The 54,832-nt window shown below is 62.0% G+C and carries 58 protein-coding genes (1 of these 58 cut by a window edge); 26 read left to right on the top strand and 32 right to left on the bottom strand.

Annotated elements, in window-relative coordinates; translation table 11 throughout:
* The 3 genes in view from dxs to OJHNALOF_RS16430 are tightly spaced (at most 24 nt apart) and all read right to left on the bottom strand, a layout consistent with a single transcriptional unit that may run on beyond the window.
* Positions 1-1,042 carry the 5' portion of a 1-deoxy-D-xylulose-5-phosphate synthase gene (gene dxs, locus OJHNALOF_RS16440; protein ID WP_165662720.1) on the bottom strand. It extends 824 nt beyond the left edge of the window, so 1,042 of the gene's 1,866 nt are visible here — the first part of the coding sequence; it begins with the start codon at positions 1,040-1,042; its stop codon lies off the left edge, out of view.
* A 24-nt stretch (positions 1,043-1,066) separates the two neighbouring features.
* Complete coding sequence (gene ispA, locus OJHNALOF_RS16435; protein ID WP_165662719.1) at positions 1,067-1,954, bottom strand: (2E,6E)-farnesyl diphosphate synthase; 888 nt, start codon at positions 1,952-1,954, stop codon at positions 1,067-1,069.
* Entirely contained in the window at positions 1,951-2,202 is a 252-nt protein-coding gene (locus tag OJHNALOF_RS16430) for an exodeoxyribonuclease VII small subunit (RefSeq protein WP_094201693.1), read from the bottom strand. The genes ispA and OJHNALOF_RS16430 overlap by 4 nt, the downstream gene beginning before the upstream one ends.
* A gap of 203 nt (positions 2,203-2,405) precedes the next feature.
* Between OJHNALOF_RS16430 and pomA the strand changes: the two genes are divergently transcribed.
* The 3 genes from pomA (at position 2,406) to thiI (ending at position 5,591) form a co-directional block, all read left to right on the top strand.
* Positions 2,406-3,161 carry a flagellar motor protein PomA gene (gene pomA / locus OJHNALOF_RS16425; RefSeq protein WP_165662717.1) on the top strand — a complete coding sequence of 252 codons (756 nt, stop codon included), beginning with the start codon at positions 2,406-2,408 and terminating at the stop codon, positions 3,159-3,161.
* Positions 3,161-4,060 (top strand): flagellar motor protein MotB, encoded by a 900-nt coding sequence (locus OJHNALOF_RS16420; protein ID WP_094201692.1) that lies wholly within the window; start codon positions 3,161-3,163, stop codon positions 4,058-4,060. The genes pomA and OJHNALOF_RS16420 overlap by 1 nt, the downstream gene beginning before the upstream one ends.
* A gap of 82 nt (positions 4,061-4,142) precedes the next feature.
* Positions 4,143-5,591: a tRNA uracil 4-sulfurtransferase ThiI gene (gene thiI, locus OJHNALOF_RS16415; RefSeq protein WP_094201691.1), complete on the top strand. Its 1,449-nt coding sequence runs from the start codon at positions 4,143-4,145 to the stop codon at positions 5,589-5,591.
* 61 nt (positions 5,592-5,652) lie between these two features.
* Here thiI and OJHNALOF_RS16410 read toward each other — a convergent pair whose 3' ends face one another.
* Positions 5,653-6,543 (bottom strand): ketopantoate reductase family protein, encoded by an 891-nt coding sequence (locus OJHNALOF_RS16410; RefSeq protein ID WP_165662716.1) that lies wholly within the window; start codon positions 6,541-6,543, stop codon positions 5,653-5,655.
* Between the two features lie 105 nt (positions 6,544-6,648).
* On the opposite strand from OJHNALOF_RS16410, the gene OJHNALOF_RS16405 reads away from it, so the two are divergent.
* Complete coding sequence (locus tag OJHNALOF_RS16405; protein WP_165662715.1) at positions 6,649-7,131, top strand: YajQ family cyclic di-GMP-binding protein; 483 nt, start codon at positions 6,649-6,651, stop codon at positions 7,129-7,131.
* Positions 7,132-7,224: 93 nt separating this feature from the next.
* On the opposite strand, the gene OJHNALOF_RS16400 is transcribed toward OJHNALOF_RS16405, so the two are convergent.
* The 4 genes from OJHNALOF_RS16400 to OJHNALOF_RS16385 form a co-directional block, all read right to left on the bottom strand.
* A complete protein-coding gene (locus OJHNALOF_RS16400) occupies positions 7,225-8,532 on the bottom strand; it encodes an MFS transporter (protein ID WP_094201780.1) in 1,308 nt (435 codons plus the stop codon).
* 69 nt (positions 8,533-8,601) lie between these two features.
* Positions 8,602-9,159, bottom strand: a complete 558-nt coding sequence (locus OJHNALOF_RS16395; protein WP_094201688.1) for a peptidylprolyl isomerase — start codon at positions 9,157-9,159, stop codon at positions 8,602-8,604.
* Positions 9,160-9,741 carry a YajG family lipoprotein gene (locus OJHNALOF_RS16390; protein WP_094201687.1) on the bottom strand — a complete coding sequence of 194 codons (582 nt, stop codon included), beginning with the start codon at positions 9,739-9,741 and terminating at the stop codon, positions 9,160-9,162.
* 11 nt (positions 9,742-9,752) lie between these two features.
* A complete protein-coding gene (locus OJHNALOF_RS16385; RefSeq protein WP_165662714.1) occupies positions 9,753-10,889 on the bottom strand; it encodes a methyltransferase in 1,137 nt (378 codons plus the stop codon).
* 61 nt (positions 10,890-10,950) lie between these two features.
* Between OJHNALOF_RS16385 and OJHNALOF_RS16380 the strand changes: the two genes are divergently transcribed.
* The 11 genes from OJHNALOF_RS16380 (at position 10,951) to dinB (ending at position 20,555) form a co-directional block, all read left to right on the top strand.
* Positions 10,951-11,541 carry an alpha-ketoglutarate-dependent dioxygenase AlkB gene (locus OJHNALOF_RS16380; RefSeq protein ID WP_165662713.1) on the top strand — a complete coding sequence of 197 codons (591 nt, stop codon included), beginning with the start codon at positions 10,951-10,953 and terminating at the stop codon, positions 11,539-11,541.
* Between the two features lie 54 nt (positions 11,542-11,595).
* Positions 11,596-11,913, top strand: coding sequence for a BolA family transcriptional regulator (locus OJHNALOF_RS16375; protein ID WP_165662712.1), 318 nt, complete (start codon positions 11,596-11,598; stop codon positions 11,911-11,913).
* Between the two features lie 365 nt (positions 11,914-12,278).
* Positions 12,279-13,622 carry a Na(+)-translocating NADH-quinone reductase subunit A gene (locus tag OJHNALOF_RS16370; RefSeq protein WP_094201683.1) on the top strand — a complete coding sequence of 448 codons (1,344 nt, stop codon included), beginning with the start codon at positions 12,279-12,281 and terminating at the stop codon, positions 13,620-13,622.
* A 5-nt stretch (positions 13,623-13,627) separates the two neighbouring features.
* The gene (locus tag OJHNALOF_RS16365; RefSeq protein WP_094201682.1) at positions 13,628-14,866 is read left to right on the top strand and encodes an NADH:ubiquinone reductase (Na(+)-transporting) subunit B; all 1,239 of its coding nucleotides are present in this window, start codon (positions 13,628-13,630) and stop codon (positions 14,864-14,866) included.
* Positions 14,859-15,629 carry a Na(+)-translocating NADH-quinone reductase subunit C gene (locus tag OJHNALOF_RS16360; RefSeq protein WP_094201681.1) on the top strand — a complete coding sequence of 257 codons (771 nt, stop codon included), beginning with the start codon at positions 14,859-14,861 and terminating at the stop codon, positions 15,627-15,629. Before OJHNALOF_RS16365 ends, OJHNALOF_RS16360 begins: the two co-directional genes overlap by 8 nt.
* Entirely contained in the window at positions 15,622-16,254 is a 633-nt protein-coding gene (locus OJHNALOF_RS16355) for an NADH:ubiquinone reductase (Na(+)-transporting) subunit D (protein ID WP_014291675.1), read from the top strand. The genes OJHNALOF_RS16360 and OJHNALOF_RS16355 overlap by 8 nt, the downstream gene beginning before the upstream one ends.
* Before the next feature lie 3 nt (positions 16,255-16,257).
* Positions 16,258-16,854: an NADH:ubiquinone reductase (Na(+)-transporting) subunit E gene (gene nqrE / locus OJHNALOF_RS16350; RefSeq protein ID WP_094201680.1), complete on the top strand. Its 597-nt coding sequence runs from the start codon at positions 16,258-16,260 to the stop codon at positions 16,852-16,854.
* 26 nt (positions 16,855-16,880) lie between these two features.
* The gene (gene nqrF, locus OJHNALOF_RS16345) at positions 16,881-18,104 is read left to right on the top strand and encodes an NADH:ubiquinone reductase (Na(+)-transporting) subunit F (protein ID WP_094201679.1); all 1,224 of its coding nucleotides are present in this window, start codon (positions 16,881-16,883) and stop codon (positions 18,102-18,104) included.
* A gap of 6 nt (positions 18,105-18,110) precedes the next feature.
* Positions 18,111-19,145 (top strand): FAD:protein FMN transferase, encoded by a 1,035-nt coding sequence (locus OJHNALOF_RS16340; RefSeq protein WP_165662711.1) that lies wholly within the window; start codon positions 18,111-18,113, stop codon positions 19,143-19,145.
* A 1-nt stretch (position 19,146) separates the two neighbouring features.
* Positions 19,147-19,371: a (Na+)-NQR maturation NqrM gene (nqrM, locus tag OJHNALOF_RS16335; protein ID WP_094201677.1), complete on the top strand. Its 225-nt coding sequence runs from the start codon at positions 19,147-19,149 to the stop codon at positions 19,369-19,371.
* 140 nt (positions 19,372-19,511) lie between these two features.
* On the top strand, positions 19,512-20,555 hold the full coding sequence (gene dinB / locus OJHNALOF_RS16330; RefSeq protein ID WP_165662710.1) for a DNA polymerase IV: 1,044 nt from the start codon (positions 19,512-19,514) through the stop codon (positions 20,553-20,555).
* 10 nt (positions 20,556-20,565) lie between these two features.
* Here dinB and OJHNALOF_RS16325 read toward each other — a convergent pair whose 3' ends face one another.
* Both OJHNALOF_RS16325 and OJHNALOF_RS16320 read right to left on the bottom strand, forming a co-directional pair.
* Positions 20,566-20,907: a hypothetical protein gene (locus OJHNALOF_RS16325; protein WP_165662709.1), complete on the bottom strand. Its 342-nt coding sequence runs from the start codon at positions 20,905-20,907 to the stop codon at positions 20,566-20,568.
* 83 nt (positions 20,908-20,990) lie between these two features.
* A complete protein-coding gene (locus OJHNALOF_RS16320; RefSeq protein ID WP_165662708.1) occupies positions 20,991-22,454 on the bottom strand; it encodes an aminoacyl-histidine dipeptidase in 1,464 nt (487 codons plus the stop codon).
* A gap of 339 nt (positions 22,455-22,793) precedes the next feature.
* Between OJHNALOF_RS16320 and gpt the strand changes: the two genes are divergently transcribed.
* From gpt to OJHNALOF_RS16290, 6 genes are all read left to right on the top strand, one after another.
* A complete protein-coding gene (gene gpt, locus OJHNALOF_RS16315; RefSeq protein WP_165662707.1) occupies positions 22,794-23,264 on the top strand; it encodes a xanthine phosphoribosyltransferase in 471 nt (156 codons plus the stop codon).
* Positions 23,265-23,312: 48 nt separating this feature from the next.
* Positions 23,313-24,560, top strand: a complete 1,248-nt coding sequence (frsA, locus tag OJHNALOF_RS16310) for an esterase FrsA (RefSeq protein ID WP_165662706.1) — start codon at positions 23,313-23,315, stop codon at positions 24,558-24,560.
* Positions 24,561-24,655: 95 nt separating this feature from the next.
* Positions 24,656-25,054, top strand: a complete 399-nt coding sequence (crl, locus tag OJHNALOF_RS16305; RefSeq protein ID WP_094201671.1) for a sigma factor-binding protein Crl — start codon at positions 24,656-24,658, stop codon at positions 25,052-25,054.
* A 100-nt stretch (positions 25,055-25,154) separates the two neighbouring features.
* Positions 25,155-26,258, top strand: a complete 1,104-nt coding sequence (gene proB, locus OJHNALOF_RS16300) for a glutamate 5-kinase (RefSeq protein ID WP_094201670.1) — start codon at positions 25,155-25,157, stop codon at positions 26,256-26,258.
* An 8-nt stretch (positions 26,259-26,266) separates the two neighbouring features.
* On the top strand, positions 26,267-27,523 hold the full coding sequence (locus OJHNALOF_RS16295; protein ID WP_165662705.1) for a glutamate-5-semialdehyde dehydrogenase: 1,257 nt from the start codon (positions 26,267-26,269) through the stop codon (positions 27,521-27,523).
* A gap of 52 nt (positions 27,524-27,575) precedes the next feature.
* Positions 27,576-28,004, top strand: coding sequence for a hypothetical protein (locus tag OJHNALOF_RS16290; RefSeq protein WP_094201668.1), 429 nt, complete (start codon positions 27,576-27,578; stop codon positions 28,002-28,004).
* A gap of 51 nt (positions 28,005-28,055) precedes the next feature.
* Here the strand turns inward: OJHNALOF_RS16290 and OJHNALOF_RS16285 are convergent, their stop codons facing one another.
* From OJHNALOF_RS16285 to OJHNALOF_RS16250, 8 genes are all read right to left on the bottom strand, one after another.
* Positions 28,056-28,544 (bottom strand): protein disulfide oxidoreductase, encoded by a 489-nt coding sequence (locus tag OJHNALOF_RS16285; protein ID WP_165662704.1) that lies wholly within the window; start codon positions 28,542-28,544, stop codon positions 28,056-28,058.
* Positions 28,541-30,580: a protein-disulfide reductase DsbD family protein gene (locus OJHNALOF_RS16280; protein WP_370462341.1), complete on the bottom strand. Its 2,040-nt coding sequence runs from the start codon at positions 30,578-30,580 to the stop codon at positions 28,541-28,543. Before OJHNALOF_RS16280 ends, OJHNALOF_RS16285 begins: the two co-directional genes overlap by 4 nt.
* Positions 30,581-30,634: 54 nt before the next feature.
* The gene (locus OJHNALOF_RS16275; RefSeq protein ID WP_165662703.1) at positions 30,635-30,982 is read right to left on the bottom strand and encodes a hypothetical protein; all 348 of its coding nucleotides are present in this window, start codon (positions 30,980-30,982) and stop codon (positions 30,635-30,637) included.
* The gene (locus OJHNALOF_RS16270) at positions 30,964-31,566 is read right to left on the bottom strand and encodes a LysE family translocator (RefSeq protein WP_094201665.1); all 603 of its coding nucleotides are present in this window, start codon (positions 31,564-31,566) and stop codon (positions 30,964-30,966) included. Before OJHNALOF_RS16270 ends, OJHNALOF_RS16275 begins: the two co-directional genes overlap by 19 nt.
* Before the next feature lie 115 nt (positions 31,567-31,681).
* Entirely contained in the window at positions 31,682-32,227 is a 546-nt protein-coding gene (locus OJHNALOF_RS16265) for a DUF1439 domain-containing protein (RefSeq protein ID WP_094201664.1), read from the bottom strand.
* A gap of 88 nt (positions 32,228-32,315) precedes the next feature.
* Complete coding sequence (locus OJHNALOF_RS16260) at positions 32,316-32,753, bottom strand: YaiI/YqxD family protein (RefSeq protein WP_165662702.1); 438 nt, start codon at positions 32,751-32,753, stop codon at positions 32,316-32,318.
* Positions 32,753-33,154 carry a DUF2750 domain-containing protein gene (locus tag OJHNALOF_RS16255; RefSeq protein WP_094201662.1) on the bottom strand — a complete coding sequence of 134 codons (402 nt, stop codon included), beginning with the start codon at positions 33,152-33,154 and terminating at the stop codon, positions 32,753-32,755. The genes OJHNALOF_RS16260 and OJHNALOF_RS16255 overlap by 1 nt, the downstream gene beginning before the upstream one ends.
* A gap of 33 nt (positions 33,155-33,187) precedes the next feature.
* The gene (locus OJHNALOF_RS16250) at positions 33,188-33,388 is read right to left on the bottom strand and encodes a DUF2061 domain-containing protein (protein ID WP_094201661.1); all 201 of its coding nucleotides are present in this window, start codon (positions 33,386-33,388) and stop codon (positions 33,188-33,190) included.
* A gap of 214 nt (positions 33,389-33,602) precedes the next feature.
* On the opposite strand from OJHNALOF_RS16250, the gene aroG reads away from it, so the two are divergent.
* Positions 33,603-34,658 (top strand): 3-deoxy-7-phosphoheptulonate synthase AroG, encoded by a 1,056-nt coding sequence (aroG, locus tag OJHNALOF_RS16245; RefSeq protein WP_094201660.1) that lies wholly within the window; start codon positions 33,603-33,605, stop codon positions 34,656-34,658.
* A 150-nt stretch (positions 34,659-34,808) separates the two neighbouring features.
* Here aroG and lipA read toward each other — a convergent pair whose 3' ends face one another.
* The 14 genes from lipA to leuS form a co-directional block, all read right to left on the bottom strand.
* Positions 34,809-35,774 (bottom strand): lipoyl synthase, encoded by a 966-nt coding sequence (lipA, locus tag OJHNALOF_RS16240; RefSeq protein WP_094201659.1) that lies wholly within the window; start codon positions 35,772-35,774, stop codon positions 34,809-34,811.
* The gene (gene lipB, locus OJHNALOF_RS16235) at positions 35,771-36,424 is read right to left on the bottom strand and encodes a lipoyl(octanoyl) transferase LipB (RefSeq protein WP_094201658.1); all 654 of its coding nucleotides are present in this window, start codon (positions 36,422-36,424) and stop codon (positions 35,771-35,773) included. Before lipB ends, lipA begins: the two co-directional genes overlap by 4 nt.
* Before the next feature lie 8 nt (positions 36,425-36,432).
* Entirely contained in the window at positions 36,433-36,696 is a 264-nt protein-coding gene (gene ybeD, locus OJHNALOF_RS16230) for a DUF493 family protein YbeD (RefSeq protein WP_094201778.1), read from the bottom strand.
* 166 nt (positions 36,697-36,862) lie between these two features.
* Positions 36,863-38,035 (bottom strand): D-alanyl-D-alanine carboxypeptidase family protein, encoded by a 1,173-nt coding sequence (locus OJHNALOF_RS16225; protein WP_094201657.1) that lies wholly within the window; start codon positions 38,033-38,035, stop codon positions 36,863-36,865.
* Between the two features lie 69 nt (positions 38,036-38,104).
* A complete protein-coding gene (locus OJHNALOF_RS16220) occupies positions 38,105-38,941 on the bottom strand; it encodes a septal ring lytic transglycosylase RlpA family protein (RefSeq protein ID WP_165662701.1) in 837 nt (278 codons plus the stop codon).
* Positions 38,925-39,896 (bottom strand): lytic murein transglycosylase B, encoded by a 972-nt coding sequence (gene mltB / locus OJHNALOF_RS16215; protein WP_165662700.1) that lies wholly within the window; start codon positions 39,894-39,896, stop codon positions 38,925-38,927. The genes OJHNALOF_RS16220 and mltB overlap by 17 nt, the downstream gene beginning before the upstream one ends.
* A gap of 19 nt (positions 39,897-39,915) precedes the next feature.
* A complete protein-coding gene (rodA, locus tag OJHNALOF_RS16210) occupies positions 39,916-41,016 on the bottom strand; it encodes a rod shape-determining protein RodA (RefSeq protein WP_094201654.1) in 1,101 nt (366 codons plus the stop codon).
* Positions 41,009-42,898 (bottom strand): penicillin-binding protein 2, encoded by a 1,890-nt coding sequence (gene mrdA / locus OJHNALOF_RS16205; protein ID WP_165662699.1) that lies wholly within the window; start codon positions 42,896-42,898, stop codon positions 41,009-41,011. The genes rodA and mrdA overlap by 8 nt, the downstream gene beginning before the upstream one ends.
* 3 nt (positions 42,899-42,901) lie before the next feature.
* Entirely contained in the window at positions 42,902-43,372 is a 471-nt protein-coding gene (gene rlmH / locus OJHNALOF_RS16200; RefSeq protein ID WP_165662698.1) for a 23S rRNA (pseudouridine(1915)-N(3))-methyltransferase RlmH, read from the bottom strand.
* The gene (gene rsfS, locus OJHNALOF_RS16195) at positions 43,369-43,713 is read right to left on the bottom strand and encodes a ribosome silencing factor (RefSeq protein WP_094201651.1); all 345 of its coding nucleotides are present in this window, start codon (positions 43,711-43,713) and stop codon (positions 43,369-43,371) included. The genes rlmH and rsfS overlap by 4 nt, the downstream gene beginning before the upstream one ends.
* 31 nt (positions 43,714-43,744) lie before the next feature.
* Positions 43,745-44,392 carry a nicotinate-nucleotide adenylyltransferase gene (gene nadD / locus OJHNALOF_RS16190; RefSeq protein ID WP_094201650.1) on the bottom strand — a complete coding sequence of 216 codons (648 nt, stop codon included), beginning with the start codon at positions 44,390-44,392 and terminating at the stop codon, positions 43,745-43,747.
* Positions 44,389-45,411: a DNA polymerase III subunit delta gene (gene holA, locus OJHNALOF_RS16185; protein WP_165662697.1), complete on the bottom strand. Its 1,023-nt coding sequence runs from the start codon at positions 45,409-45,411 to the stop codon at positions 44,389-44,391. The genes nadD and holA overlap by 4 nt, the downstream gene beginning before the upstream one ends.
* Positions 45,411-45,896: an LPS assembly lipoprotein LptE gene (lptE, locus tag OJHNALOF_RS16180; protein WP_165662696.1), complete on the bottom strand. Its 486-nt coding sequence runs from the start codon at positions 45,894-45,896 to the stop codon at positions 45,411-45,413. Before lptE ends, holA begins: the two co-directional genes overlap by 1 nt.
* An 89-nt stretch (positions 45,897-45,985) precedes the next feature.
* Positions 45,986-48,565: a leucine--tRNA ligase gene (gene leuS / locus OJHNALOF_RS16175; RefSeq protein WP_094201647.1), complete on the bottom strand. Its 2,580-nt coding sequence runs from the start codon at positions 48,563-48,565 to the stop codon at positions 45,986-45,988.
* 116 nt (positions 48,566-48,681) lie between these two features.
* On the opposite strand from leuS, the gene OJHNALOF_RS16170 reads away from it, so the two are divergent.
* The 4 genes from OJHNALOF_RS16170 to OJHNALOF_RS16155 form a co-directional block, all read left to right on the top strand.
* The gene (locus OJHNALOF_RS16170) at positions 48,682-49,167 is read left to right on the top strand and encodes a zinc ribbon-containing protein (protein WP_165662695.1); all 486 of its coding nucleotides are present in this window, start codon (positions 48,682-48,684) and stop codon (positions 49,165-49,167) included.
* Between the two features lie 353 nt (positions 49,168-49,520).
* Positions 49,521-51,110, top strand: a complete 1,590-nt coding sequence (locus OJHNALOF_RS16165) for a TolC family protein (RefSeq protein WP_240919777.1) — start codon at positions 49,521-49,523, stop codon at positions 51,108-51,110.
* A 1-nt stretch (position 51,111) separates the two neighbouring features.
* Positions 51,112-51,891 carry an efflux RND transporter periplasmic adaptor subunit gene (locus tag OJHNALOF_RS16160; RefSeq protein ID WP_165662694.1) on the top strand — a complete coding sequence of 260 codons (780 nt, stop codon included), beginning with the start codon at positions 51,112-51,114 and terminating at the stop codon, positions 51,889-51,891.
* Positions 51,888-54,832: DUF4347 domain-containing protein (locus tag OJHNALOF_RS16155; RefSeq protein ID WP_165662693.1), on the top strand; the 2,945-nt coding region annotated here is incomplete at its 3' end. The genes OJHNALOF_RS16160 and OJHNALOF_RS16155, both read left to right, overlap by 4 nt.

Genomic DNA, 54,832 nt, shown 5'->3' with positions numbered 1-54,832 from the left:
CGCGCATGGCCGGGGTAATGGCCATCAGCTTGTCGCAGTCGCCGGCCATGTCGCACAGCCAGTTGCCGAAAATGCTGGAAAAGCTGGGGCTGGTCGGGGCGCTTTTGGGCAGGCAGCTTTCTGCCGGATCGAACTTGGGCACGCCGTGATAGCCGATGGGATCCTGCTCGGCGGGCAGATAACCCTTGCCCTTGCGGGTCATCACATGCAGAAACTGCGGGCCCTTGAGCTTGCGCATATTGCGCAGGGTTTCCACCAGGGTATCGATGTCGTGGCCATCAATGGGGCCCACGTAGTTGAAGCCGAACTCCTCAAACAGGGTGCCGGGCACCACCATGCCCTTGAGGTGCTCCTCGGTGCGCCGGGCCAGTTCCTTCAGCGGCGGCAGCATTTCCAGCGCCTTTTTGCCCCCTTCGCGCAGGGTGCTGTAGAGCGAGCCCGACATGATTCTGGCCAGGTGGTTGTTGAGTGCGCCCACGTTTTCGGAAATGGACATCTCGTTGTCGTTCAGCACCACCAGCATGTCTTTGTGCAGATCGCCGGCGTGGTTCAGGGCCTCAAAGGCCATGCCGGCGGTAAGGGCGCCGTCGCCGATCACCGCCACCACCTTGCGGTTCTGGCGTTCTTCGTCGGCGGCAATGGCCATGCCCAGCGCCGCGCCAATGCTGGTGCTGGAGTGACCCACCGACAGGGTGTCGTATTCGCTTTCTTCCCGCCAGGGAAAGGGGTGCAGCCCTTCATACTGGCGAATGCTGGCCATGCGCTCGCGCCGGCCGGTGAGAATTTTGTGGGGATAGGCCTGGTGGCCCACGTCCCATACCAGGCGGTCAAAGGGCGTGTGATACACATAGTGCAGGGCCACCGTCAGCTCCACCACCCCCAGCCCCGAGGCCAGGTGGCCGCTGCTGCGGCTGACCGAGTGCAGCAAATAGGATCTCAGCTCGTCACACAACGCCGGCAGGCGCTCCTGGGGCAGGCTGCGCAGCTCTTCCGGCAGGTTGGCCAGGGCCAGGGTGGGGTAATCGGCAATATTCAGACTCATAGGCTTGTCGTTATTGTTGTCGCTTCAGTATTCGCGCTGCACGATGTAGTGGGCGAAGGCTTCCAGTGTTTCGGTATTGCCGGGCAGGCCGGCCAGGGCGGCGAGGGCGTCCCGGTGCAGGCTAGCGGCCAGGGCGCGGGCGCCGTCCAGTCCCAGCAGCGCCGGATAGGTGCTTTTCTGCTGGGCCAGATCCTTCCCTTGGGTTTTGCCCAGGGTGGCGGTGTCGGCGGTAATGTCGAGAATGTCGTCCTGCACCTGAAACGCCAGGCCAATGGCCTCGGCGTAGCGGCTGAGCGCGGCCAGCTCGGTTTCCTGCATGGCGGGGGAACACAATGCCCCCATGCGCACCGCGGCGCGGATCAGCGCCCCGGTCTTGTGGCGATGAATGGTTTCCAGGGTGGCGCGTTCTACCGGCTTGCCCTCGTGGTAAATGTCCAGCGCCTGGCCGCCGCACATGCCGCCATAGCCGCTGGCGGTGGCCAGCTCCTGCACCAGCCGCAGCCGGCGCTCGGCGGGCAGATCGTCGCCAGCCTGGCTGACCAGCTCAAAGGCCAGGGTCTGCAGGGCGTCACCGGCGAGAATGGCGGTGGCCTCGTCAAAGGCCTTGTGCACCGTGGGTTTGCCCCGGCGCAGGTCGTCGTTGTCCATGGCCGGCAGATCGTCGTGGATCAGCGAATAGGCGTGAATGCACTCAATGGCGGCGGCGGCGGCATCGGCGGCCTGCTGGTCGGTGTCGGTGTGCAGCCCGGCGGTGGCATACACCAGCATGGGCCGCACCCGCTTGCCGCCCTGCAGCAGGCCATATTCCATGGCGTCGCGCAGGCCGGGGGCGAGGTCATCGAGCCGGTCCAGGGCCCGGCGCAGGGCGGCGTTAATGCGCTCGCCATATTGCTGTTGCCACTGCGCAATCATGGCTGGGACTCCTCGCCGGTGGCGAAGTCGGCCAGGGTGTCGCCGTCGCTCATCAGTACCTTCACCTGTTGCTCGGCCTGGCTCAGCCGCTGCTGGCCGGCGCGCACCAGCTGCACCCCCCGTTCAAACGACTTGAGCGCCTGCTCCAGACTCAGCTCGCCCTGCTCCAGCTGGCCTACCAGGCCTTCCAGCTCGGCGAGTGCGCTTTCAAAGTCCATGTTTTCCGGTTTTCTGGCAGCCACGGGCATCCTCTGTTCGATCGCTTGCAAAATTGGGCCAATAGTAACACCGCTGCCCGGAATTTGGCGAAGGATTAGCGACTTTCAACTATGGGGCCAGCCCGCCGTTAAGCATTTTTGTGCGGTGCCGATAACAACTTCGGCGACAAAACTCACTCGCAAGGGGTAAGATTGAGTCGTATTGCTTGCGCTAACTGAAGAGGATGCCCATTTTGGATCTGGCAACACTGATCGGACTGATTGGCGGGTTTGCATTTGTCGCCATGGCGATGGTGCTGGGAGGCAGCATCACCATGTATGTGGACGTACCGTCCATTTTCATTGTTTTTGTCGGCTCTCTGTTTGTGGTGATGATGAAATTCAACCTCGGGCAGTTTCTGGGGGCCGCCAAGGTGGCCGCCAAGGCCTTTATGTTCAAGCTGGAAAAGCCCGAAGAGCTGATTGAGCGGGTGGTGGACCTGGCCGACGCGGCGCGCAAGGGGGGCTTTCTGGCGCTGGAAGAGGCGCAGATCACCAATCCCTTTCTGCAAAAGGCGGTAAACATGCTGGTGGACGGCCACGACCAGGGAGTGGTGAAGGCGGCGCTGGAAAAGGACATCGACCTCAACGCCGAACGCCAGGAGCAGGGAGCCAAAATCTTTCGCGCCCTGGGGGATGTGGCCCCGGCCATGGGCATGATAGGTACCCTTATCGGTCTGGTGGCCATGCTGGCCAATATGGATGACCCCAAGGCCATCGGCCCGGCCATGGCCATTGCGCTGCTCACCACCCTGTATGGCGCCATGCTGGCCAACATGGTGGCGCTGCCCATTGCCGACAAGCTGGATCTGCGTTCGGAAGAGGAGCGGCTTAACCGCACGCTGATCATGGACGCCGTGCTTGGCATTCAGGACGGCCAGAATCCCAGGGTACTGCAGGGCCTGCTGGAGAATTACCTGGCCGAGAACAAGCGCACCAAGGAGGAATAGTGGCCAAAAAGAGCAAGCCACAGCCGGCCGGCGCGCCCGCCTGGATGGCGACCTTTGCCGATCTGGCCACCATTCTGATGAGCTTTTTCGTGTTGCTGCTGGCCTTTGCCGAGATGGACGTGCTCAAGTTCAAGCAGATCGCCGGCAGCATGAAATATGCCTTTGGGGTGCAGAACCAGATTGAGGTCACCGAAATTCCCAAGGGCACCTCGGTCATCGCCCTGGAGTTTCGCCCCGGCCGGCCCGAGCCCACGCCCATCAGCACCGTCATGCAGCACACCACCGATTCCACCCTCACCGAGCTGGACTTTCAGCCCGGCGAGTCGGAGCGGGCCTCGGGCCAGAGCCGGGAAGACGGCAACATGAGTGGCAGCCAGCAGCCCGACATGCCCCAGACCAGCGCCGAGTCGGTGAGTCTGGCCCAGGCCCTGGCCGAGCAACTGAGCAGCGCCATTGAGCAGGACGCCATTGAAATCGAGGCCCTGGGGCAGCAGGTGGTGATCCGCATTCGTGAAAACGCCTCTTTTCCCGCCGGCTCGGCGTTTTTGCAGCCCCAGTTTTGGCCGGTGATTCGGCTGATTGGCGACCTGGTGAAGAATGTGCCCGGCGAGATCCTGGTGTCCGGCCATTCCGATGACATTAACAGCGGCCACGAGCTGTTCAGCTCCAACTGGGAGCTGTCCACTCAGCGGGCGCTGGCGGTGGCGGATCAGCTCAGGCGCACTCAGGGGTTTGATGACGCCCGCATGATCGTCATGGGCCTGGCCGACACCAAGCCGCTGGTGGCCAACGACAGCGCCGAAAACCGCCGCCGCAACCGGCGGGTGGAAATCACCATTTCCCAGGGCAAACCGGTGTATACCGAGCCCCTGGAGGCGGTGCCGCCCGGCACTCCCTGAACTGCTTTTCTTTTAACCGCAAGCCCGGCACGTGTATAATGCCGGGCTTTCTTTTTTATGTGTTGTCTGAGCGTACCGAATTATGAAATTTATCATCAAGCTTCATCCTGAAATTACCATCAAGAGCAAGTCGGTGCGCCAGCGCATGAGCAAGATTCTCTCCGGCAATATTCGCAACACCCTCAAGCCCCTGGATGAGACCGTCAAGGTGCGTGCCGACTGGGACAAGCTGGTGGTGCGCAGCAACAACAACGACGAAGACAGCCGCCGCATGCTGATTGAGGCGCTGGCCTGTATTCCCGGCATTCAGTCGTTTCTGGAGGTGGTGGAATACAAGGTGTCGTCGATGGACGACATTCTCGAGCATACCCAGGCCATGTTCGGCGACCAGCTGGCCGGCAAGACCTTTTGCGTGCGCGCCAAGCGCCGGGGCAAGCAGGAGTTCAGCTCGCTGGACGTGGAACGCTATGTGGGCGGCGGCCTGAATCAGCGTTGCGAGACCGGCGGCGTCAAGCTCAAGCAGCCCGATGTGCAGATCAACCTGGAGCTGGACGACGACAAGCTGTACCTGGTGAGTGAGCAGCACGCCGGCATGGGTGGCTTTCCCATCGCCACCCAGGAAAGCGTGCTCAGCCTGATGTCGGGCGGCTACGACTCCGGCGTGTCGTCCTACCAGTTCATCAAGCGCGGCAGCCGGGTGCATTACTGCTTCTTCAACCTGGGCGGGCGCGAACACGAGGCCGGGGTGCGCGAGGTGGTGCACTTTTTGTGGAAGAAATACGGCGCGTCGCACCGGGTCAAGTTTATCTCGGTGCCCTTTGAGGGCGTGGTAACCGAGATCCTGGAAAAGATCGACAAGGGCCACATGGGCGTGGTGCTTAAGCGCATGATGATGCGCGCCGGTGCCGCCGTGGCCGAGCGTCTGGCCATCAACGCCCTGGTCACCGGTGAGTCCATGGGACAGGTATCGAGCCAGACCGTGACCAACCTCAACGTCATCGATCGAGTGACCGACACCCTGATCCTGCGCCCGCTGATCGCCACCGATAAGCAGGACATCATCGATCAGGCCAGGGCCATCGGCACCGCCGCCTATGCGGAAAAAATGCCGGAATACTGCGGTGTGATTTCCCAGAAGCCCACCATCAAGGCGGTGCTGAGCAAGGTGGAAGAAGAGGAAGCCAATTTTGACTTCGGCGTGCTCGACACCGCGGTGCAGGCGTCGTTTGTGGAAGACGTGCGCGATCTGGGCAAGGTATGGGAGGTGCCGGAAGTGGAATTCAGTGAACAGGCCAGCGAGGAAGAGGTGATCCTCGACATTCGTGCCCCCGAGGAAGAAGAGCTATCGCCGCTGGAAGTGGACGGCCACAAGGTGATGCACCTGCCGTTTTTCCGCCTGGCCCATCAGTTTGGCGAGCTGGATCAGAACAAGACCTATCTGCTGTATTGCGCCCGGGGTGTGATGAGCCGGCTGCAGGCCATTCACCTGAAAGAGCAGGGCTTTGACAATGTAAAGGTATACAAGCCCTGAATCGGTGAGGAGGGAGGAAAAACTCCTTCCCCCTCACTCCTCACGTTTTCCTTCTCACTGCTTACCCGCCCTGTTTTTTCACCTCGTTATACAACTGCCGGCACACCGGCACCGGTAAGTCTTCCGCATGTTTCAGCACATAACCCGTGATGTAGTCGATCTCGGTGGGGCGGCCGTGGGCCAGATCCTGGTGCATGGAGGAATAATTGGTGGCGGTCAGCCCAATCACGCTGTTAAGCCGGCGCAGAAACTGCGCCAGGGTCTCGGTTTCCCCCAGCCGGGTCAGCACCGCGTGTACCTCCTCGGCCAGCTGGTTGAGCACGTCGGCAAAGCGGGGCTCGTGCAGCTGGCCGTTGCGAATATGGTGGCAGGCGGTGAGGGGGTTGATCACGGCGTTGATGGCGAGCTTGCGATGCTGCAGCGAGACAATGTCTTCGCTCCACTCGGCATGCCCCAAAGCGTCGGCCAGGGGCTTGATCAGGTGGGCAAACGCTCTGCCCTTGTCGTTGACCGGCCCCAGCCAGGTTTCGCCCTTGCCGGTGTGACGCACCTGCCAGGGGCCTTCCTTGAGGGCACCATGGCTGGTGACGCCCGCCAGCAGCGGGTTGTGGGGAAAGGCGCGGGCCACCGCCTCGGCCACGCCCATGCCGTTGTGCAGCAGTATGATAGGAGTGTCGGCAGGCAGGCCGCGCAGGTTGTTCAGGGCGGGCAGCACCTGATAGGCCTTGGTCATGACCAGCAGGCACTCGATGCCGCCGGCCTGCTCGGCATGGCGGGGGTGAGTGCTTACCAGCCGGCGGCGCTCGTTAAGGGCGATAAATTCCAGTGCCGGATGAAAATGGCGCCGGTGCCGTTCACTCAGCAACAACGACACCGGCCGGTGTTTTGCCGTCAGCAGGGCGGCAAAGGTGCAGCCCAGGGCTCCGGCCCCCAATATGGTCCACTCGCGCATCACTCTCTCCCTGAACTTTGATATTATTGTCTGTTATTAATGCCATACGTTAGCCGTGAACCGCGGCCGTTGCCAGCGGTTTTAATGCCCATTCAAGGAGCTTTCATGCCCTCTTTTGATATTGTTTCCGAAGTGGAAATGAACGAAGTACGTAACGCCGTTGAAAACGCCAACCGCGAGCTGGCCACCCGCTATGATTTTCGTGGCGTGGAAGCCAGTTTTGAACTCAACGACAACAAGGTAAAGCTGGCCGCCGATGCCGAGCTGCAACTGCAGCAGATGCGGGACATGCTGCGGGGGGCCCTGATCAAGCGGGGCATAGACGTTCGCGTGCTGGATGCGGGCAGCATTGTACGTTCGGGCAAGCGCCATGTGCAGGAAATGAGCTTTCTTCAGGGCATTGACAATGCCTTGGCGAAGAAGCTGGTCAAGAAGATCAAGGACAGCAAAATCAAGGTGCAGGCCTCGATTCAGGGCGAGCAGCTGCGGGTGACCGGCAAGAAGCGCGACGATCTGCAGCAGGTTATGGCCATGCTGCGCGCCGAAGAGCAGGATCAACCCCTGCAGTTCAACAACTTTAGGGATTAAAGCGGCAGGGTGCGAGGAGCAGCGGTAGGTTGCGAATGAGCGAAGCGAATTCCAACATGAAGGCGACGGCGGCATGTCGGAATTCGCTGAGGCTTATTCCAACCTACGGTGTTGAGCCGGCACCCGTCGGGCAACCACCGCAATCAGCACCAGTACCGGCAAACCCAGTGCGGCGGTGCCGGTAAAGAAGCCGGCGTAGCCGATGGCGTCCACCACCAGGCCCGAGAAGCCGGCCACGAACTTGGGCAGCAGCAGCATCACCGAGCTGAACAGGGCGTACTGGGTGGCGGAAAAGGCCACGTTGGTCAGGCTCGACAGATAAGTGATAAAGGCGGCGGTGGCAATGCCGGCGCTCAGGTTGTCGAGCGAAATGATCACCGTCAACAGGCGCACGTCCGGGCCCAGCTGGCTCATCAGTGCAAACAGCAGGTTGGTGCCGGCGGTGAGCAGGGCGCCCAGCATCAGAATGCGCAGGGTGCCAAAGCGGCTGACCAGTACACCGCCCACGGCGGCTCCGGCCAGGGTCATGATCACCCCATACACCTTGGTGACGGTGGCGATTTCGGTCTTGGAAAAGCCCATGTCCACGTAAAACGGATTGGCCATCACCCCCATCACCACGTCGGCAATGCGGTAGCTGGCGATCAACCCCAGGATCAACAGGGCGTGCCAGCCAAAGCGCCCGATAAAATCGGCAAAGGGAGCCACCACGGCACTTTTGCCAAAGGCCATCAGCCCCGCCAGCCAGCCGGGCCAGCCGGCGGTGACCAGCCGGGCGCGGTGCTCCTGCTGTGAGCGCTGCTGCGCGCCCAGATCCACGTCGGGTTCGTGCAGCAGCAAACAGGTGATCACCCCCACCAGCATGCAGCCGGCCATGGCCAGGTAGGCGGTTTGCCAGCCTGTCATGTTATAGCCGGTGTCGGACCCGGCCCAGGCGGCGATGGCCAGCGCCCCGGCGCCCGCCAGGATCATTGCCAGCCGGTAACCGGTCATGTAGGCGGCGGCCAGCGCTCCCTGCAGTCGTTCCGGGGCCGATTCGATGCGGTAGGCGTCGATGACGATGTCCTGGGTGGCGGATGCAAAGGCCACCGCCAGGGCGAACAGCGCCAGTTGGGCGAGATCCGTGGTGGGATCGGACAGGGCCATGCCCGTCAGCGCCGCCATGATGATGCCCTGGGAGAACAGCATCCAGCCGCGCCGCCGCCCCAGCCAGCGGGACAACAGCGGCAGCGGCAGCCTGTCCACCAGCGGCGACCACAGCCACTTCACCCCGTAGGCCAGCGCCACCCAGCTGAAAAAGCCGATGCTGGTGCGACTGACGCCGGCCTCCCGCAGCCAGAATGACAGGGTACCGAACACCAGCAGCAGCGGCAGACCGGAAGAAAACCCCAGCGCCAGCATGATCAGCACCCGCCGCTCGGTGTAGAGCGACAGGCTTTGCTGCCATTTCAGAACCCGGGCGAGAATGGCTTAGCTCCCGCTCAGGCGGCGAACCTGCTCAAGCACGATGGGCTCTTCCGGTACGTCCCGGGCGCGCAGTTGCAGGCTCATGCCGGTGGGCACGGCGGCCATACGCTGCAGCACCTCTTCCCCCTTGACCACGCGGCCAAATACGGTGTAGCCGGCGCGGCGGCCGCCATCCAGCGAGGGGTTGTCGCCGAGGTTGATATAGAACTGGCGGGTGGCACTGTGCGGGTCCTGAGTACGGGCCATGGCAATGGTGCCGGTGGTGTTCGACAGGCCGTTGCCCGACTCGTTCTGCACCGGATCATAGGTGGGCAGGCGATCAAAGTCGGCGTTAAAGCCGCCGCCCTGCACCACAAACCCCGGGATCAGCCGGTGAAACAGGGAGCCGGCATAGCTGCCGTCGTCCACATAACGCAGAAAGTTGGCCACGGTGTGGGGCGCAGCCTGTTCATTGAGCTCCACTTCCAGCGTGCCCATATTGGTGACCAGCTCCACGCGGGGGGCGGCCAGGGCGGCGGTGGCGGTGAACAGGCCCGCCAGCAGTATCAGTAGTTTTTTCATTTAGTTACCGTTGATAAAGCTCTGTACGTCACGATCGGCGAGAATGTCCTGCACCATCAGGCTCAGCTGCTGGTTGAGGGCCTCGGTGACCGGGGCCAGCTCGGGGTGCAGGCGGCCGGGGAATTCCTGCTGGGCGCTGCGGCGATACTGCTTGACCACGCGGCGGCCGTCCCGCTCCAGCACCAGCTGTACCCGCACCTTCTGCACCACGTCATAACTGATGTGGCCGCGAATGACCCGGGACAGCACCTCCTGCAGCTCCAGGGTGGCACGGGTGTTGGCACCCTGCTCGATAAAGGCGCCCTGCGTGCTGAATCCCTGCGCCAGGGCCTGCTCCATCTGCAGTCGCAGGTTGTTGGCGGCACCCACCACCACCGGCGACTTGTCTTTCTGCTCAATCTGAATAATGAAATCGCTGGCCCGGTTGTCGGCGCTCGACAACGCCAGGGTCTGGCCCCGGTACACGCCGCCGCCCACCTGGGCCGGTGCCGGGTTTACGTCCACCGCAATGGGGTAGTAGCTGGCGCAGGCGGTCAGCCCCAGGGCCAGCAGGGGAGCGGTCAACCATTTGATGCAGTTCATGAATATTTCCTTCAGGCGGTATGAATGGCTCTCAGAATAACGAATTTGCGGTTGGATGCCACTACCCGCTGATTGCCGAACAGCCGTTTGAGCTTCTGGTGGTAGTCCAGGTGGCGGTTGCCCACCAGCAACAGCTCGCCGCCCCGGCGCAGCACTCGGCGGGCGTCGGTCATCATCTGCCAGGCAATATGATCGGTAATGGCCTGCTGCTGGTGAAAGGGCGGGTTGCACAGCACCAGATCGGCGCTGTCGGGGCCCATGCCGTCGAGACAGTTATTGACCACAAAGCGGGCGCGCTCCATGGCCTCCGGCAAATTGCGTTCCACATTCAGGCGGGCACTTTCCACCGCCATATGCGATTCGTCCACAAAGGTCACCGTGGCTTGCGGGTTACGGGCCAGGGTCATCAACCCCAGCACGCCGTTGCCGCAACCCAGATCGATTACGCGTCCGGGGCGATTGGCGGGCAGGTGCTCCAGCATAAAGCGGGCGCCAATATCCAGGCTGGCACGGGAGAACACGCCGGCGTGGTTATGAAGGGTGAAATGGGTGCCTTCCAGCGGCCAGGACAGCGGCGCGGGGGCGGCCATGGGGGCGATATTCATATCCCGCTCGGCAAAGATCAGCCGGGCCTTTTTCCAGGCCAGGCTGGTACGGGTGGGGCCAAGCATCTGCTCAAACAGTTTCAGGGTGGAAGTGTGCACGTCCTTGGCCTTGGCGCCGGCCACGATTTGAGTATTCGGCCCGGCCACCCGGCTGATGGCGGCGAGCTGGTGCTCGAGCATGGCGTTGGTCTTGGGCAGCTTCATCAGCACCAGGCCGGGAGTCCCGGGTAACTCTTCCAGGCTGTTGAGCGCACGCCAGCCGGGCTCGAGCCCGTTGTCGGCGGCGTTGGCGGCCAGGGCCAGTTCGGCAATGCGCGAGTCGGTCAGGGTATAAGGCCGGTGCGAATGCAGCCCAAGAGTGAGGGCGCCAAAGCCGTCGTTGAGAATCACCAAGGGCGCATGCCGGTCCCAGTCCAGGGTGGCCAGCTCGTTCATGATATATTCGTCCGCCGCCTCCCAGGCCTGCAGGCCGTGACGGGCCTGGCGCGGATAGCGGTGCAGCTCGAGCTCGCCGCCTTCGGGCAGGGGAAAGTGATGATTCATGGGATTCATGCCTGCTGATTGCAAAGGGCGGCATTTTACCAGTTTGAAGGGGAAAATCAGCATGCAGCTATGGCCCGAGCCCGAGTGGCTCACGCTCAACCAGGGGCGCCTGTTGTGGTGGCCCGATGCCTTTGCCGCCGAGGCGGACGCCTGGCAGGCGAAGTTAAGCCGGGACATTCCCTGGCAACAGCACCGGCTGACGATGTTTGGCCGGGAAGTGCACGAGCCCAGATTGTCTTGCTGGATGGGGGACTGGCCTTACCGCTACTCCGGCCGGGAGCGCCGGCCCGAGCCCTGGCACCCGTTGGTGCAAGACATTGCCCAGCGGCTTGAGGTTATCTGCGCTCAGCCCTTTGACGGCGTGCTGCTCAATCTTTACCGCGACGGTCACGACAGCATGGGCTGGCATGCCGACGATGAGCCCGAACTCGGGCGCAACCCCATGATTGCCTCGGTCAGCCTGGGCGAACGCCGGCGTTTCATGCTGCGCCATGATGGCGGCGAGCGGCGCGAGCTATGGCTGGAGCACGGCAGCCTGCTGGTGATGGCGGGAGAAATGCAGCATCATTGGCGCCACGCCCTGCCCAGAATGACCCGGGCCGGGGGCCAACGAATCAACCTGACTTTTCGCAGGCTGGCCACACCGGAGTGAAAGCGGGTGAAGGTTGTGCCTGTCATCTGTCCTGATATTTACGAGGAGAACGCCATGTCGATGCAAAGCACCATAGAGCACAAGGTCAAGGAGGCACTGACGCCCGAGCACCTGGAGGTGATTAACGAAAGTTACATGCACAGCGTTGCGCCGGGCTCGGAAACCCATTTCAAGCTGGTGGTGGTGAGCCAGGCCTTTGAAGGCCAGCGCCTGCTGGCCCGTCACCGCACCCTCAACGGCCTGCTGGCCGACGAGCTGGCCGGCGGCGTGCATGCCCTGGCGCTGCACACCCTGACCCCGGCCGAATGGCAGGAACGGGGAGCGGTGCCTGCCAGCCCCAACTGCATGGGCAAGGGCGGCGCGTCGGCCTGAGCCGGCTGTTATTCACGGTTAGCAAATTTGTTATAAGGCGGGGTTCGTTGAAAAGCGCTTCCATTTTGGCGCCGCTTGCGACCAAAGCATGATTCTTCCTTCAAAATCATGGCCTTATTTTTGCTTGGCGAAATATCAGGCAAGCCAATTTTGCTGGCGGTGACGGTAATTTTTAGTGATTGCCGTGGCAGCCGCAACGGTAAAAGTGCTAGAATTACGCGCCTTTTAAATCGGGCTGGATGTTACCGGAGTGTAGTCGTGCTGTTGTCAGGGCGATGCGAACATGCCGGTAGCGACTCATCAGCATGTTGTCATGCTCAGCATGGCAAGTACCTGTCTTCCCCTAACAAGTAGTGCAAGTGAGTATGATTACAATTAAAAAAGGACTGGACCTCCCAATTGCCGGGGCACCAGAGCAAGTAATCTACGATGGTCCTGCCATCAAGCGCGTTGCTACGCTGGGCGAGGAGTATGTGGGTATGCGCCCTACCATGCACGTCAAGGTAGAGGATCGCGTCAAGAAAGGTCAGGTTATCTTCGAAGACAAGAAGAATCCTGGCGTCAAGTTCACAGCTCCCGCCGCCGGTACAGTGGTTGAAATTAACCGTGGCGCCAAACGTGTGCTGCAATCCGTTGTTATTGCCGTTGATGACAGCGAAGAGCAGATTACTTTCAAAAGCTACGGCTCTGCCGAACTGGCCAAACTGGAACGTGAAACCGTGCAGGAGCAGCTGGTTGAATCCGGCATGTGGACCGCCCTGCGCACCCGCCCCTACAGCAAGGTGCCGGCGCTGGGCTCCACTCCGCGCTCCATCTTCGTTACCGCCATGGACACCAACCCGCTTTGCGCCAATGCCGAGCTGGTGATCAAGGAAAACGCCCAGGCGTTTACCGACGGCCTGCAGGTGCTGAGCCGCCTGACCGACGGCCAGGTGCACGTGTGCAAGGGCGAAGGCAGCCTGCCTCAGGCCACCGCCGGTAACGTCAAGGAACATGTGTTCGGTGGCGTACATCCGGCCGGTCTGCCCGGCACCCACATTCACTTCATCGACCCGGTCGTGCCTGGCAAGGTGGTCTGGTACATCAACTACCAGGACGTTATCGCCTTCGGCAAGCTGTTCACCACCGGTGAAATCTGCACCGATCGCGTGGTGGCACTGGGCGGACCCGTGGTCAACAAGCCGCGTCTGCTGCGCACCCGCCTCGGCGCCTCTCTGGATGAGCTGACCGCAGGCGAGCTGCAGGACGGTGAAAACCGTGTGATTTCCGGTTCGGTACTGTCCGGCAATACCGCCAATGGTCCTCACGCCTACCTGGGTCGCTACCACCTGCAGGTCTCCGTGCTGAAGGAAGGCCGCGAGAAGGAATTCATGGGCTGGCTGGCCCCGGGTTCCAACAAGTTTTCGGTCACCCGTGCCTACCTGGGCCACCTGGCCAAGGGCAAGCTGTTTGACCTGACCACCACCACCAACGGCTCTGCCCGTGCCATGGTGCCAATCGGTAACTACGAGCGCATCATGCCGCTGGACATTCTGCCGACCCTGCTGCTGCGTGATCTGCTGTCCGGCGACACCGACAGCGCCCAGAGCCTGGGCTGCCTGGAGCTGGATGAAGAAGATCTGGCGCTGTGCACCTATGTGTGCCCGGGCAAGTACGATTACGGCCAGGTGCTGCGTCAGTGTCTGACCAAGATTGAGCTAGAGGGCTAAGAGAAATGAGTTTGAAGCACACTCTGGAAAAAATGGAACACCATTTCGAACCGGGTGGTAAATACGAGAAGTTTTACGCCCTGTACGAAGCGGTGGCCACCGTGCTCTATACCCCGGGCATGGTTACTCGTCGCTCCTCCCATGTGCGCGATAGCATCGACCTGAAGCGCATCATGATCATGGTGTGGATGGCGACCTTCCCCGCCATGTTCTTCGGCATGTACAACACCGGTGGCCAGGCCATTGCGGCCCTCACCAACATGTACAGCCCGGCCGATCTGGCCGGTGTGATCGATGGTAACTGGCGTTACGGTCTGGCCGAGAGCCTGGGGGCAACCCTGGGTGACGGGGCCGGCTGGGGCAGCAAGCTGCTGCTGGGTGCCACCTACTTCCTGCCCATCTACCTGACCGTGTTCCTCGTCGGTGGTTTCTGGGAAGTACTGTTCGCCTCCGTGCGCAAGCACGAAGTGAACGAAGGCTTCTTCGTGACGTCCGTACTGTTCGCCTTGATCGTGCCCGCCACCCTGCCGCTGTGGCAGGCGGCCCTGGGCATTACCTTCGGTGTGGTCATGGCCAAGGAAATCTTTGGCGGTACCGGCAAGAACTTCCTCAACCCGGCGCTGGCGGGTCGTGCGTTCCTGTTCTTCGCCTACCCGGCCGAGATCTCCGGTGACACCGTGTGGACCGCCGTTGACGGCTTCTCCGGCGCCACCGCCCTGGGCCAGTGGGCCGCCGGCGGCCAAGCTGCCCTGATGGATGCCAACACCGGCGCCGTCATCAGCTGGATGGATGCCTTTATCGGTAACATTCAGGGTTCCATCGGTGAAGTGTCTACCCTGGCCATCCTGCTCGGCGGCCTGTTCATCGTCTACCTGGGTATTGCCTCCTGGCGTATCGTGGGCGGCGTCATGGTCGGCATGGTGGCTACCGCGACCCTGTTCAACCTGATCGGTTCCGACACCAACGCCATGTTCTCCATGCCCTGGCACTGGCACCTGGTGCTGGGTGGTTTCGCCTTCGGCATGATGTTCATGGCCACCGACCCGGTATCCGCGTCCTTTACCAACAAGGGCAAGTGGTGGTACGGCGCCCTGATCGGCGTCATGGTGGTGCTGATCCGCGTGGTCAACCCGGCCTTCCCCGAGGGCATGATGCTGGCCATTCTGTTCGCCAACCTGTTCGCTCCCCTGTTCGACCACTTTGTGGTTCAGGCAAACATCAAACGGAGGCTGGCCCGTGGCTAAGAAAGAAACTATCGGCAGAACCTTTGCCGTTGTCGGCAGCCTCTGCCTGGTCTGCTCCATCATCGTATCCGGCGCCGCCGTGATGCTGAAGCCGACCCAACAGCGCAACCAGGCGCTGGACGTTCAGACCAACATCGTCGACGTGGCTGGCCTGGGCCGTGACAATGTGGCGGAAACCTATGACCGCTTCATTGACGCCCGCCTGCTGGATCTGACCACAGGTGAGCTGACCGACCAGTCTGCCGCCGGTTACAACCAGCGCAATGCCGCCAAGGATCCGGCCACCAGCATCGCGCTGAGTGGAGAAGAGGATCCGGCCGGCATTCGCCGTCGCGCCAACCTGGCCCCGGTATACCTAGCCAAGGATGAAAACGGCGAGCTGGACAGCATCATTCTGCCGGTACACGGTCAGGGCCTGTGGTCCACCATGTACGCCTTTGTGGCGGTAGCCCCCGATGGCAACACCATCAAGGGCATCACCTACTACGAGCAGGGTGAAACTCCCGGACTCGGCGGTGAGGTGGAAAACCCCAGCTGGCGTGCCCAGTTCGTCGGCAAGAAACTGTACGACGAAAACGGCGAGCCGGCGCTGAAAGTGGTCAAGGGCGGTGCCCCCGCCGGTGCCCCTTCCAGCGTTGACGGTCTGTCCGGTGCTACCCTGACCTCCGACGGTGTGCAAAAAACCTTTGAATTCTGGCTGGGTGAGAAAGGCTTTGGTCCTTTCCTGGCCAAGGTTCGTGAAGGAGAACTGAACAATGGCTGATAAAGCTGAAATGAAAAAGGTTCTGTTCGGTCCCATCATCGGCAACAACCCCATCGCCCTTCAGGTGCTGGGTATCTGTTCTGCCCTGGCGGTGACCTCGCAGATGCAGACGGCATTCGTAATGTCGCTGGCGGTAATTGCGGTAACGGCGTTCTCCAACCTGTTTATCTCGCTTATTCGCAACCAGATCCCCAACTCGGTACGGATTATTGCCCAGATGGCGATCATCGCCTCCCTGGTAATCGTGGTGGACCAGATCCTGAAAGCCTACGCCTATGACATCTCCAAGCAGCTGTCGGTGTTCGTTGGCTTGATCATCACCAACTGTATCGTCATGGGTCGCGCCGAAGCCTACGCCATGAAGAGCCCGCCCATGATGTCGTTCCTGGATGGCATCGGTAACGGCCTGGGCTACGGCCTGATCCTGCTGGTGGTGGCCACCATTCGTGAGCTGTTCGGCTCCGGCACCTGGTTTGGCATTGAAATCCTGCCGCTGATCAAAAATGGTGGCTGGTATCAGGCCAACGGCCTGCTGCTGCTGCCGCCGAGTGCCTTCTTTATCATCGGGGGCTTTATCTGGGTACTGCGTACCTTCCGTCCCGAGCAGGTGGAGGCCAAGGAGTAAAAGATGGAACATTATCTGAGTCTGTTTGTTCGTGCGGTGTTCATCGAGAACCTGGCACTGGCCTTCTTCCTGGGCATGTGTACCTTCCTGGCGGTGTCCAAGAAGGTAAAGACCTCCTTTGGTCTGGGTGTGGCCGTTATCGTGGTACTGACCATTGCGGTACCGGTGAACAACCTCATCTATAACTTCATCCTGAAAGACGGCGCCATGGTCGAAGGCGTGGATCTGAGCTTCCTGAACTTCATTACCTTTATCGGGGTAATTGCGGCGCTGGTGCAGATCCTGGAAATGACCCTGGACAAGTTCTTCCCGGCGCTTTACAACGCCCTGGGTATCTTCCTGCCGCTGATCACCGTGAACTGCGCCATCTTTGGTGGTGTGTCCTTCATGGTGCAGCGGGACTACAACTTCGGCGAGTCCATCGTCTACGGTTTTGGTTCCGGTGTAGGCTGGATGCTGGCTATCGTGCTGCTGGCCGGTTTGCGTGAGAAGATGAAGTATGCGGATGTGCCCAATGGCCTGCGTGGCCTGGGTATCACCTTTATTTCCGCCGGCCTGATGGCCCTCGGCTTCATGTCTTTCTCTGGCATTTCTCTGTAAACCCAGTGACGGAAAAGGAATAAACGATGGAAATCATTCTAGGCGTGGTCATGTTCACCGTGATCGTGCTGGCCCTGGTAAGCGTCATTCTGTTTGCCAAGTCCAAGCTCGTCGCGGAAGGGGATGTGACTATCAGCATCAACGACGATCCCGAAAAGGCGATTACCTCAGGTGCCGGTGTCAAACTGCTGGGTGCCCTGGCCGCTAACGGTATCTTCGTATCTTCTGCCTGTGGTGGCGGTGGCTCCTGTGGCCAGTGTCGTGTGCGGGTACTGGACGGTGGCGGCGAGATCCTGCCCACCGAACTGGATCACATCTCCAAGCGCGAAGCCCGCGAAGGCGAGCGCCTGTCCTGTCAGGTGAACGTCAAGCAGGACATGAAGATCGAACTGCCGGAAGAAGTGTTCGGTATCAAGAAGTGGGATTGTGAAGTTATCTCCAACGATAACAAGGCCACCTTCATCAAGGAACTCAAACTGAAGATCCCCAACGGCGAAAGCGTGCCTTTCCGTGCCGGTGGTTACATTCAGATTGAGGCGCCGCCTCACCACGTCAAGTACAAAGACTTCGATGTGCCCGAGGAATACCGCGAAGACTGGGATAAGTTCAAGATCTTCGATCTGGAGTCCAAGGTAGACGAAGAAGTGATTCGTGCCTACTCCATGGCCAACTACCCGGAAGAAGAAGGCATCATCATGCTGAACGTGCGGATCGCGACTCCGCCGCCCAGCAACTGGACCGCTCCTCCCGGCAAGATGTCTTCCTACATCTGGTCTCTGAAGGCCGGCGACAAGGCCACCATTTCCGGTCCCTTTGGTGAGTTCTTCGCCAAGGAAACCGACGCCGAAATGGTATTTGTTGGCGGTGGTGCCGGTATGGCACCGATGCGTTCGCACATCTTCGACCAGCTCAAGCGCCTGAACTCCAAGCGCAAGATCAGCTTCTGGTACGGTGCCCGCTCCAAGCGCGAGATGTTCTATGTGGAAGACTTTGACGGCCTGCAGGAGCAGTTCGACAACTTCCAGTGGCATGTAGCACTAAGCGATCCCCAGCCCGATGACAACTGGGACGGCTACACCGGCTTCATTCACAACGTACTGTTCGAAAACTACCTGCGCGATCACGAAGCGCCGGAAGACTGCGAATACTACATGTGTGGACCGCCCGTGATGAACGCCGCCGTTATCAACATGCTTAAGAACCTGGGCGTTGAGGACGAGAACATCCTGCTGGATGACTTTGGTGGTTAAGCACTGATGCTGACTCGCGTAATCAACTGGCTGGCCCCATTGGGGCTGGCCTTTTTATTGGCGGCCTGCCAGCCGGCGAACGACGCCGCCCCGCAGTTGCACCTGACCGGCAACACCATGGGCACCTACTACTCGATCAAGGTAGTGGGCGCCGAGGATGACCGGGCAACGGCGCTGCAGGCGGAGATCGACCGCCGGCTGGAGCTGGTCAACGATCAGATGTCCACCTACCGAAAAGCTTCCGAGCTGAGCCGGTTTAATCAACATCGAAGCGACACGCCCTTTGCGGTGTCGAGTGATACTGCAAAGGTGGTGACCGCGGCGCTGCAACTGGGTCGGCTGACCGACGACGCCCTGGACGTGACCGTGGGTCCGCTGGTTAACCTGTGGGGCTTTGGTCCCGATGCCAGGCCCACGCAAATTCCCAGTGATGCGCAACTGGCCGAGGTCAGGGAACGAACCGGCCTCGACCACCTGAGTGTGCTGACCGCCGCCGACGGCGACTACCTGCAAAAGTCATTGCCTGAGCTGTATGTGGATTTATCGTCCATCGCCAAGGGCTTTGGCGTGGATGTGGTGTCGGAATACCTCTCCGAGCAGGGGCTGACCAACCATTTGGTGGAAATCGGCGGTGAGGTGAGAACCAGCGGCCTGAACGCCCATGGTCAGGACTGGCGCATTGCGGTGGAAAAACCCGGCCAGGGTGAGGGCATGGTGCAGCAGGTAGTGGCCCTGGCCAACACCAGCGTGGCCACCTCGGGGGATTATCGCAACTACTATGAGCTGGACGGCAAGCGCTTGTCTCACACCATGGATCCGACCACAGGCAAGCCGATCACCCACCGGCTGGCGTCGGTGACAGTGATCCATCCATCCTGTATGATGGCGGACGGTCTGGCCACGGCGCTGACGGTGATGGGAACAGACAGGGCGCTGTCCTTTGCCGAGGAGCAGGGACTGGCGGTTTATCTGCTTACCAAAACGGACGACGGTTTCAGGGTGGATATGTCCAGCGCCTTTAAGAAGTATCTAAGAGGTTGATATGCTGTATTTTCTGGTTACCTTCGGAGTCTTTGCCCTGGTGATTGCCGCCATGGCCATCGGCTATATCATTCAGCGCAAGACCATCTCCGGCTCCTGTGGCGGCCTGGGCGGTATCGGCGTGGAGAAGGCCTGCGATTGCCCGGATCCGTGTGATAACCGCAAGAAGAAAATGGCCAAGGAAGAAGCCCGCCGCAAAATGCTGGAAGAAAACCGCATTATCTGATCTTTACGGCGCTGGCGGCCAGAATGTCGCCGGCGCCGACTTTCCCCCCTGATTTTCCCCTTCAGTACGCCCAATTGGCGCTTTTCGCCGCACCGAGCTCAGGTTAGTATTTAACTACTGTCTGTTTATCCAGTTCGTCAATGCGTAAAATCATTCATGTGGACATGGACTGTTTCTTTGCCGCGGTGGAGATGCGTGCGCATCCCGAATGGCGGGACATTCCCCTGGCCATCGGTGGCAGTGCCAGCCGACGCGGGGTGATTGCCACCTGCAACTATCCGGCCCGGGCCTATGGCGTGCGCTCGGCCATGCCCAGCCATCAGGCACTGCGGTTGTGCCCCGAGCTGTTGCTGATCTCCGGCAACATGGCCGAATACAAGCGGGTTTCGCAGCAGATCCGCGCCATCTTTCGGCGCTACACCGAGCTGGTGGAGCCCCTTTCCCTCGATGAAGCCTATCTGGATGTCACCGGCAGCCCGCAGTTTAACGGCAGCGCCACCCTGATAGCGGAAGACATTCGCCGGGCCATTCGTGACGAATTACAGCTCACCGCCTCGGCGGGGGTGGCGCCGAACAAGTTTCTGGCCAAAATCGCCTCGGAAGAAAACAAGCCCGATGGTCTGTTTGTACTGCCGCCGGCGGCGGTGGCGAATTACGTCAGCAGTCTGGCCCTCGGCAAGATTCCCGGTGTGGGCCGAAAAACGGTGGAAAAGCTCGCGGCCATGGGGCTGGAGACCTGCGCTCAGGCGGTGGCCGCGGGCGAAGAGACCCTGACGCGCCGTTTTGGCAAGTTTGGCCGGCTGCTGTGGCAGCGGGCACAGGGAATTGACGAACGGCCGGTGCAGGTGGACCGAATACGCAAGTCGGTGGGGGTGGAAACCACCCTGGCCGCCGACATTTATGCCGCCGAGGAAGGCCGGGAAGTATTGACCCGGCTCTGGCCCGAGCTGCGGCGCCGGCTGGGTGAGCGGGCCATTTGCGGCCTGTGCATCAAGCTCAAGTTCGAGGATTTCGAGCAGACCACGCTGTCCCGGCGCACCACGGTGCCCGAGCTGGACTCGGCGCTGAAGTTGTGCGAGCAGGCCTGGGGGCGGGCCGAGGGCCGCGGCGTGCGGCTGGTGGGAGTCAGTGTCGAGCTGGCCGGGGAAGATAGCGGCGCTCAGTTGGGCTTTGACTGGGATTAAAAGTCCCGAGTTACTTCAGATGATCCTCTTCCACAAACCAGCCCTGATTGTTTTGGGGCGTGGTGGTTGCGGGCGGGGACGGCGGCGCCACCACGGCGGCCGGACCGGATATTGTGGTGCTGGCCGTGGAGCCGTGACCGGGCTCCAGCGCCGGCAGATCGCGGCCGTCGTTGGGGTGGGCACTGGCCTGTCGAGCCGGTGCAGCACTGTGATCATGCTGAATGCCGGGGGCCAGCTTGCGGGTTTCGTCGAGCAGCTCGCGACCGAAGTCGAGCGCCCGGCTGAGAATGTTGTCGGCCAGGACCGGGGTGGTGACCAGTGCCAGCATCAGTAACAGGGCCTTGGATTTCATGTCGCCTCCGAAAGCAATCAATCGTGTCGAATAATACGCCAAAACCGAGGCCGTGAACACGGCCCCGACAGCCCGGGTTGACGTCAGTTGTCGCGGTCGGGAATCTGTGCCAGTACTTGCACCAGCAATTGCCAGAAGCGGGACACGGCGTCAATGCTGACCCGCTCGTCGGGCGAGTGGGCGCCCTGAATGGTGGGGCCGAAAGACACCATGTCCCAGTGAGGGTAGGCGCTCTTGAACAGGCCGCATTCCAGTCCGGCATGGATCACCTTGACCGCCGGCAGGGCACCGAACACCTTCTCGTGGGTGTCGAGCACCAGCTTCATGATGGGAGAGTCGGGATTGGGCTGCCAGCCCGGGTAGGCACCGTCGAAACGCACTTCGGCCCCGGCCAGTTCAAAGACCGCCGCCGTCATGGTCGCCACCCTGTCCCGGCCGGCATTGTCGAGGGAGCGGATCAGGCACTGTACATGCACATGATCCTCGCGAGTGGCAATCACCCCCAGGTTGGTGGAGGTCTGGGTCACTTCCGGCATGCTGCGGCTCATGGCCATGACGCCGTGGGGGCAGGCCAGCAAGGCGCGCACCAGTTGCTGCTGCATGGCGTCACTCATGACGCGGGCAGGCATGTCATTCGGGCTCAGCGCCAGTCGAATGCGGTCATCCACACCATTGAATTCCGCGGCATACTGCCGTTGATATTGCGCCAGCAAGGTATGCAGGTGTTCACTCTTTTCCTCGGGGACCAGCAGCAGCGCCGAGGCTTCCCGGGCGATGGCATTGCGCAGGGTGCCGCCGTCGAGGCTGCTCAAGCGGGCATTGCCGTGGCGGGTAAGGACATGCAGCAGTTCCGCCAGCAGTTTGGTGGCACTGGCCCGGCCCTGGTGAATATTGATGCCGGAATGACCGCCGCGCAGCCCGGTGATGGACAGGCGAACGGCGCGATAGCCGGCGGGCACCGGTTCGGCCTGATAGGGCAGGGTGATGTTGGCGTCCACGCCCCCGGCACAGCCCATATAGACATCGCCGTCCTGCTCGGAGTCGGTGTTGAGCAGAATTTCCCCTTCGAGCCAGCCGGGTTGCAGGCCAAAGGCGCCGGTCATGCCGCTTTCCTCGTCGACCGTGAGCAGTACTTCCAGCGGGCCATGGGCCAGGTGAGGGTCGGCCAGCACCGCCAGGCAGGCGGCCATGCCAATGCCGTTATCGGCCCCCAGGGTGGTGCCGGTGGCATACACCCAGTCGCCGTCGATGCGCGGGCGAATGGGATCCCGAGTAAAGTCGTGGTCGGTATCGGCATTGGCCTGGGGCACCATGTCGAGGTGGGCCTGCAGCACCACGCCCTTGCGGTGCTCCATGCCGGGGCTAGCGGGTTTTTTGATGATCAGGTTGCCGGTGTCGTCCCGACGCACCGCCAGGCCCTGAGCCTGAGCCCAGTCGATGATCCAGCGGCCAAGTGCGGCTTCGTGGCCGGACGGGTGGGGAATGCTGCAGATGGTGTCGAAAAAGCCCCACAGTGAGGAAGGGGACAGGGAACGAATGGCAGTCATGTCGTCTCCGGTAACGGTGTCGGTCGGTATGATGGCGCCAGCTTACCCTGTCCCGACGATGGGAATCCATCTTCTTCCGTTCGGCTGAGCTACCCGGGGCGAGGCCGAAAGCAGGGGGTTACTCTGTCCACTTTCGTATTAAGGAGGTGGCTCTTTGCGCTACGCTTTTAGCGGCAGGGTTGCCAAGGAAAAAGTGGTTACAACGGCCATGAAAAAGCTGTTTAGCTGGTCAAGAATGGGCGTGATCTCTATAATGCGCCCATTGTTTGCCCTAGGTTCCGTTATGGCGGGGCTGGGGTGGCCGTTCTGTTTTAAAGCCAACACCCAAAGGTTCTTTCTATGTCCAACAAATTCGTCGTCACCTGGGACTTATTTCAGCGCGAAGCCCGCAAACTGGCCGCCCGTCAGCTGCCAGCCAGCCAGTGGAAAGGCATTATTGCCGTCAGCCGCGGCGGCCTGGTCCCGGCTGCCATCCTGGCTCGCGAGCTGGGTATTCGCCACGTGGATACCCTGTGCATCTCCAGCTACGATCACAATCAGCAGCGGGACGATCTGCAGGTGTTGAAGCAGGTGAATGGTGATGGCGAAGGCTTTCTGATCGTCGACGATCTGGTGGACACCGGCAACACCGCCCGCGTGATCCGCGAACTCTACCCCAAGGCCAAGTTCATCACCGTCTTCGCCAAGCCCAAGGGTGAGCCGCTGGTAGACGACTTTGAAGTACATGTGGGCCAGGACACCTGGATTGAACAGCCCTGGGACATGAGCGTGACCTTTGTGCCGCCCCTGTGCGAGCAGGACCAGGCGTGATAAAAAGGCTCTTCGGAGCCTTTTTTACTTTTTGATGCCGGAGACGCCATGACCGAACGACAGGGCAATCTCAGCGAGCAGCTTTTTTCCAGCGTACAGCACGCCCCCGAAACGTCCACCATCGCCTTTCGCGGCCGGCGCGATGCCGGCCTGCAGGAGCCGGCCCCCTTTGTCGACGGGGCCGATCTGCCCGGCTTCTATCGCCTGCAAAAACGCGCCTTCTGGCACTGGCTTGGGCATGACAGCATCGAGATTGAAGCCACCCTGGCGCGCATGGCGGCGGCCGAGGGCCCACGGTCGGTGGAGGGCTGGCTCGACACCCTGGCCGAGTACAAGCCCGGCAACTGGGTATACGAATGGAGCCGGCTGGGCGCTGAGGCCCATCAGGCTGCGCAAGCCGCCAGTGACCAGACCGAGGCCAGGGCGCAGTTTCTGGCGGCGGCGCGTTATTTTTCCCTGGCCAGTTACCCCCACCTGAGGGGGGACCGGTTGGCGCTGCAGGCCCAGCTGCTGGCCAACCAGGCCTATCGGGAAGCGGGGCGGCGGTTGCCGGTGCCGCTCAAGGAGCTGCGTATTCCCTTTAACGGCAAGGAGGTGCAGGGCTATCTGCACCTGCCCGCCAGCGACCGGCCGTTGCCGCTGGTGATCGTCAGCGGCAGCCTCGACAGCCTGCAACTCGACTTCTGGCGTTTTTACGAGCGCTACCTGGCGCCCGCGGGCATGGCCATGCTCACCGTCGACATGCCCGGCGTGGGCTATTCCTCCCACTGGCCGCTGGTGCAGGACAGCAGCCGCCTGCACCAGGCGGTGCTGCATCATGTGCCAAACATTCCCTGGGTGGACGAGCGCCGGGTGGCCATGCTGGGAGTGCGCATGGGCGGTAATGTGGCGGCCAGGCTGGCCTGCCTGGAGCCGTTCCGGCTGCGGGCCGTGGTGTGCATCGCCGGCGCCGGCAACCTGTTCTTTACCGAACGCGAGCGCTTTATGCGCACCCCGGCCATGCTGCGGGACACCATCGCCAATCGCCTGGGCATGCACAGCAACGACTGGGAGCAAATTTACCGGCACTGTCGAGGACTGTCCCTCAAGACCCAGGGGCTGATGGGCCGCAACACCCCGGTGCCGCTGTTGAGCATTGGTCACCGTCATGACTTTATCTGCCCCGAGCCGGAGGTGCAGGCCCTGGCCGGCACCAGTTATGGCGGACGAGCGTTGGTGCTCGACAAGCTGCCGTTATTGCAGGTTTATGAAACGGCGCTGATAGAGTCCCGAGACTGGCTGCTTCGCCACCTTTGACCCAAAGCCGGTTGTTTTTTGCGCAGCGGGGGCGGCCATCCTTTACCCCCGGCTGAAAAAGCGTTACATATAGGCCAGTTACCAGGGAGGTGGTTATGAGTACTGAAGCAGTGAGTCATCAGAAGCTGTTGCGTCTGTTTGCGGCCATCGGCCCCTATCTGCGCAGCGAGCAGTCCGAAGAGCAAGCCTACTTTTTTGATTGCCTGGCGGTGTGCGCCAGCGCCAAGGTAGAGCCGGAGAAGCGGGAGTTCTGGGGCTGGTGGCTGGTGCTGGCACCCCAGGACGAGCAGCGTTTCGAGTTTCACTACCGGCTGGGCTATTACGATGCCGAGGGCAACTGGCAGGAGCGGGACATTCCCCGCAAGCATGAAGAGGAAGTGGCGCGCACCCTGCGTGATTTCTACGACAAGCTGGCCGCCTGCCTCGATGAGCTTTCCCTCAGTGCCACATCATCTCCCGAACTGGGCGACAAGCATTTGCTGAGCCCCGCCTGATGATCTGCGGTCAGGCTGGCCGCAGGAAATTTCTGTCCATACTGATATTGCCGGCGCCATGCCGGCATTGCTGTGTTGTAAAGGAGCCGCAGGGCGTTCCATGAAAGGCAAAACCATTGTTGTAAAACTGGGTACCAGTGTGCTCACCGGCGGCACCCGCCATCTCGACAAGGCACACATGGTGGAGCTGGTACGCCAGTGCGCCAGCCTGCACCGGGCCGGACACCGCATTATTGTGGTGACCTCGGCGGCCATTGCCGCCGGGCGTGAACACCTGGGCTTTCCCGAGCTGGCTGGCACCATGGCCAACAAGCAGATGCTGGCGGCGGTGGGCCAGACCCAGCTGATCCAGACCTGGCAGTCGCTGTTCAATATCTACGGCCTGCATGTGGGCCAGCTGTTGCTGACCCGGGCCGATCTGGAAGACAGAGAGCGTTACCTCAACGCCCGCGACAGCCTGCGCGCCCTGCTGGATCACCGCATTATTCCGGTGATCAATGAAAACGACGCCGTGGCCACCAACGAGATCAAGGTGGGCGACAACGACAACCTGTCGGCCCGGGCCGCCATTCTGGCCGAGGCCGATCTGCTGATCCTGCTGACCGATCAGCGCGGCCTGTTTACCGCCGATCCGCGCAACAATCCCGATGCCCAGTTGATCGAGGAAGTGCAGACCATAGACGACACCCTGCGCAAACTGGCCGGTGGCAGCGTCAGCGGCCTGGGTACCGGCGGCATGGCCACCAAGCTGCAGGCCGCCGATGTGGCCCGCCGGGCCGGAGTGGACGTGGTGATCGCCACCGGCCAGATTCCGGAAGTGGTGGGCCGGCTGGCCGCCGGCGAACGGGTCGGCACCCGTTTTCCGGCCCTGGCCACGCCGCTGGAAAGCCGCAAGCGCTGGATCCTGGCCGGGCCGCCTCCCCACGGCGAAATTCATGTGGACGACGGCGCGGTAAGGGCGGTAATGGACAAGGGTTCCAGCCTGCTGCCCAAGGGCATAGTGCGGGTGGAAGGACGCTTTCGCCGGGGCGAGGCGGTGCGCATCGTTAACCCGGACGGCCGAGAGCTGGCCCGGGGCATCTGCCGCTACGACGCTCAGGATCTGGAGCGCATTAAAGGACAACATTCAGATCAGATCGAAACCCTGCTGGGCTATGGCTACGGCAGCGTGGCCATTCACAGGGACGATCTGGTGCTTCTGTAGGAGATAACATGGATTTGCAACACATGGGCCAAGCGGCCCGCGATGCTTCTTATGTGCTGGCCGAAGCCAGCACTCACACCAAGAACGCCGCCCTGGTGGCCATGGCCGATGCTCTTGAAAAGCATGCCGAGGCCATTCTGGCCGCCAATGCGCTGGATCTCGAGGCCGCCCGTGCCAACGGCATTGGTGAGGCCATGCTGGATCGGCTGATGCTTAACCCCGCACGGCTGACCGCCATTGCCGACGACGTGCGCAATGTGGTGCGGCTGCCGGATCCGGTGGGCGCCGAGCTGGAGTCCCGCGTGCTGGAAAACGGCATGCGGCTGTCTCGCCGCCGGGTGCCGCTGGGCGTGGTGGGGGTGATCTACGAGGCCCGCCCCAACGTCACCATCGACATTGCCGCCCTGTGCCTGAAAACCGGCAACGCCAGCATTCTGCGCGGCGGCCGGGAAACCTTTCATACCAACCAGGAGTTGGTGAAGGTGATTCGCCACGCCCTGGCCGCCTGCGAACTGCCCGAGGCCTGTGTGCAGTACATCGGCGAGCCGGGCCGGGAGTGGGTGAGCGGCCTGCTCAAGCTGGATCGGTATGTCGACATGATCATTCCCCGGGGCGGCCCGGGCCTGCATCAGCTGTGCAAAGAGCAGGCGACCATTCCGGTCATCATTGGTGGCTTTGGCATCAGCCACACCTTTGTGGACGACAGCGCCGATCTGGTTCGCGCCATTGAGGTGATCGACAACGCCAAGACCCACAGGCCCAGTGCCTGCAATGCCCTCGACACCTTGCTGGTGCACGAGGCGGTGGCCGCCGCCCTGTTGCCTGCCCTGAGCGCGCGTATGGCGGAAAAAGGCGTGACCCTGGTGGCCGAGCCGGCGGCACTGCCGTTGCTGCAGGACGGTCCGGCCACGGTACGGGCCGCCGAAGCGGGTGACTTTGACACCGAATGGCTGGGGCTGACCCTGGGAGTGAAGCTGGTGGCCAATGTGGACGCGGCACTGGCGCACCTGCGCAGTTACAATGCCAGCCATTCCGACGCGATTTTGACCAATAACCTGGTCAGTGCCGAACGCTTTATCAACGGAGCGCCCTCGGCGGCGGTGTATGTTAATGCGTCAACCCGCTTTACCGATGGCGCCCAGTTTGGCCTGGGGGCCGAGGTGGCGGTATCTACCCAGAAACTGCACGCCCGTGGCCCCATGGGGCTGGAAGAGCTGACCAGCTACAAATGGGTAGGTCAGGCAGATTACCTGATCCGTCAGTAAGGGCCTGAGCCGTTTGAGCTTCGGTCATTTGTTGCGAGGGGAGAGGAATCCTATGCCATCCAAGTTGCTGGATGCCCTGTTGCTGGCGATGCCCTTGTCGCCCACGCTGGAGTCCTGGCGTCAGCATCTGCTCAGCCACCTGAACTATCCGGTGCAGGGGGCGCAGAGCCTGTTTATTGGCGATCCCGTACTGGTGATAGTGTCGTTTCAGCTGGACAGGGCCGAAGTGCTGTTGCCGGCCGTGGAGTGGCGCCACCATGATATGCAGACCACCAAGCCCAGCTCCCAGGGGGTGGTGGACGAACACAGCGGCAGCCTGGAGCAGTTGCTGGCGCTGGTGGAGGAAAGCATAGCCCTGCGTCAGAAGTCGTTTCACGAGTGCAGCCACTGCGGTCAACGTTACCCGCCCGAGGAGCTGGGTTCGCTGATGGGCGAGCCCATCTGCCGAAATTGCCTCAAGGGCCGCCGCGTGTTGTTTTAACGAACGACAGCGGGGAGCGGGGAAAGGCATGCACTCCCCGCTCCCCTGTCCTTAAATCCCCAATTCGGCCAGCCAGCGCCGTAATATCATGCCCGGCAGGGTGGTAAAGCCGGTGGTGGCGAGCTTCAGCTCTCCCCGGTGGACCACCATCAGCGTGGGGGTCACGCCAATGCCCAAGGCGCGCGCCAGCCGATTGTCGGTATCGTTGATCACCTCAAAGTCATGGCCCTTGTCCTTCATGTAGGCGGCAACCTTTTGATCGCTGCCCGAAGCGATGGCAATGCTCATCACCGGCCCCGGCACCATGTCCACCATGGGGGATACCACGCGACACACGCCGCACCAGCTGGCCCAGACATAGAGCAACACCGGCTCATGGTGGCTTTGTGCCACCAGGTCCACCGGTTCGCCCTTCAGTGTCACCAGCTGGCTCAGCGCCCCGGCCGAGGCGGGCAGATCCCGGCTGCGCCACAGATCCACCGCCGTCATCACCAGCAGCAACATCACCCCGTATCCCAGCAGGCGTTTAATGCGGCTCATTGCGCCGCCTCCAGTGCGGCCAGCACCCGGTCGCTGGTCAGCAGCACCTCCAGCTCCCGACCTGCGGGCAGGCCCGGTCCAAACACCTGGTTAAAGGGAATGCCGGCGCGGCCGTGGGCGCGCAGGTAGTCGGTGATCTCGGCGTTGGGCTGAGTCCAGTCGCCGCGCATCAGCACCACATCGGTTTGCTGCAGCGCACTGTATACCGGATCCCGCTGGATCACCCCAATCTTGTTGGCCTGGCAGGTAATGCACCAGTCGGCGGTAATGTCCACAAACACCCGGTTGCCGGCGGCCACTTCCTGTTCAATGCGGGCAGTGTCCAGGGGCTGCCAGGCCAGTTCCGGCTTGGCCGGGCTGACCCAACGTTCCTGGGTCAGCAGCGCCACGCCACCGAGCAGGGCGCCGGCCAGGCTGATGCCGGCCACCCCGAACAGCAGCGCGCGGGCACCGTGGCGACGTAGCAGACCGGCCAGTGGCAACACCACCAGCAGGGTGGCCAGGATCAGGCTGAGTGAATTGCCCAGGGTGGGAGCCAGCAGCGACAGCAGCCACAGGCTGGTGGCCAGCAGCATCAGACCAAACAACCATTTCACCTTGACCATCCAGGGGCCGGGTTTGGGCATAAAGCGCACAAAGCCGGGGAACAACGCCAGCAGCAGCCAGGGCAGGGCCATGCCCAGCCCCAGGCCGGTAAAGATGGCGATCAATATCAGCGGGGAAGAAGCCAGCGCCGCCGCCACCGCCGTGCCCAGAAAGGGCGCGCTGCAGGGCGTGGCCAGCAGGGTGGCGAACATGCCCTGCATCAGGTGACTGCCGCCGCCCTTCGGGTGGGTGGCCAGCCAGGTACTGAGCCGGCCGGGCAACTGAATTTCAAACAGCCCGAAAAGGTTGAGGGAGAACAGCGCGGTGACCGCCAGCATAAAGCCGATAAAGCCCGGCTGCTGGAACTGAATGCCCCAGCCAAGCTGGGCACCGGACCAGGTCAGTGCCAGCATAAAGGCGGCCAGGCCCCAGAACGACAGCATGATGCCGGCGGCGGACAGCAGCAGCGGGCGGCGCACCTCGGCCCGGCTGCGCTGGCCCAGCAGCAGGCTGTTGAGCTTGAGCCCCAGCACCGGCAGTACACAGGGCATGATATTGAGGATAAGGCCGCCCAGCAGGGCATAGCCCAGTGCCAACAGCAGGGAAGGCTGGTCGCTGCCGCCGGCACTCAGGGCGCCCTTGATGACGGGGACGTTCAGCTCCTCGGCCAGGTTGGCGTCGGCCACGGTAACGGTCAGGCGCTCACCGTCCAGATTGAGTGCGGGATCCCAGCTGTTTACCGTAAAGCGGGCTTCGAGCCGTTCACCGGCCAGCCGCAGCTCGGGCTGGCTGAACACCGCGGTGTCGGTATCGTCGATAAAGACGGTGGGATCCTGCCAGCCCTCGGGATTACTCAGGGTCACCGCTACCTGCTCGCGGGTGTTGTCCCAGCGGCCGTCTTCGGCCTGCACGCGGGAAGCCGGGCGCGGGACTTGAGACAGGGCCTGCTGAAAGTAATGATTGGTGGTTTCATCCGGCACCAGGTTGGCATCAAGCGGCAGCGACAGCGAGTATTCGGTCAATACGCAGATGGTGGTGCAGCTGGGCAGGGTCAGGGTGGCATTGAAGGTGGTCGGCCGGCCGGCGTCCGCCGGGGTAATAAACAGCGGAAAGTTCACATCCTGCTGATATCCCTGAGTCTCTATGCCCAGCAGGTGAAAGCGATCGGGCAGGGGCCAGCGCCAGTCCAGGGCCTGGACATTGGTGGAGTCCTGCCATTCCATTCGCGGGGCCAGGCCACCCTCGCCGGGGGAGCGCCAGTAGGTTTTCCAGTCATCGGCCAGGCGCACCTGCAGCAGGGCGGCATATTGCCCGCTGGTGTCATTCAGCGGACCGTTCTGTACCAGTCGCACCTGCACCGGCGGATGCTCGGGGGCCTGCAGCCAGCCGGTGTCGGCCCGGGCCGACAGGCTGGTCAGCAGCAGTAAACACAGTGAAAAAAGTCTGAACACGTTTTAAATCTCCGGTAGTCAACGCAAAACATTAGGGCAAGAGGGCGTTGACTGTCATTCCCGAAATACGCACAGCAGCAGGTGACGCCGGTATTCGGGTACCGGTTCGGGAGGAGGAAGTGGGCGCCTGCCGTGGCGGCGGGGCGGGGCCAGCCACCAGCTTAGCAGGGCCACCAGGCCCAGCAGCAGGCTGTCGGGATGATCCCAGAACTTGGTGAGTAACTGCTCCGAGAGCGAGCAGCCTTCGCCGCCGGTCGAGTCGCCGGTCTCGTCGAATTGCATGGTGTAGGCCGGCTGGCCGCAGTGGCTTATCAGGCCGATGCGCTGACCCAGGCAGATCATGCCCACCAGCAGCACCAGCACGATGGCCAGGCGGCCTCGGCTCAGCCCAGCACCAGCCACAGGGCCACTCCCAGCATCAGGCTGCCGGCAATGCGGTTCATCAGTTTCACTTTGCCCTTTTGTTGCAGCACTCGGCTCAGGGTACGGCCACCGCTGGCATAGAGCAGCATGCAGATAAATTCCAGCGACAGAATGATCGACACCAATCCTGCCAGCTGGCCGGCCAGGGGGGCCTGATTGTCGATAAAGGGGGGCAGCAGGGCGATGAAAAAGGCCCAGCCCTTGGGGTTGGCGATGGCGGTAACAAAGCCCTGACTTACCAGGGTGGCGGCGGGAATATGGCGCGGACCGGCATCCACCGGGTTCAACGCCAGTTTGCCCCGGGAGCGCCACAGCTGCAGGCCAAGCCAGGCCAGGTAGAGACCGCCACCGTATTTAAGCAACAGAAACAGCTCGGGGTATTGCAGCATAAGGGCGGCGACGCCGATGACCGCCAGACAGGCCACCAGGCCCACGCCGGCGAGCTCGCCCAGCATCATCCACAGGGTGCGTTTTACCCCTACCGTCATGCCCAGGGACAGGGCCAGGGTCATGCACATGCCGGGAGTGACCGACACAAAGAAAAAGGTGGGCACAAACACCATTAAAACCGTTGCGTTAATAGGTCACCTGCCTGCCAGTGGCGCTTTGGTTGAACACAATCTGCGCCATTGTAGGCCAGGTGCAATAGATTAAGCCAGCCCCGGCGGCGGCATTTCGTCAGTCGCTGAAACGGGGGCTGAACACCAGCCGGCCGGGGGCGATGTCCATGGCCACGGGCACGGTTTTGAGCCAGCCGTAGCGACCGTCGTCAAGCCGGTACACCGGCTGGTTCTCCAGTACGGCACGCACCATCTGCATCATGCCCGCCGAGGCGGCGGCCACGTCACCCTGATAGCCAAAGGCGTTGACCTTGCTTTTCAGCAGGTTGAGGTCCCGAATGAAGATGGCGTTTTTCTGCCGGTCATACACCGGGCGGCCTTCAATCTGCAGATCAAGGGCGGCGGGAAACCGGGCAATCAGGGCATTGATGGCGGTTTCGCCGCTGATGTCGAGGCGCACTACCTGGCGGTTGTCGGGGCCGACGGTGAGATCGAGATGGTCGATGCGGGTTTCCACCAGCCCCTGGGTAAAGCGCGGCGCCTGCTCTTCCAGCTGGGTGTAAAGCGCCTTTTCCAGCTCGCTCTCGGAGACGCTGTACTGGCTCAGGCCGGCACAGGCGCTGAGCAACAGGGCACTCAGGGTAAGGGTAAGAGTTCTGAACATGGTGTACCTCTTTAAAAACGTGAGGGGTGAGGGGAAACACGTGAGGAGAAACATTCCCTCACCCCTCACGCTTTACTCCTCACCGTGGTTAACGCAGCAGGCGATCTAGCTGGTTGGCAAAGGCCTGTCGGTCGGCCTGGCTCAGGGTGGGCGGACCACCGGTCTGCACGCCGCTGGCGCGCAGGGTGTCCATAAAGTCGCGCATGGTCAGTTTGGCGCGAATGGTGCCTCTGTAAAAGCGTTCGCCCCGGGGGCTGAGCACCTCGGCACCCTTGTCTAGGGCCTCGGCGGCCAGCGGAATATCGGCAGTGACCAGCAGATCTCCCGCTTCAATACGGTGCACGATTTCGTTGTCGGCCACGTCAAAGCCTTTCGCAACCTGCAGTTGGCGCACCAGTTTTGACGCCGGCACCGGCAGGGCGTGGTTGGCCACCAGGATCAGCGGCGTGCCGGTGCGCTCGGCGGCGCGCAGTAAAATTTCCCGTATCACCTTGGGGCAGGCGTCCGCATCCACCCAGATTTGCATCAGTTGCGCCGCCGCTGGGACTTTTTGCGATCCAGGGCGTCCTTCAGCTCAAAGGGGTCCACCACCACGCCGGTTTCGTTGGGGGTGGGAAAGACCGCCACCAGCAGTTCGTCATCGGTCATGCCCGGCACCCAGCGCTTGAGCCAAACATTGAGGCTGATGGCCTCGGGCTTGCAGCCCTGCCAGTCGCCTTCGGCCCAGTCCCTGGCGTAATCGGCATGGGGCCAGACCGGAATGCAGTCTTCCTCATCGTCCGTGGTCAGCATCATGCAGCCGTGCTCGTCGGTCAGGATCCAGATCTCTTCCTGCTCGCATACTCGGTTAACGAAGTGGTTGAAGCGTTCGTCATCGCCAAGGGCGAGCACGGTGGCCTTGTCTTGCTCGGTGAGGGAATAACTCATGAAGGTTCTCGCTTGGAAAAGTGGAGCGCATGTTCACATTGCCGGGCCTGTCTTGTCCAGCCTCGCCTGACCAAAGTGGTTCCATGCCTTTTCGTGAAAAAAGTAGGCCACGGTATTGATCATGGGCTCGACCAGGGCAATCAGGCCGCCCACCAGCAGGCTGCCGGAAAGCAGCCAGGCCACGCTGAACGCCACGGTGAAATGAACAACGGCAAAGGTAAAGGTCTTGTACATGGCGGCAACCCTCGAGTAGCCAGAATCATGTCTTTAATAATAATGATTATCAGTTGTTGCGCTAATCGTTCCTGTTTATGGTGTCCATCGGTGTTTCCTGTCAAACAAATGACGAGGTGAGGCAATCGAGCGTTTACAGTCGAAGCCCACCGGGATAGATTGAAAACAGTTTTTCATGCGAGCCAGGGGCTCACCAGTATTAAGCAGGCTGCTCATGCATTTTCAGACCGACGATATCCGCATTAACGAAATCAAAGAATTGCTGCCGCCGGTGGCGGTGCTGGAGAAATATCCTGCCACCGATACCGCCTCGGCCACGGTGTTTGAGTCCCGTCAGGCAATTCATCGTATCCTGGCTGGCGAGGATGACCGCCTGCTGGTGGTGGTCGGTCCCTGTTCCATTCATGACACCCAGGCCGCCATTGAATACGGCCATCGGCTCAAGGTACTGCGCGAGCGCTATGCCGATACCCTGGAAGTGGTGATGCGGGTGTACTTTGAAAAGCCGCGCACTACCGTGGGCTGGAAGGGCCTGATCAATGACCCTTACCTCGACAACAGCTTTCAGATCAACGACGGCCTGCGCATCGGCCGCAAGCTGCTGCTGGATCTCAACGACATGGGTCTGCCCACCGCCAGCGAGTTCCTCGACATGATCACGCCGCAGTATCTGGCGGATCTGATGAGCTGGGGCGCCATCGGTGCACGCACCACGGAATCCCAGGTGCACCGGGAGCTGGCTTCAGGCCTGTCGTGCCCGGTGGGCTTCAAGAACGGCACCGACGGCACCATCAAGGTGGCTGCCGACGCCATTGGCGCCGCCAGCGCCTCGCATCACTTCCTGTCGGTGACCAAGTTTGGCCACTCGGCCATTGTGTCCACCGCCGGCAACCCGGACTGCCACATCATTCTGCGTGGCGGCAAGGAGCCCAACTACAGCGCCGATCACGTGGCCAGCGTCTGTGCCGGGCTGGACAAGGCCAATTTGCCGCAAAAGCTGATGATTGACTTCAGCCATGCCAACAGCAGCAAGCAATACCAGCGCCAGATGGTGGTGGCCGAGGACGTCTGCGGCCAGATCGCTGGGGGCCAGCAGGCCATCATGGGCGTGATGGTGGAAAGCCACCTGGTGGAAGGTCGTCAGGATCTGACGGAAGGTGGTGAGCTGACCTACGGCCAGAGCATCACCGACGCCTGCATCGGCTGGGACGATACCGAAAAGATGCTGGCACAACTGGCGGAAGCCGTAGCCGCTCGGCGCCAGGCGTAATTGATGTGAGGAGCAAGGGGTGAGGTGTGAGGCGTTGCCCCTGACCTGAATAAAAAAAAGGAGCCGAAAGGCTCCTTTTTTATGTCTGAGTGGTCTGAGTGACGGGCGATGAACTTTCTCCTCACCCCTCACACCGAACCCCTCTCGGGGTTATTTCACTTCCACACCCTGAGCCTGCAGATCGGCGTGGTAGGACGAGCGCACGAAGGGGCCGCAGGCGGCGTGGGTAAAGCCAATGCTGTCGGCCACGTCCTTCAGCTCGTCGAACTCGGCGGGCGGTACATAGCGCTTCACCGGCAGGTGATGGCGGCTGGGTTGCAGGTACTGGCCCAGGGTCAGCATGGTGACGTTGTGCTCGCGCAGATCCTTGAGCACTTCCACGATCTCCTCGTTGGTTTCGCCCAGGCCCATCATCAGGCCCGACTTGGTGGCCACCTGAGGGTGCATTTCCTTAAAGCGGCGCAGCAGCTCCAGCGACCACTTGTAATCGGCGCCGGGACGGGCCACCCGGTACAGGCGCGGGGCGGTTTCCAGGTTGTGGTTGAACACGTCCGGCGGGGTGTCCTTAAGGATTTCTAGGGCGGTGTCCATGCGGCCACGAAAGTCCGGGGTCAGAATCTCAATCTTGGTGTTCGGGCTCTGTTCGCGAATGGCCTTGATGCAGTCGGCAAAGTGCTGGGCACCCCCATCGCGCAGATCGTCCCGGTCCACCGAGGTGATCACCACATATTTCAGGCCCAGCTCACGAATGGTTTTGGCCAGCTTGGCCGGCTCTTCCGGGTCCACCGGTAGCGGGCGGCCATGGGCCACATCGCAGAAGGGGCAGCGGCGAGTACAGATGGCACCCAGGATCATAAAGGTGGCGGTGCCGTGGTTAAAGCATTCGGCCAGGTTGGGGCAGGATGCCTCTTCACAAACCGAGTGCAGGTTGTTCTCGCGCATGATGTTCTTGAGGCCCTGTATGCGCTGGTTGCTGGGAGGAAGCTTGATCTTCATCCACTCCGGCTTGCGCAGCACTTCCTCTTCCTGCTCGGGCATGTATTTGACCGGGATCAGGGCCATCTTGTCGGCGTCGCGCAATTTTACGCCGGGTTCGACGCGTACGGGTTTACTCATAATGTCGGTTTCTCTGTGGTGTAGTAGAGATGTAGATAGCCAAGCCGCTCTGCCAGCAGGGGCACCAGGCGAGACTGGGCTTCCTCGAGGGTCTGGGGGCCGCCCAGGGCACAGCACTGGGTCATGGCCATGCCTGCGTAGCCACAGGGGTTGATGCGCAGGAAGGGGCTCAGATCCATGTTTACGTTCAGTGCCAGGCCGTGAAAGGAGCAGCCTCGGCGCACTCGCAGGCCGAGCGAGGCGATTTTGCTGTTATCCACATAGACCCCGGGGGCATCGGGCTTGGCGTAGGCCTCAATCTGGTATTCGCGCAGCAGGCCGACGATGGACTCTTCCATGGCGGTGACCAGGTTGCGCACGCCGAGCTTTCGGCGACGCACGTCGAGCAGCAGGTAAAGTACCAGCTGGCCCGGGCCGTGGTAGGTGACCTGGCCGCCGCGATCCGCCAGCACCACCGGAATGTCACCGGCGTTGAGCACGTGCTCGGCCTTGCCGGCCTGCCCTTGAGTGAACACCGGCAGGTGTTCCACCAGCCAGAATTCATCACCGGTGTCCTGATCGCGGTGATCGGTGAAGTTCTGCATGGTGTGCCAGACGTGCTCGTAAGACGCCAGCCCCCAGTGTCGAATCGTCAGTCTGTCCTGCTGCATGGCCGGCCTTAAAGTACGTACTTGACCAGCTCGATCTTGCCGAGCTCCTGGTACAGCAGCTCTACCTGCTCCTTGCTCTGTACCATGACCTGTACGCTCACCGCGTGATAATTGCCCTTGCTGCTGGGGCGCACCGTGGGGCTGTAATCGCCGGGGGCGTGTTGTTGCAGCACTTCCACCACCAGGTCGGGCAGGCGCTCATCGGCCAGGCCCAGTACCTTGAACGGAAAGCGGCAGGGAAATTCAAGCAACTCATCAAATTTGGTATTCATGGCAACCTTCGAGAACAGCAGTATTCGATTGGGAATGGAAGCAATTTCCACCACCCGTGTCGCATTTTTATCATAAAACCGGCTAATTCGAAACCGACAACTTGCAGGGTCTTTGGCGGCGGGAGAAAAATGAAAGGGCCGGCAGAATGCCGGCCCCGAACATGGGTTAGTCGAACAGCCCCTGCACCAGCAGGGTGAGGTAGTCGATCAACCGGCTGAACAGGCCGCCCTGTTCAATGTCTTCCAGCGCCACCAGGGGCACGGTGGCCACTTCCTTGTCGTTCAGGCGCAGGTGCACGGTGCCCACCTGCTGTCCCTTGGCCAGCGGCGCCTTCAGGGCCTGGTCCAGGGTAAAGTCGGCCTGCAGGTTCTGGGCCTGACCGCGGGGAATGGTCACCGCCACCGGCTTGTCTACCCCCAGAGCAACGGTGCTTTTGTCGCCCATCCAGATCTTTTGATCCACCAGCTTGCTGCCGGCCTCATAGGGCGTCAGGGTCTGGTAGAAGCGGAAACCGTAGGTCAGCAGCTTTTTGCTTTCCGCCGCCCGGGCGCGCTCGTTGGTGGCACCCATGACCACGGCAATCAGACGCATGTCTTCCTTGGTGGCGGACGATACCAGGTTATAGCCCACGGCCTCGACGTGGCCGGTCTTGATGCCGTCCACGTTCAGGGACTGATCCCACAGCAGGGAGTTGCGGTTGTTCTGGGTGATGCCGTTATAGGTAAAGGTTTTCTCGGCATAGATGGCGTACTCCTCCGGCACGTCGCGGATCAGCGCCTGACCCAGCAACGCCATGTCGTAGGCGGTGGTGTACATGTCATCGCTGTGCAGGCCGTGAGGAGTCACAAAGTGACTGTCCTTCATGCCCAGACGTGCGGCCCAGGAATTCATCAGATCGGCAAAGGAGTTGACGCTGCCGGCCAGGTGCTCGGCCACCGCCACTGTGGCGTCGTTGCCGGACTGAATGATGATGCCCCGGTTGAGATCGTCAATGCTGACCTGCTTGCCCACTTCCAAAAACATGACGGAAGAGCCGGGAAAGTTCTGGGCCCAGGCGGCCTCGCTGATGGTCACCAGATCGTCGCGCTTGACCTTGCCCTCTTCCAGCGCCTGGCCGAGGATGTAGGAGGTCATCATCTTGGTCAGGCTGGCCGGCGGCAGCTTTTGATCGGCATTTTCCGACACCAGTACCTGGCCGCTGGCGTAGTCCATCAGCACATAGGACTTGGCGGCAATGGCCGGCGGCTCGGGGATCAGGGGCGCCGAGGTTTGCGCCTGGGCGGCACAGGACACCAGGCCGGCGATGGCGAAAGAAGTCAGAGTATTTACCGTACGCATAAGGTGAGTCAGACCCTTGTTGTAAATGTGGATAAGCGTGAATGCCGTTTGAGAACGTTAAAAGTCCGTTTAGTTCAGGAAATATGCCTGTTCGTAACCCTCGGCGATCAGTCGGGAAAGAATATCATCGGTCTGGGTCACCGGGATAGGCCCCATCTGCAGCTTGTACCAATCGGACTGGTGCTCTACCCGGGCGGGAAAACCGTACTCCCTGCTCAGGCGGGTGGCAAGATCCCGGGCCCGGTCGCCGGAGCGGGTGGCCAGCAGCTGTATGTGGCGGCCCGGCCCCTGCTCGGCCAGGCGAACGTCTTCCTTGCTGGGGGCCATCTTTATCAGCTCCACCTTCACCGGTGCCGTGCCCTTGTCGAGCATGCCCAGGCGCCAGGCGGCCGCGTAGGACATATCGATAATGCGGCCATCGTGAAAGGGCCCGCGATCATTGACCCGCACGATCACCTGCTTGCCGTTGGCGGTATTGGTGACCCGCACAAAGGACGGCAGCGGCAGGTTTTTGTGGGCCGCCGTCATGGTGAACATGTCATACACCTCGCCGTTGGAGGTGTGATAACCGTGAAATTTGGCACCGTACCAGGACGCCATGCCCTCGTCCTTGTAATTCTGCACGTCCCGCCACACCTGGTAGTCCTGCCCCCAAACATTGTAGTCCTTGTTGCCCTGGCGGCTGTAAGGCTCAAAGCGCGGCACCGCGTCCTTGACGTGAGACATGTCGGGCATCTCGCCCGGCGCCATGTCTTTGCGCATGCTGTAGCGGCCGCCGGCGGTTTCCCGGTCATAGCCGTCGTCCGTGGCCGGCGGCTGCTCGGGCTGGCTGCTGCAGGCGGCCAGCAGCAGGGCGGCCAGTGGCAGCCACGCCCGTGGCCGCAGAAGATTAACGCTGTTGTTCATAGGCTTGTCTGATTTCTTCACTCAGTTGATAGACCGCCATGGCATAGAGCGGGCTGCGGTTGTAACGGGTGATCACATAGAAGTTATGGCGCACTACCCAGTACTCAGGGCCGTCGGCGCCATCCAGCTTCAGCAGCTTGACCGGCGTGTCGGCCGCCAGCTCGGCGTCCGTGAGTACGCCGGCGGCCGCCAGCTCGGCCCAGCTGTAGTCCAGCTCGAGGGCGGCAGACAGCAGCGCCTCGGCGGCGTCGGCGTCGGTCACTTCGGCCCGGTGGGCCACCGGCTCTCCCGGCTGCCACTTGTGCTGATGAAAGTAGTTGGCCACGCTGCCGATGGCGTCGGTGGCCTCAAACAGGTTGGTGTGGCCGTCCTGATCAAAGTCCACCGCATAGTGGCGGTAACTGGAGGAAATAAACTGGCCCATGCCCATGGCGCCGGCGTAGGAGCCTTTTTGCTCGTCCAGCGCCCATTGCTGCTCGCCGGCCAGCTTCAGGTAATGGCCCAGCTCCGAACGGAAAAAGGCGCCCCTGGGCGGGTAGTGAAAGCCCAGGGTATAGAGGGCATCGAGCACTTTGTGCGTACCCATGTGGGCGCCGTAGTAGGTTTCCACGCCGATGATGGCGGCGATGATCTGGGCCGGCACCTGCAGCTCCTGCTCGGCTCGGACCAGCAGGGCCTGATGTTCTTTCCAGAAGGCGGCGCCCTGTTCAATGCGCTTGTCGGTGAGAAAGATGGGACGGTACTGATGCCAGGGCTTGGCCTCGGCCGGCCGGGTCATGGCGTCGATGATCGGCTGCTGGTACTGCGCCTGTGCCAGGGCTCCGTTCAGTGCGTCCTGGGTCAGCTCGAACTTGCCGGCCAGCTCGTCGAGCCATTGCTGCTGCTCGGACACGGTGGGGGCTGCCGAGACCGAGGTAGATAACCACACTGCCGCAGAAAGAAGGGCGAGGCGCATTTACGGGTTCCTTAGTTTGTTATTTCGCCAACAGGCGTTTGTGAGTATGAACGGACATGAGAATGCCAAATCCGGCCATCAGTGTCACCATGGAGGTGCCGCCGAAGCTTATCAGCGGCAGCGGCACACCCACCACCGGCAGCAGGCCGCTGACCATGCCGATGTTGACGAACACATAGACGAAAAAGGTCAGGGTCAGGGCGCCCGCCAGCAGGCGGGGAAAGGCCCCCTGGGCCTGTACCGAAATCTGCAGGCCGCGGCCGATGATAAACAGGTACATCAGCATCAGCAGGCTGACGCCCACCAGGCCGAACTCCTCGGCCAGTACCGCGAAGATAAAGTCGGTGTGGCGTTCGGGCAGAAATTCCAGCTGGGACTGGGTACCGTGCAGCCAGCCTTTGCCCCAGAGGCCGCCGGAGCCGATGGCGATTTTGGACTGAATGATATGATATCCGGCCCCCAGAGGATCGCTTTCCGGGTTGAGCAGGGTCAGCACTCGTCGCTTCTGGTAGTCGTGCATCAGAAAGTACCACAGCGCCGGCAGAAAGGCGGCCAGGCCGGTGAGCGCCAGCAGAATCAGTCGCCAGGGCAGGCCGGCAAGGAAAATCACGAACAGGCCGGAGGCCGCCACCAGCACCGAGGTGCCCAGATCCGGCTGCTTGGCGATCAGCAGGGTGGGCACCAGCACGAGCACAAAGGCGATGGCCACGTGCAGCAGGCCGGGAGGCAGGGGGTAGCGGCTGATGTAGGCGGCGATGGTAATGGGCATGGCCAGCTTGAGGGCTTCCGAGGGCTGAAAGCGAAAGCTGCCAATTTCCAGCCAGCGCTGGGCGCCCTTGCCAATATCGCCCACCAGCAGCACCAGCACCAGCAGCACCACCCCCAGCAGAAACACCGGCGGCGCCCAGCGGGCGTAAAAGCCGGGCGGCAGCTGGGCCAGCACGAACATGACGGTAAGGGACAGGCCGACGCGCATGCCTTGTCGAGTGACCGCCTGCAGGTCCTCGCCGGTGGCGGAATAGAGGATCATCATGCTGGCGCCGAGCAGCAGCAGCAGGCCGGCCAGCAGCGGCCAGTCCAGGTGCAGGCGTTCTCCCAGGGAGCGGCGGTGCTTATTCATGGGCGATGGCATCCTCGTCGGGCTGAAGTTGGTCGGGGATCAGAAAGGCATCGAGCATTGCTCGGGCCACGGGGGCGGCGTTGGTACTGCCGCCGCCGGCGTTTTCCAGCACCACCGACACCACCGCCTCGGGGTTTTCAAAGGGGGCAAAGGCCACGAACAGGGCGTTGTCACGCAGGTGCTCGCGCAGGCTCTTGTGATCGTACTGCTGGTTTTCCGCCAGGCTGAACACCTGGGCCGTGCCCGACTTGCCGCCGGCGACATAGGGGGTGCCGGCAAAGGCTCGGCGTGCCGTGCCCTCGCTGCCGTTGATCACCCGCCACATGCCGGTGAGGCCTACCTGCCAGTAGTTGTCCTGCCTGAGCCGAATGGGTTCGCCGTGGCTGATGGGCATGGTGACCCGATCGCCGTTGATGGCGATGGCATTAAGCAGGCGCGGGTGCACGGTGTCACCGTGGTCCACCATGATGGAGGTGGCCCTGGCCAGTTGCAGCGGGGTGGCGGTCCAGTAGCCCTGGCCTATGCCCACCGAAATGGTGTCGCCCTGATACCAGGGCTGCTTGTGGCGGCGTTGTTTCCATTCCCGGGACGGCATGATGCCGCTGGCTTCTTCGTGCAGATCGATGCCCGAGGCCTGGCCAAAGCCAAAGCGGCTCATGTAGTCATGAATGGTGTCGATGCCCACTCGGTAGGCCAGATCGTAGAAAAAGGTATCGGCGGATATCTCGATGGCTCGGTAGACGTCCATCCAGCCATGGCCCCAGCGGCGCCAGTCGCGAAACTTGCGCTTGGTGTTGGGGATTTGAAAATAGGGGCCGCCGAAATAGCGGGTGCCGGGGGTGATGGCGCCCTCGTTCAGCCCCATGACCGACAGCATGGGCTTGACGGTGGAGGCGGGGGCGTAAATGCCCTGGCTGGCCCGGTTGATCAATGGCCGGTCGGGGTTTTCCAGCAGCGCCTTGTAGTCGGGGCTGCTGATGCCGTGTACGAACAGGTTGGGATCATAGCTGGGGTTGGAGACGATGGCCCGTACCTGGCCGTCTTTCGGGGTCATCAGCACAATGGCACCGCGCTGGCCTTCGAGCAGCTTCTGGGCGTGCTGCTGCAGCCGAATGTCGAGGTTCAGGTAAATGTCGCTGCCGGGCACCGGGGGCTCGTATTTCAGGGTGCGGATCACTCGGCCGCGGTTGTTGACCTCGACTTCCTGATAGCCGGCGTGGCCGTGCAGCAGATCCTCGTAATAGCGTTCCACCCCGAGCTTGCCGATGTCGCGGGTGGCGGCGTAGTTGGCGAGCTTGTTCTCTTCCCGCAGGCGTTCCACGTCGCGATCATTGATCTTGGCCATGTAACCCAGCACATGGGTCAGGGTGTCCTTGTAGGGGTAGTGACGCTTGAGATAGGCCTCGATAGCGGCGCCGGGATACTTGTGTTGGTTGATGCTGAAGCGGGCTACCTGATCTTCGTTCAGCCGGCTGACCAGCACCACAGGGTTAAAGCGGCGCTGGCGGCGCACCTCTTCAAAAAAACGCTCCCTGAGCTCGGGATCGAGATCCAGCAGTTCGATCAGGTCGTCGACGGTGGCGTCCAGATCGCCGGCCTTTTCCGGAGTGATTTCCAGGCTGTATATGGGGCGGTTTTCCGCCAGCAGCACACCGTTGCGGTCGTAAATCAGCCCCCGGGTCGGGGCGATGGGCACTACCTTGATGCGGTTGTCATTGGAGCGGGTCTGGTAGCTCTGATGCTGGTTCACCTGCAGGTGGTAGAGGTTGGCAAAGAGCACGCCCATCAACACCACTATGCCGATAAAGGACACCAGGGTACGGCGCCAGTGCAAAGAGGACTCGGCGACGTGGTCGCGCATTTTTACCCGGGACCTGGCCATGACTTACTCCCGGTGATAGGGGTGGTTGTTGTTGATGCTCCAGGCGCGGTAGAGGCTTTCCGCCGCCACCACCCGCACCAGGGGGTGGGGCAGGGTGAGGGGGGACAACGACCAGCTTTGTTCGGCCGCGGCCTTGCAGGCCGGCGCCAGCCCCTCGGGGCCGCCAATCAGAATGGCCACGTCGCGGCCGTCGTGCTGCCAGCGGGTGAGCTGGCCGGCGAGTTGCTCCGTGGTCCAGGGCTTGCCGGGTATGTCGAGGGTGACAATGCACGCCGACTTGGCGATGGCGGCCAGCATCTGTTCGCCCTCCTTATGCAGAATGCGTTCAATGTCGGCGTTCTTGCCCCGCTTGCCGGCGGCAATTTCCACCAGTTCCAGGGGCATGTCCCGGGGAAAGCGGCGCTGGTATTCCTGAAATCCCGTGGTTATCCAGGCCGGCATTTTGGTGCCGACCGCCACCAGCTGCAGCTTCATCCGGCCATGGCTCCGGCCGTGCTGCCGCCCCAGAGTTTTTCCAGTTGATAAAAGTCGCGGGTTTCTTCCTGCATCACGTGCACGATGGCTTCGCCCAGATCGACCAGTACCCATTCTCCCGCGTCCTGGCCTTCAATGCCAAGCAGATCCAGGCCGGCATGTTTGGCCTCGGTGGCCAGGTGATCGGCAATGGAGTTGACGTGGCGGCTGGAGTTGCCGGAGCAGATGATCATGCAGTCGGTGATGGTGGATTTGCCGGTGACGTCCAGTACGCGAATGTCACGGGCCTTGAGATCGTCCAGTTTGTCGACGATAAAGTCATGCAGTTCTTGGTCTTGCAAGCGTGTTTTCTCCTCGTTGAAACAACATGAATCATACCACGGACCCGGTGTAGAGTCCCTGTTGTCGAATATAGTTCGCTACCGCTTCGGGCAACAAATACTGGGGATTGTTCCCCGCCCGAATGCCGTCCCGTATCTGGGTGGAGGACACCTCCAGCTCCGGGTTGTCGAGCAGGAAAATATGGCCGGCGGGGACGCGGTGAAGCCGTTCGCGATCCCGAGTGCCATGGCGGCGGTACAGCTGCTCCAGGGTGTCGTTGAGTGAGGGTGTCCAGCCGGGCCGGTGACTCACCACCAGGTGGGCATGATCCAGCAGCTCGGGCCAGCGGTGCCATTTGTCCAGGTTGCATAATGAATCCATGCCCATGATAAAGCACAGCGGCCGACTGCCCAGCTCCCGGCGCAGTTCAATCAGGGTTTCCACCGTGTAGGATGGCGTGGTGCGGCGCAGTTCACGCTCGTCCACGGTAAGCCCCGGTGTGGCCGCCGCCGCCAGGCGGGTCATGGCCAGGCGGTGCCGCGGTGCACTGTCGGGGGTAGCCCGGTGGGGAGGAATATGGTTGGGCAGTAGCCGCACCTCGGCCAGACCCAGTTGTTCCTGGGCCTGAATGGCGGTGCGCAGGTGGCCCACATGTATGGGGTCGAAGGTGCCCCCCAGCAATCCGATGGGTACAGTCATGGCAAAATGATCGGTGGTTTTTCGTCGAAAAAGCCGACGCACAGGGCGTAAAGCCAGCGCCAGGCGGTGTCGTCATCAAACTCGGCCACGGCGGCGTCGGCGGCGGCCAGCAGGGTGGACAGGGCGCTGAGCTTGGGCGCCGGCAGCCGGCTCAGGGCCGACTGCATCAGCGGCTGGCGGCTGGACCATACCTGCAGGCTGCCGGCGGCCTGAGGAAAGGACTGGCCGGTGGCGAGGGCCGCTTGCAGGCCGTGCAGGGTGTTGAGTTCTTTCGCCAGCAGGTGGCAGAGCATGCCTGCCTCGACGCCTTCCTGGCGCAGTTGCAGCAGGATACGGCAGCCCCGTTTCACCTTGCCCTGCAGCAGCGGATCGATCAGCTGAAAGGGGTTGAAATGATAATGGGGCTGAACCTGTTGCTGCAGGGTCGCCAGGGTCAGCGGCTGGGGCAGCTCGAGCAGGGCCAGCTTTTCAATCTCGCCGGCGGCGGCCAGCAGGTTGCCTTCAAAGGCCAGGGTCAGCCAGTGCAGGGCATCGGGCTCGGCCGCCAGCCCGTGGCGGCCGAGCCGTTGTTCCAGCCAGCGTGCCAGCTGACGGGCGTCGGGGGTAAATACCGGTACCACCGGGCCGGCGGCGGCCAGGGCCTTGTACCAGGCGGTTTTTTGCTGTTGCTGGTTGAGGCGGGGGCCGCTTATCAGCAGTAGCAGATCCGGGTGACACTGCCCCAGTAACTCCTTTAGCCGGTCCGAGGCGGTGCGGTCCAGCTTGTCGGGCAGGGTCAGCTCGATGATCTGCCGGCTGCTGAACAGGCTGAGGCTTTGGCTGGCATCAAAGATGGTGTCCCAATCCAGCCCCTCGTCGGCGTCGAACTTGTGGCGTTCGTCAAAGCCCTGCGCCCGGGCGGCCTGGCGCAGTTCGTCGAGGGCTTCCTGCTTGAGCAGGGGCTCGTCGCCATAAACGAAATAGCAGGGCGCCAGCCCTGCTTTGATCTGTTTGGCAATCTGCTCGGGGTAGAGACGCATCAGAACGACAGGCGGCTCAGCTGACGCACAATCTGCTCGGCGGCTTCCAGTTCCATCTGCTCGCGCAGTTGCTGCTGCTCCCGGCTGGATGCCAGGGCCTGGTCCGACTTGTCGAGAAAGCTGCGGTTAAAGGTCACGTTGAACACCTGGCGGGGCTCGTCGGGGAGATCGAGGGTAAAGCGGGTGCCAAAGCGTGCGGCGTACTCCAGGGTATCGCCGGTCGGCTGAATGGAGGCGGTGGTGTTGCCCTGGCCCAGAGCGCCTATGGTCAACACCGGCGTGTCGCCGTCGTTTTCCACCAGTTGTGCACCGGCGCGCAGCAGGCGTGCCGACACCAGTCGATAAAACTGGGTCTTGTCGTCACCGTCCAGCACCAACCGCTGAAGTTCGGGCGGCAGGCTGTCACCGCCTCTCAACTGAAAGCCGCAACCGGCCAGCATCAGGGTCAGCGTCAACAGGACCAGCGCCTTGATTCGAGTGAGCATAACAACTCCTTGATTCTGCTGTGAGGAGCGAAGGGTGAGGAGTGAAGTGTGTGTTCCTCACTCCTTTTCCCTCACTCCTCACCGTCTGGTTAGTTGGCTACGATATTCAGCAGCTTGCCGGGCACATAGATGACCTTGCGAATGGTCTTGCCGTCCAGGTGGCGGGCGACGTTGTCGTCGGCCTTGCCGGCGGCTTCAACCGCGTCCTTGTCGGCATCGGCGGGCACGGTGACCTTGCCCCGCACCTTGCCGTTGACCTGCACCACCACCAGCTTTTCGTCTTCCACCAGGGCATCGGCATCGGCCACCGGCCAGGCGGCGTGGTCGATGTCGTCATGGCCCAGGGCGCGCCACAGCTCAAAGCAGGTGTGGGGCACTATGGGGTGCAGCATCACGACCACGGCTTCCAGCGCTTCCTGCAGCAGGGCACGGTTCTGGTCGTCGCTCATGTCGACCTTGGCCAGGTGGTTCATCAGCTCCATGATGGCGGCAATGGCGGTGTTGAAGGTCTGGCGACGACCCACGTCATCGCTCACCTTGTTGATGGTCTTGTGCACTTCCCGGCGCAGGGTTTTCTGGGCCGCATTCAGGCCGGCCAGGTTCAGGGCCGGGGCGGCGCCGTGGGACTGATGCTCAAACACCAGCTTCCATACCCGCTTGAGGAAGCGCTGGGCACCTTCCACGCCGGAGTCGGACCACTCCAGGGTCATGTCGGCGGGGGAAGCGAACATCATGAACAGGCGTACGGTGTCGGCGCCGTACTTGTCCACCATGACCTGGGGGTCGATGCCGTTGTTCTTGGACTTGGACATCTTGGTCATGCCGGTGTGCACCAGCTCGCGGCCGTCGGCGTCCACCGCCTTGCTGATGCGGCCCTTTTCGTCCCGCTCAACGGTTACGTCCAGCGGGCTCACCCAGGTGCGGGCACCCTTGTCATCGGTGTGGTAGAAGGCATCGGCCAGTACCATGCCTTGGCACAACAGGCGCTTGAACGGCTCGTCGGACTCCACCAGGCCGGTGTCGCGCAGCAGCTTGTGAAAGAAGCGGGCATAGAGCAGGTGCATGCAGGCGTGCTCGATACCGCCGATGTACTGATCCACCGGCAGCCAGTAGTTGGCCTTTTCCACGTCCAGCATGCCCTGATCGTATTCCGGGCTGCAGTAGCGGGCGTAGTACCAGGAGGACTCCATAAAGGTGTCAAAGGTGTCGGTCTCACGCAGGGCCGGCTGGCCGTTATAGGTGGTCTTGGCCCACTCGGGATCCGCCTTGATCGGGCTCTGAATGCCGTCCATCACCACGTCTTCCGGCAGCACCACCGGCAGGGTGTCTTCCGGCGCACCGACCACGGTGCCGTCTTCCAGGTTGAGCATGGGAATGGGGGCGCCCCAGTAACGCTGGCGGCTTACCCCCCAGTCGCGCAGACGGAAGTTGACGGTGCGACGACCCAGGCCTTTCTTTTCCAGGGTTTTGGCGATGGCATCAAAGGCCTGCTCGAAGTTCATGCCGTCGAATTCACCGGAGTGGAACAGCACGCCTTTCTCGGTATAGGCCTCGGCGCTCACATCCAGTTCGCTGCCATCGGCGGGCTTGATCACGGGTACGATGTCGAGGCCGTACTTGCCGGCAAACTCATAGTCGCGTTGATCATGGGCGGGAACCGCCATCACGGCACCGGAGCCGTAATCCATCAGCACGAAGTTGGCGACCCAGATCGGTACCTGCTTGCCGGTGAGCGGGTGAACCGCCATCAGGCCGGTGGCCATGCCTTTCTTCTCCATGGTGGCCATCTCGGCCTCGGCGACCTTGTTGTGCTTGCAGTCGTCGATAAAGGCGGCCAGTTCCGGGTTGTGCTCGGCGGCGCGGGTGGCCAGCGGGTGGCCGGCGGCAATGCCCACATAGGTCACGCCAAACAGGGTGTCCGGGCGGGTGGTGTACACCTCAAAGCTGTCGTCGGCTCCGGCCACGTCAAAACGCAGGGTCACGCCCTCGCTGCGGCCAATCCAGTTGCGCTGCATGGTCTTGACCTGCTCGGGCCAGCCTTCCAGCTCGTCGATGTCGCGCAGCAGTTCATCGGCGTAGTCGGTGATCTTGATAAACCACTGGGGAATTTCCTTTTGCTCTACCGGGGTGTCGCAGCGCCAGCAGCAGCCGTCGTTGACCTGCTCGTTGGCCAGCACGGTTTCATCGTGGGGGCACCAGTTCACCGAAGAGGTTTTTTTGTACACCAGGCCCTTTTCATAGAGCTTGGTAAAGAACCACTGTTCCCAGCGGTAATACTCCGGCGTACAAGTGGCCAGTTCCCTGTTCCAGTCGTAGCCAAAACCCAGCCGCTTGAGCTGGTTTTTCATGTAATCGATGTTTTCGTAGGTCCAGGGCGCCGGTGCCGTCTTGTTGTTGATGGCGGCGTTTTCGGCGGGCAGGCCAAAGGCATCCCAGCCGATGGGCTGCAGCACGTTTTTGCCCTGAAGCCGTTGATAACGTGAGATAACGTCGCCTATGGTGTAGTTACGGACGTGCCCCATATGTAGCCGACCTGAAGGATAAGGGAACATGGACAGGCAATAGAACTTGTCTTTGCCGGCTTGTTCGGTGGCCTTGAAGGTCTGCTGCTCGTCCCAGTGGCGTTGCACCTGGGGCTCGATATTCTGGGGATTGTATTGCTCTTGCATTATGACGTCCGGTTCCGTAAATGAGTGGTAACACCAGCGATAAATCGGCATAGAATACCTTAGGGGGTAGCCGGCAACAATAGTCCGGCCCGGGCCCTGCCTGAGAGGACAAGACCATGAGCGAGCAAGACGACAAGCACAAAAAAGGCTATGACGCCTTTGTGGAAGAGCTGCAGCGCCAGTGGGAGGTGGCGGAGAAGACCACCATCAAGGAGGCGGTGGAAAAGACTCAGGCCTATATGGAAGCGGCCGGAGATCTGACCAGGGACGAATTAGCGCTGATTGCCGAATATGTCAAGCGGGATCTGGCCGCCTTTGGGGAAGAAGAAGGCGGTTTTCGCGACAGCCTGTTTTACCGCCGTATTCGTGAAACCGTATGGGGCTGGCTGGCCGGTGCCACCGACAAGAGCCAGCTGGAGTGGCAGGAGTTAAGTGAAGATCTGGCCCATCACGGCGAATACCAGGCCGGCGAAGTGGTAGGGCCCGGTTTGTACGACTGCGCCCTGTGCGCCCACCGCCACGAAGTAACTCACCCTGTGGTGCTGACCACCTGCCTGGAATGCAACCACTACACCTTTATTCGCCACCCGCTTACGCCCTGATAACCGATTCTTTTCCCCGAACCTTTCCATTTTGTCCAGCCTGGTATTGCCAGGCTGGTGCCATTGAAACGACAGTTTTCGATTGAATCTTTAATAGACGGTTGATAGTATTTTTGCAGTTATATAACGCCTAGTTTCTTTGAGGTTATTCATGGACGAGACCTCCTATAGAAAGACAACCCTGTCTTTGCTCTCCGTGAGCGCGGAATACCGCGCTCGGCCTTTTGCATTTCAACTGTTACCGCCATACCCACCCGATTGTTGACACATTCGGGGCATATTCTTGTTGCCGTCCGTTAGCTTCCGTTTATTCGGCCAGGCGAATGCTGGCTTTCCAAATATTAAGAGATTGAATGATGTTCAAACAAACCTTGGTTGCCAGCTCTCTTGTGCTGGCCATCAGCGGCTGTGCCGTGTCTCCGGAGTCAATTCCCACCCGTCAGATCAACCAGACGGTACAAGCCGATCTGGTACAGCTCGGCGCCGAGCAGGAGGCTATTCAGGGTCACATCGGGCTGGAAGACGCTATCGCCCGGGCGGTGCGCAACAACCGGGACAAGAAACTGAAGGCGCTGGAGTCGGCCATGGAGCAGGGGCAGCTCGAGCTGGTGCAGCACGAAATGCTGCCCAGCCTGGCCGCCTCCGCCGGCTATTCGGCCCGCAGCAATTATGCCGCCTCGGCCAGCGTGGCGTTTCAGGACGGCCGGCCCGAGCCCCTGGGCGACAACCCTTCCTATTCCATCTCCCAGGAAAAGCAGCGCACCACCTATGATCTGGCCCTGAGCTGGAACGTGCTCGACTTCGGCCTCTCCTATGTGCGCGCCAAGCAACATGCGGATCGTTACCTGATCGCCCGGGAGCGGGAGCGCAAGGCGGGCCATAACGTGGTGCAGGAGGTGCGGGGTGCCTACTGGCGGGCGGTATCGGCCGAGCGGTTGTTGCAGAAAATAGATCCCCTGGTGGCCCAGGCCTCTTCCGCTCTGAACGACTCCCGCCGGGTCGAGCTGCTGCAGCTGCGCTCGCCGATGGAAGCCCTCTATTACCAGCGCGAGCTGCTCGATGTGCTGCGCGCGCTGCAGGCGCTGAAACAGGACCTGGCCAACGCCAAGACCGAACTGGCCGCCCTGATGGGACTGAAACCGGGCACCGCCTTTGAGCTGACCGATGTGGCGTCGCCCCACTTTGTGGTGCCCAAGATGACGGTCGAGCTGTCGGCCATGGAAGAGCGAGCGCTCAACCAGCGCCCAGAGCTGATGGAAACCTACTATCAGCAACGCATTTCCGCCGCCGAGGCCCGCGCCGCCCTGCTGAAAATGCTGCCGGGGATCACCCTGACCGCCGGCGCCTATCACGACAGCAGCGACTACCTGCTGAACCAGGACTGGACCAGCCTGGGCGCCCAGGTGAGCTGGAACCTGCTGGACGTGTTCAAGGTGGGCGCCGAACGGCGGCTGGCCAAAACCCGCGAGGCGCTGGCCGAAGAGCAACGGCTGGCGTCCTCCATGGCGGTACTGACCCAGGTGCACCTGGCCCGCATTCGTTATGAGGAGTCGCGCAAGTCCTTTGAACTGGCCGACCGTTACCTGGATGTGGCCGGTCGCATCAGCGAGCAGACCGCCAATGCCGCCCGACTGAACCGGACCTCCGAGCTGGATCTGATCCGCGAATCCCTCAACGCCCTGCTGGCCGAGTTGCGCCGGGACGTGGCCTATGCGGATCTGCAAAACAGCTATGGCCGCATTTTCATGAGCATGGGCATGGATCTGCTGCCCGAGGGCTATGCCCAGCACAGCGTTCAGCAGTTGTCCGAGACCATCGCCACCCGCTTCGAACGCTGGCAGCGGGGTGAACTGGACGCGCCCGAGGCGAATCCCGAGTCCACCGTAGCGGCCGAGCAGCAGGACGCCGCGGCCGACGGCGCCGTACGCGCCGAGGGAGCTTGAGTTGAGCAAGCCGATCCGTTGCAAGGAGCTGTTGCTGGCGGCCCTGGCGCTGACGGCCTGGTCCGGCCATGCCGATGAGTACAGGGCCGAAGCGTTCCAGGGCGAGGAATATAAGGCCCGTGCCGTGATCAAGGCCCTGGACAGGGCCGTGTTGTCGGGGGAGCTGGCGGCCCGGGTCACTCAGCTGCCCAAACGACCGGGGGACAGCTTTCGTCAGGGCGAGCTGCTGTTGGGTCTGGATTGTTCCCTCTACCAGGCCCAGGCGGACAAGGTGGCCGCCGAGAGCAAGGCGGCGCGTTTTAAGCTGGATAACGCCAAGCAGTTGAACGAGCTGCGCTCCATCGGCAGCCTGGACGTGGCACTGGCCCAGTCGGAATACGCCCAGGCCCAGGCCGAGCTGCGCATCGCCCGGCTCAACACAGAGCGCTGCCAGATCAAAGCCCCCTACGACGGCCGCGTGGTGGCGGTGTTGGTCAACCGCCACGAAAACATTCGTCAGCAGCAGGAAGTGCTGGAGATCGTCGCCGACCAGCGGCTGGAAGCGGAGGTGGTGGTGCCCGCCACCTGGCTCGGCTGGCTGAAGCCCGAGCTGCCGCTGACCCTGCGCATCGATGAAACCGGCGCCAGTGTCGAGGCGGCGGTGGTTGCCATCAGCCCGGCCATCGATCCGGTCAGCCAGACCCTGCAGTTGCGCGCCCGGCTCACCCAGCCGTCCGGACTGATGCCGGGCATGAGCGCATCGGCCTATTTCACCCCCGCCGGGGCAGGAGAGAAGTCATGAACACCAAACACCCGCACCATAGTCCGCGCCGCCAGCCGCTGATCACCGCCCTCGAGCCTCGCATTCTGCTCGACGGCGCGGCGGTGGCCACCGCCGTGGATCTCGCCACCGATGTGGATCATCAGGACGCGGCCGGCCACAGCCAGGCCCCCGAGCAATCGGTACACTTCACCGCCCTGGCGCCGGCCCAGGTGCGAGGGGCGGATCCAGCCCTGAACCAGGGCCGCAAGGAAGTGGCCTTTGTCGACACCGGGGTGGAAGGCTACCAGGCGCTGGTGGACGGCATAGGTGCCGGCATCGAAGTGCGGTTGCTTGACGCGGGCCAGGACGGCCTGGCGCAGCTCACCGCCTGGGCGCAGCAAAACGACGGCTATGACACCATCTACCTGTTGAGCCACGGCGCCGAGGGCCGGCTGCAACTGGGCAACCTGACCCTGGACGGCGTCGAGGCCGAGCGTCGCGCCGACGAGCTGGGCACCCTGGGCCGGGCCCTGACCGCCGACGGTGACTTGCTGCTGTATGGCTGCTCGGTGGCGAGCGGCGAGGGTGAGGCCTTTGTGGGCCGGCTGGCCAGCCTGACCGGCGCCGATGTGGCGGCCTCGGATGACCTGACCGGCGCCGCCGACCTCGGCGGCGACTGGGATCTGGAAGTGAGCCGGGGCACCATCGACACGGACGGTGACGGTAGTCGCTTGGGTGAGGGCTTTACCGGCCTGCTTGGGCCGGCGCCCGGCACCATAGACTGGACCGGCCAGTCCTATACCAATGGTGGCTATGTTTATGATCCGACGGTGGCGAACATCGGCGGCTCGGGCCTGGATCTCACCGTGACCAGCGAGGAGGGCGGCGGCGGTACCGAGGGAGTTCAGGTGGACATCGGCTCGGGAGATGACTGGTACTATGATGGAAGCGCGACTCCCCCTGGAGACGGGCAAATCCTGAAGCTATCGACCGATTTTGTCGGTAATACCAACATTACCAAGGTCGAGCTTGCCAGCAGTGACGGGACCGAATTCAAGCTGGAGCAGCTGCTGTTGGGATGGGACGTGTCTAATGCCCCTGGCGACATTACCATTACCGGCTGGCGTGACGGCGCTGAGGTGGCGACACAGCTTCACAGTACCGGCACTAACGATTATTTTTATTTTGAGGAAGGGTTTGCCCACAAGACCATCACCCTGAATGCCGATTTTGCCAATATCGATGCCTTCAGCTTTAGCTATGCGGCCGATGGGGGCAGCGGTGTCATGTATGGCCTGGCGCTGGACAACCTGGTGATCAGTGCCGCTGAGGGGGGCAATGCAGCGCCTTCGGTTTCCGTGGCCGATGCCAGCCTCGCCTATACCGAAGGCAGCGCCGCTACTCAGATAGACGGCGCCGCGACGATTAGTGATGCCGATGGCGATGCCGAGTGGAATGGTGGCACCTTGTCGGTGCAGATCACGGGCAATGCCGAAGCCGGCGATCGACTCAGCATCGTCGACAGTGACGGGGATGGTACGGCCATTACCATCAGCGGCACCAATATTTTTGCCAATGGTGTGGATATCGGTGATCTCAGCACCAGCGGCGGTATCGTTACCGGTGGCACCCAGCTCACCATTACCTTTGATGCCGACGCGACCAATGCCAACGTGCAGGAAGTGCTGCAGTCGATGCGCTTCGACTCCACCACGGATGATCCGGGGACCTCGAGCCGGACCATCACCTTTACCGCGACCGATAAAAATGCGGCCAGCGGCTCCGATACGCGTACCGTCGTCATAACGGCCATTAACGACGAGCCGGCCCTGACCGCCACCGGCAGCAACCCGACCTTCACCGAGGGCGGCGCCGCGGCCAGCCTGTTCAGCGGCACCAGCATCAACACCGTGGAGTCCGGCCAGAACGTGACCGCTCTGAGCTTTACGGTGACCAACGTCACCGACGGATCGAACGAGCGCATCAACGTCGATGGCACCACCATCGTGCTGACCCACGGCACCAACGGCAGCACCGCCGGCAACAGTCTCAACTACTCGGTGATGGTGATCGGCACCACCGCCACCGTGAGCCTGACCGGCGGCAATCTGTCGGTCGTTGCGGCGGAGACGATGATCGACAACATGAGTTACCAGAACAACAGTAACGCACCGTCGACCAGCAACCGTGTGGTCACCCTGACCAGTGTTCAGGACAGCGGCGGCACCGCCAACGGCGGGGACAACACCGGCGCCCTGGCCGTGGCCTCCACCGTCACCGTGGTGCAGAACAACGACGAACCGACCCTGACATCGAACGGCAGCCACCCGACCTTCACCGAGGGCGGCGCGGCGGGCAGCCTGTTTAACGGCACCAGCATCAGCACCGTGGAGTCCGGTCAGACCCTCACCGGCTTCAGCTTTACGGTCAGCAATGTTACCGACGGCAGCAGCGAGGTGATCAACCTGGACGGCACGGCCATCGTGCTGACCCAGGGCACCAGCGGCAGCACCGCGGGCAACAGCCTCGGCTACACGGTGACGGTGGTGGGCACCACCGCCACGGTGAGCCTGACCGGCGGCACGCTGTCCACGGCCACGGTGCAGACGCTCATCGATAACATGAGCTACCAGAACAACAGCGATGCGCCCGACACCAGCAACCGGGTGGTGACCCTGACCAGCCTGCAGGACAGCGGCGGCGTCGCCAACGGCGGTGACGATACCGCCAGCCTGGCGGTGGCCTCAACCGTGACCGTGGTCGGCGTGAACGACGAGCCGGCCCTGACCGCCAATGCCAGCCACCCGACCTTCACCGAGGGCGGCGCCGCGGCCAGCCTGTTCAGCGGCACCAGCATCAACACCGTGGAGTCCGGCCAGAATGTGACCGGCCTGAGCTTTACGGTGACCAACGTCACCGACGGCAGCAACGAGCGCATCAACGTCGATGGCACCACCATCGTGCTGACCCACGGCACCAA

Source organism: Oceanimonas sp. MB9, from assembly GCF_011319775.1.
GTDB classification, from domain to species: domain Bacteria; phylum Pseudomonadota; class Gammaproteobacteria; order Enterobacterales; family Aeromonadaceae; genus Oceanimonas; species Oceanimonas doudoroffii.
Note: the sequence above shows the minus strand (reverse complement) of the source record. Positions and strands in the feature narration are given on the sequence as shown.

Bases quoted from the DNA above. Each gene is read 5' to 3' on its own strand.
- ispA (WP_165662719.1), bottom strand. From the start codon at position 1,954: ATGATTGCGCAGTGGCAACAGCAATATGGCGAGCGCATTAACGCCGCC.
- OJHNALOF_RS16430 (WP_094201693.1), bottom strand. From the start codon at position 2,202: ATGCCCGTGGCTGCCAGAAAACCGGAAAACATGGACTTTGAAAGCGCA.
- thiI (WP_094201691.1), top strand. From the start codon at position 4,143: ATGAAATTTATCATCAAGCTTCATCCTGAAATTACCATCAAGAGCAAG.
- OJHNALOF_RS16410 (WP_165662716.1), bottom strand. From the start codon at position 6,543: ATGCGCGAGTGGACCATATTGGGGGCCGGAGCCCTGGGCTGCACCTTT.
- OJHNALOF_RS16405 (WP_165662715.1), top strand. From the start codon at position 6,649: ATGCCCTCTTTTGATATTGTTTCCGAAGTGGAAATGAACGAAGTACGT.
- OJHNALOF_RS16400 (WP_094201780.1), bottom strand. From the start codon at position 8,532: ATGCTGGCGCTGGGGTTTTCTTCCGGTCTGCCGCTGCTGCTGGTGTTC.
- OJHNALOF_RS16395 (WP_094201688.1), bottom strand. From the start codon at position 9,159: ATGAAAAAACTACTGATACTGCTGGCGGGCCTGTTCACCGCCACCGCC.
- OJHNALOF_RS16390 (WP_094201687.1), bottom strand. From the start codon at position 9,741: ATGAACTGCATCAAATGGTTGACCGCTCCCCTGCTGGCCCTGGGGCTG.
- OJHNALOF_RS16385 (WP_165662714.1), bottom strand. From the start codon at position 10,889: ATGAATCATCACTTTCCCCTGCCCGAAGGCGGCGAGCTCGAGCTGCAC.
- OJHNALOF_RS16380 (WP_165662713.1), top strand. From the start codon at position 10,951: ATGCAGCTATGGCCCGAGCCCGAGTGGCTCACGCTCAACCAGGGGCGC.
- OJHNALOF_RS16375 (WP_165662712.1), top strand. From the start codon at position 11,596: ATGTCGATGCAAAGCACCATAGAGCACAAGGTCAAGGAGGCACTGACG.
- OJHNALOF_RS16370 (WP_094201683.1), top strand. From the start codon at position 12,279: ATGATTACAATTAAAAAAGGACTGGACCTCCCAATTGCCGGGGCACCA.
- OJHNALOF_RS16365 (WP_094201682.1), top strand. From the start codon at position 13,628: ATGAGTTTGAAGCACACTCTGGAAAAAATGGAACACCATTTCGAACCG.
- OJHNALOF_RS16355 (WP_014291675.1), top strand. From the start codon at position 15,622: ATGGCTGATAAAGCTGAAATGAAAAAGGTTCTGTTCGGTCCCATCATC.
- nqrE (WP_094201680.1), top strand. From the start codon at position 16,258: ATGGAACATTATCTGAGTCTGTTTGTTCGTGCGGTGTTCATCGAGAAC.
- nqrF (WP_094201679.1), top strand. From the start codon at position 16,881: ATGGAAATCATTCTAGGCGTGGTCATGTTCACCGTGATCGTGCTGGCC.
- OJHNALOF_RS16340 (WP_165662711.1), top strand. From the start codon at position 18,111: ATGCTGACTCGCGTAATCAACTGGCTGGCCCCATTGGGGCTGGCCTTT.
- nqrM (WP_094201677.1), top strand. From the start codon at position 19,147: ATGCTGTATTTTCTGGTTACCTTCGGAGTCTTTGCCCTGGTGATTGCC.
- dinB (WP_165662710.1), top strand. From the start codon at position 19,512: ATGCGTAAAATCATTCATGTGGACATGGACTGTTTCTTTGCCGCGGTG.
- OJHNALOF_RS16325 (WP_165662709.1), bottom strand. From the start codon at position 20,907: ATGAAATCCAAGGCCCTGTTACTGATGCTGGCACTGGTCACCACCCCG.
- OJHNALOF_RS16320 (WP_165662708.1), bottom strand. From the start codon at position 22,454: ATGACTGCCATTCGTTCCCTGTCCCCTTCCTCACTGTGGGGCTTTTTC.
- gpt (WP_165662707.1), top strand. From the start codon at position 22,794: ATGTCCAACAAATTCGTCGTCACCTGGGACTTATTTCAGCGCGAAGCC.
- frsA (WP_165662706.1), top strand. From the start codon at position 23,313: ATGACCGAACGACAGGGCAATCTCAGCGAGCAGCTTTTTTCCAGCGTA.
- crl (WP_094201671.1), top strand. From the start codon at position 24,656: ATGAGTACTGAAGCAGTGAGTCATCAGAAGCTGTTGCGTCTGTTTGCG.
- proB (WP_094201670.1), top strand. From the start codon at position 25,155: ATGAAAGGCAAAACCATTGTTGTAAAACTGGGTACCAGTGTGCTCACC.
- OJHNALOF_RS16295 (WP_165662705.1), top strand. From the start codon at position 26,267: ATGGATTTGCAACACATGGGCCAAGCGGCCCGCGATGCTTCTTATGTG.
- OJHNALOF_RS16290 (WP_094201668.1), top strand. From the start codon at position 27,576: ATGCCATCCAAGTTGCTGGATGCCCTGTTGCTGGCGATGCCCTTGTCG.
- OJHNALOF_RS16285 (WP_165662704.1), bottom strand. From the start codon at position 28,544: ATGAGCCGCATTAAACGCCTGCTGGGATACGGGGTGATGTTGCTGCTG.
- OJHNALOF_RS16270 (WP_094201665.1), bottom strand. From the start codon at position 31,566: ATGGTGTTTGTGCCCACCTTTTTCTTTGTGTCGGTCACTCCCGGCATG.
- OJHNALOF_RS16265 (WP_094201664.1), bottom strand. From the start codon at position 32,227: ATGTTCAGAACTCTTACCCTTACCCTGAGTGCCCTGTTGCTCAGCGCC.
- OJHNALOF_RS16260 (WP_165662702.1), bottom strand. From the start codon at position 32,753: ATGCAAATCTGGGTGGATGCGGACGCCTGCCCCAAGGTGATACGGGAA.
- OJHNALOF_RS16255 (WP_094201662.1), bottom strand. From the start codon at position 33,154: ATGAGTTATTCCCTCACCGAGCAAGACAAGGCCACCGTGCTCGCCCTT.
- OJHNALOF_RS16250 (WP_094201661.1), bottom strand. From the start codon at position 33,388: ATGTACAAGACCTTTACCTTTGCCGTTGTTCATTTCACCGTGGCGTTC.
- aroG (WP_094201660.1), top strand. From the start codon at position 33,603: ATGCATTTTCAGACCGACGATATCCGCATTAACGAAATCAAAGAATTG.
- lipA (WP_094201659.1), bottom strand. From the start codon at position 35,774: ATGAGTAAACCCGTACGCGTCGAACCCGGCGTAAAATTGCGCGACGCC.
- lipB (WP_094201658.1), bottom strand. From the start codon at position 36,424: ATGCAGCAGGACAGACTGACGATTCGACACTGGGGGCTGGCGTCTTAC.
- ybeD (WP_094201778.1), bottom strand. From the start codon at position 36,696: ATGAATACCAAATTTGATGAGTTGCTTGAATTTCCCTGCCGCTTTCCG.
- OJHNALOF_RS16225 (WP_094201657.1), bottom strand. From the start codon at position 38,035: ATGCGTACGGTAAATACTCTGACTTCTTTCGCCATCGCCGGCCTGGTG.
- OJHNALOF_RS16220 (WP_165662701.1), bottom strand. From the start codon at position 38,941: ATGAACAACAGCGTTAATCTTCTGCGGCCACGGGCGTGGCTGCCACTG.
- mltB (WP_165662700.1), bottom strand. From the start codon at position 39,896: ATGCGCCTCGCCCTTCTTTCTGCGGCAGTGTGGTTATCTACCTCGGTC.
- rodA (WP_094201654.1), bottom strand. From the start codon at position 41,016: ATGAATAAGCACCGCCGCTCCCTGGGAGAACGCCTGCACCTGGACTGG.
- mrdA (WP_165662699.1), bottom strand. From the start codon at position 42,898: ATGGCCAGGTCCCGGGTAAAAATGCGCGACCACGTCGCCGAGTCCTCT.
- rlmH (WP_165662698.1), bottom strand. From the start codon at position 43,372: ATGAAGCTGCAGCTGGTGGCGGTCGGCACCAAAATGCCGGCCTGGATA.
- nadD (WP_094201650.1), bottom strand. From the start codon at position 44,392: ATGACTGTACCCATCGGATTGCTGGGGGGCACCTTCGACCCCATACAT.
- holA (WP_165662697.1), bottom strand. From the start codon at position 45,411: ATGCGTCTCTACCCCGAGCAGATTGCCAAACAGATCAAAGCAGGGCTG.
- lptE (WP_165662696.1), bottom strand. From the start codon at position 45,896: ATGCTCACTCGAATCAAGGCGCTGGTCCTGTTGACGCTGACCCTGATG.
- leuS (WP_094201647.1), bottom strand. From the start codon at position 48,565: ATGCAAGAGCAATACAATCCCCAGAATATCGAGCCCCAGGTGCAACGC.
- OJHNALOF_RS16170 (WP_165662695.1), top strand. From the start codon at position 48,682: ATGAGCGAGCAAGACGACAAGCACAAAAAAGGCTATGACGCCTTTGTG.
- OJHNALOF_RS16165 (WP_240919777.1), top strand. From the start codon at position 49,521: ATGATGTTCAAACAAACCTTGGTTGCCAGCTCTCTTGTGCTGGCCATC.